Below are 57,671 nucleotides of genomic sequence, written 5' to 3'. Positions count from 1 at the left end.
ATCCGGCTCTCGTTAGAATAAATGGCCTTTCACCCTGTAAAAGCTGACCAAGCCCCTCACACGTTGCTTTACACATCAGCAATCCATACAAATTATGGAGCTCTCCATGACTCTTCGGGTTGCCTCCATTCTGATGCATGATATCTATATCCATCGTTTTCGACGATGAATTGAACACGCTTGGTTCATTCATATCATTCCAAATCCCGCTAATGCCAAGATCAACATAAAATTGGTGTAAATCTCCCCACCACCTGCTAACCTTCTCATCTGTAAAATCAGGAAAGACACTTGCACCCGGCCAAACATGACCAACAAACTGGGTACCATCCGGTTTTTCACAAAAATACTTCTTCAAGCTGCCTTCCTCGTACACATTATATCCTTCTTCAATCTTAACCCCAGGATCGACAACAGGCACAACTCGAAAACCCATTTCCCTCAGTTCCTTCATCATTTTAGGAGGATCAGGAAACCGTTCTTTATCAAAAGTAAATACTTTATACTCATCCATGTAATGAATATCAAGGTAGATTACATCACAAGGTATTGCCCTCTTTCGAAATGTTCTTGCTAATTCCAACACTACATCCTGGCTCATATAACTGAATCGCGATTGTTGATATCCCAGTGACCACAGAGGAGGAAGCTTCATCTTTCCCGTTAATGTAGAATAAGCTGATACGACATCTTTAAGCCCAGGACCACCAATGAAATAGAGATCGATCTCTCCGTTCTCTGTTTCTATCAAATACGACTCTGTATCTGTACGCATATCAAATACCGTCCGACCAGGATTATCTGCAAATATCCCATAAGTTCCTCCGGGATGATGATGGATCAGTAACGGGATGGACTGATATAATGACTCCATATCTGGAACATGTGGGTCAAAGACATCCGAGTTCCACATCGTATATTTTTCCCCACGCTTATCCATAAAACCCGTTGTTTCTCCCAGACCATAAAGTAATGCTTCTCGCGATATAGCTCCACGGCAACGCAATTTCTTTCCCGCATAATATAACTCGTGGCTATCACATACCTCTTCCCCACCGAAACTTACACGAAATGACATTGTCGCTTTAGTTATTGTGACAACAATATCGCCTCTACTAATTTCCAACCAAAACTCAGTCTCTACTATACTCCAGCCCAATTGTAGTTCATAAGGTAGAAGTGCAGGTGTAGGTGCTATATCAGCGGAATGCCCCTGTATCGATCCGACAATTCTAACTACTGAGGGTCCAGGAAACAGAATCGTATAATTTACCATTTCTCCATATACGATAATATGTGTTGTACGTAACTCGTAACGAACGACCGAACCTATGTCTTTATACGTTATAGAGGCCGCAGAACTGTCTATTTGATCCGGGTGAATAGTTTCACTCGTTTGCATGTCCTCCATCTCCTATCTTTTAGTGGTTTGTTCTTGATTCCAACTTACAGCTACTCAGAATACGAAAATCATAAGAAGATAACTGCTCCTGAAAAATAGAGGGGGCTTCATTAACTATTTCATCAGAGAAAACATCTCTCCATTCCCCTATTGGCAATGATAGAGATACTGCAACGTCTTCTTTTCCAGCATTCATAATGATAATCAGGCGGTCATCGCCTTCAGCGCGTTCATATACAAGCAGCGAAGAGTCTTTCTCTGCTGTTAATGCCCGGAATGTTCCCTTGCGGAGAGCCGGGTGAGCCTTACGAAGTGCAATTAATGACTTGTAAAATAACAATAAATCCTTATCTTGTTTGGCCAGTTCCCACTCCATGCATCTACGATTATCTGGATCGAAATGTCCAGACAATCCAATTTCATCTCCATAATAAATGCTTGGAGCTCCTATAAAAGTAAATTGAAAAGCTACGGCTAGCTTCATCATCTCCTTATTATCTTTACATAATGTCAGTAACCGTACCGTGTCATGGCTGTCCAAATGGTTGAAGGCGGCCTCATTAACTTGCTGTGGATATCTCGCCAGATAACCGCCAATCCCAGCAGCGAACGTAAATGCATCCATGTTATGAAAGACCATAAAATCAAGAATAGCATTGGCCACAGGGTAATTCATGACCCCATCAAATTGATCACCTTCAAGCCATGCCATCCCGTCATGCCAAACTTCTCCCAATATATAGGCATCTGGTTTAGCATTCTTAACGACCTGACGGAACTCCCGCCAAAATTGATGGTCCACCTCATTAGCTACATCTAACCGCCATCCATCAATGTCACATTCTTCGATCCAATATCTTCCTACATTCAGGAAATATTGTTTCACTTCGGAATTCGCCGTATTTAATTTAGGCATAGTCGCTTCAAAAGCAAACGTCTTATAAGTCGGAATCCCCTCCTTAACCTCAAGAGGCCATTCGTTAATATGGAACCAATCGTAATAGAGGGATTCTGTTCCTTTCTCAACAACATCTAGATAACGGTTGAACGTAACCCCACTGTGGTTGAATACCCCATCCAAAATAACGCGGATTCCCCGTTCATGACATGCTTTAACTAGCGTCTTCAACGTTTCTTTATCTCCAAAATGAGGATCAATCTTCAAATAGTCACCTGTATCATATTTATGATTCGCTGGGGCTTCAAATATAGGATTAAAATAAATCACAGTAATTCCGAGCTCGCTCAAGTAATCCAGAGAGTTGATAACTCCCTGTAGATCACCGCCGTTAAATGAAGTGTACGTTGGCTTACTTCCCCATTGTTCCACTGTAACCGGATCATTCGAGGTATCTCCATTCGCAAAACGATCAGGAAATATTTGATAGAAAATCCCTTCATTGACCCAAGCAGGTGGCTTATGAATATCAATAGCATGAAGAAACGGAAATTCGAACAGTCCTAAATGTTCAGTTGGTGGATTATCGTGTATTCCTTTCTCCGTGAACCATAGTTGCTCTTCACCGCTAAGTAATTGAAACCCATATTGCAATCTCCCATAAGGAGGGTGAACAGTTGCTTGCCAATAATCAAACCGCTCATCACTTGCTATGACTCCCATCTGGGCTATCTGCATGTCAGCCCATGGAGCACATTTATCTCCAAATAACACTTGGACCTCAGCTACATCATTTCTTTTAGTCCGTATTCGCAAATGTATAGTTTGATCATCGTAACCGTATGACCAACATCCTTTAGGCCGATGATATATCGCTTCTAATAACATCAAATTACAGCTCCTTCGTAAATATTATGTTAGCCCTTGTCTGCTCCGGCCATCAGGCCTTCGACCAGGTATCTTTGGAGTACGATGAATAACAAAGTTAATGGGACAGCAACGAGTACGCAACCTGCAGCGAATAACGTAAATTCTGTCGCAAATTTACCTTGGACAATTTTGAATAAACCGACTGCAAGAGTTTGTTTCTCAGGTGTGCTCAAGACCATGTTCGCAAATATAAAATCAACAAACCCACCGCTAAATGATGTTAACGCGATATAGACTAACATAGGCTTGGAGAGTGGAAGCATGATCCGTCTGAATACAGTTAAATGACCAGCACCGTCTATTTTTGCCGCATCGATCAAGCTTTGCGGGACCGTATCAAAGAAACTTTTTACATATAAAAATCCCATCGGAGCACCAGCTGAGTATACGAGAATCAGCGAAAGATGTGTGTCCAATAACTGCAATTGCATCAATAAAATATAGACAGCAATCATGCTCATGAAGCCAGGGAACATACCGACAACTAGCATGTTAAGCATAATTTTCTGACGACCTCTAAAGCGGAAACGAGAAAATACATACCCCGTAATCGTTACTAGAAGCGTACTGAAAATCATAGTAAAGAAAGCAACCTTAAATGTGTTTATAAACCATTGCGCATATGGATATGTGGCAAACAAATCTCGATAATGCTGTAACGTAAATGAAGTAGGGATTAGATGTTCACTATATAAAGCATTACCCGGTCTAACAGAAGACATAATTACCCAAAGAGCGGGATATAGACATAAGATACCTATAGTGACCAGCCCAATATAACAAAGTAAATTTCCAAAGTTAAATCCTGACTTTAGATCCGACTTTCTCATCTGTACTGATCCTCCTCTTTGAATGCCTTAGTTCTCTTTAGATTCACAATAGAGAAAGAAGCGATAATAATGAAAATAAAGATACCAATGATAGAGGCATAGTTATACTTCCCACTGTCCATTGTCAATTTATACAACCAAGTAATCAGGATGTCAGTACTTCCCGCAAATTGATACGTTGGATTGACTGGATTACCGTTCGTTAGCAAATAGATCAGATTAAAGTTGTTTATATTCCCAGCAAAGCTCATAACAAGTAACGGCGCAAACGATAACATAACCGTTGGGAACGTTATGGCATTAAATTGTTGAATTGAACTTGCTCCATCAATTTCAGCAGCTTCATATAAATCTTTGGAGATCGTCGACAATATTCCTATGATCATCAACATGCTAATCGGAAACCCTATCCAGATATTTACGATAATCACCGTAAACTTTGCCCAGAAAGGATCTGTTAGCCATGGGAGTCCGCCTAATCCGAAATATTTGAGATATTGATTAACAGGACCAAACTCACCATTGAACATATTTCTCATGATCAAAAGTGATATGAACTGCGGAATTGCGTAGGGGATAATAAATAACGTCCGCCAAAATCCTTTAAAACGAATTCCCCTCTTTTGCACCATTAACGCCACAACAAATCCGCCTACAAAAGTTGTAATCGTTGCGCACACAGTCCAGATTAGCGTCCAAAGAGCAACCCCAAAAAACGTATTATTCCAAGCATTAATCGTAAAAAGATCTCTGAACCCATCGAATCCAATCCAGCTTACTAGCTTTGCTGGGGGTAGGTAATTCGGTGAAGAATAGTTTGTAAATGCCAGCATTATCATAAATAAGATCGGCATCAGTGTAAAAAAGATAACGAGCATGAGCGGAAGTGAAATAACCACCTGTGGAAACTTCTGACCCAATAAATAATTTACGGTTTCGCTAAAATTGTTAGACTTGATACCTTGTTCTCGCAACTTGCCTATCTGATAAGCATCTCGTATGTTTGCGACATAAATAAACAGCATAATGATCATCGCTAGAATAACAATCATTCCTTCGATCAATAAGAAGATTGAATGATCCCCACGAATGTTAACATATACTTTCCCAACCTTTTTAAGCTGATCGGCTTGTTCTCCTAAAGTGGTAATTCCCCATATAGCCCTTGGTAGTAGGGTTGCTAGATAAATACCTGCAATATGAACGAAGAAGAATACGATCCCTTTTAGTAACTGTCGATTGTATATTTGACCAAACCCCATACCTATGAAGGAGAGTATCATAGCCCGCTTTCGATGCTGTCCCATTCCGAATCATCTCCTGTAAATGGTGAATGTGTCCGTCATCCGCTCGCAGAAACGGATGACGTCACATTTTTATACACGTTCTCGCTTTATTTATTCAATGTTTCGATGCTCTGTTTAACATTCTTGACTGCGTTGTCCAATGTTTTCTGTACATCTTCACCGTTCCAAATCAGATCCAATGCATTCGCCATTGGTTCCCATACAGTCTGCATTTCGGGGATTGACGGCATGGCCTCTGAATATTCAAACTGACGAATCGCTCCACTCACCATCTCATTTTTTGCAATGGAGGGTTCATTCTCCATATCTTTACGTGCCGGAATGAATCCTGACACTTCGAAGTTCCTTACGAGTGCTTCTTTCGAAGTTACATATCTTGCAAACAATTTCGCTGCATTCGGATATTTCGAATAGGAGCTGACATAATAAGCCTTAACTCCAGCAAAAGTACGCGGGTTCTCATCATTAGGAAACTTAGGAAGTGGCATCATTCCTACTTCAAAAGGAAGTGATGAGAAGTTTCCGATATTCCATACGCCATCTAAATTGATAGCTAATTTACCTTCTTGGAACAATGCAGTCTTAACATCTGTAGTTAGATCGGCGGCAGTCATCGGTAAAATCTCACGCATAGTTTGGTAATACTTAGCTCCTTCAACAACTTGTGAACTATTAATTCCGATTTCTTCGGGATTGGTGTTGTTATCTCCGAATATTGAACCCTTGTATCCTGAGATAAACGGATAGTAGAAGTACAGATTATTCAAGCTCATCATGAATCCGTATTTCTTCTTGCTTACATCATTAAATGATTTAGAAAATTTGATAATATCGTCCCAAGAGGTCAACTCAGCTTCCTTAACTAACTCTTTGTTATAGAACAAGGCGTAGGTTTCCATATTTCTTGGATATCCATAGAGGATGCCATTCAAAGTAACTGCTTTAGTGGCTGTTTCCTGAAATTCAGCTTTTGTTTCTTCCTCAAAGTAATCATTGGGTAGTACAAAACCTCCCGCTACCGCTTGACTCAAGTTGTCATGGGGGAGAACAAGTAAGTCAGCACCCAATCCTGCAGGGCCGTCTGTTTTCATTTTTTGCATTTGTTCTGGAGCACCCTGTTCTTGAACTTCTATAGGAATGTTATATTGTGCGCTAAACTCTTTGGCGATTTCCTTTAGGAAGGGAATTCCGTCTTTACCATCCCAAATGATCAGTTTGGCACCCGGTTCCGCTGTTAACTCCTCATCCTGTGCCACTTCTTCTCCATTGACTTGTTCATTTTGTGAAATTGCGTTACTTGTGTTCGCTGTGTTGCTGGCATTGTTATTTCCCTTAGTGGAACAAGCTACGGTTGTAAAGACCATCATCATAATGAGTAACGACATAGCTATTCTTTTTGTATTCATACTGTAATCCACCCTTCACGTTTGAGTTAACCGCTTACAATTAAACATTTAATCATTTGAAAAACATACAATTCCTACTAAAACAACTGATATCTAGTAGGTGATCACCTCCTCAAGCCGCAATTAGATTAATCGTTTAATCATCTATTAAAAAAAAGCACTATTTTAACCTTTTGTGTTTGAAATAGTGCTTTGTCTTACAACCAAGCTAACCGGTACGGTAATATACTTATCATTACAAGTAATTCCATCAATCTGATCCAGCAGCATAGTTACAGCTACTTTACCTTTGTGCGCAACGTCCTGGCTAATCGTAGTTAGAGAAGGGATCATGTACTGTGTATAGAAGATATCATCAAAGCCCACCACCGAAATATCGCGTGGAACTGCCCATCCCATATCATATAACCCTCTTATTAGACCCATTGCTGATACATCCGAAAAAGCAAATATAGCACTGATCCCATCTGCATAACTGCTTACTTTTTGCGCAGCCTGGTAACCACCTTGTATGGATGAGGACTCTTCAAATACCAATTTATCATTCTTAGTAATACCATTCTCTCTTAGCGCTCTTAAATATCCTTGATATCGGAAGTAGTTAACCCCACCCTCTTGCAATTTACCTGTTAGTATCGCAATATTCTGATGACCAAGTCCCAGCAAATGCTTTGTTCCAAGATATCCGCCCGCTTCGTCATCCAAACAAACCTGATGAAGCTCCGGATCAGACAGATAGCTATCCAAAAATACACATGGCACACCTAAATTTAAAATTTGCTCATAAGAAGATGAGCGTTCAAAAACACCTACAACGATCAGACCGTCCAAATGACGAGTTTTTACAAATGAAAAGTTCTCCGTCTCATCAATACCAAGCAGCATAATCTGCACCTGATGATTTCGTGCACCCTTCTCAACTCCGCGCACAAGCTCCCAATAAAACGGATTATCCTGAATCATCCCTTTCTCTAAGAGCGGAACAACCACAGCAATTAAATGAGACTTTTTGTCTTTCAGATTACGTGCAGAAGCACTTGGGGCAAAATTCATTTCCTGAATAACTTTATTCACTTTAGCAGAGGTAGTGGACGATACCCTACCGGTTCCATTCATAACATTGGACACCGTAGCAATAGATACATTTGCGATTTGAGCAATATCTTTAATGGTGATTTTGTTATTCATGGTTACTCCTTATCTTTGGTTAAACGTTACATCAACTACTGATTCGATTAAACCATCCCAGTTATTTTTTGTCAATATTAATTTATTCATAATGTGGTAAGGATTCATAATAAACAAAATAGCAGACCAAGAATAATGATCTTGGCCTGCCACCTTCAAAGCTCTATAACTTATTTACATTGATGTGCTCTAGAAATGGTGATATTACTTTGTTTCTTCAGCCAACTTCTTAAGTGCTACTTTGATATGCAACTGTTCCAATTGTGTTGCATCTACCTCAGCTGGAGCGTTCATTAACAAATCAGTAGCGCTCGCTGTCTTAGGGAATGCAATAGTTTCACGCAAATTGGTACGACCAGATAGCAACATCACAAGACGGTCAAAACCAAAAGCAATCCCGCCGTGTGGAGGAGTTCCGTATTCGAATGCATCCATTAAGTAGCCAAATTTATCTTGAGCTTCTTCTTGAGACAAACCGATCGCTGCGAACATTTTCTCCTGTACATCACGTTTGTATATCCGCATCGAGCCGCCGCCTACTTCATATCCGTTCAGGACAATGTCATAAGCTTGAGCAAGAATTTGTCCTGGATCCGTGTCGAATAGGGCAACATCTTCTTCACGTGGGCGTGTGAACGGATGGTGTTCTGCAACATAACGCTTCTGATCTTCATCCCAGCCGAGCAATGGGAAGTTAACAACCCAAGCGAATTTAAATACATTATCGTCAATCAATCCAAGTTGACGGCCAATTTTAAGTCGAAGATTACCAAGAACATCAGCAACTACCTTTTTAGTATCAGCAGAGAAGAGCAACAAGTCTCCTTCTTCAGCTCCAGTACGTTCCTTAAGGGCTTCAATTTCTTGTTCATTGAAGAATTTAACGATCGGACCGCGGAATTCTCCCTCTTTCACTTGAATCCAAGCCAAACCTTTAGCTCCATAACGAGCAGCGAATGGTCCAAGGTCGTCAATTTCCTTCCGACTCCAAGTTCCGCAACCTTTAGCGTTCAGTACTTTAACTTCTCCACCTTTTTCGATGACAGACGCAAATACTTTAACACCACTTGTCGCAACGATGTCGTTCACTTCAATCAGTTCTAATCCGAAACGAAGATCCGGTTTATCAGATCCGTATTTGCCAATAGCATCAGCATAGCTTAGACGTTGGAATGGTGTCTCAAGTTCAATACCTTTGGTTTCTCTGAAGAGACGTACCATCAGTTGCTCCATCATGCCCAGAAGATCGTCCTGTGTAAGGAAAGACGTCTCAATGTCCACTTGTGTGAATTCTGGCTGACGGTCAGCACGAAGATCTTCATCACGGAAACAACGTGCGATTTGGTAATAACGTTCTACACCACTCACCATGAGTAATTGTTTGTACAATTGTGGTGATTGTGGTAGTGCAAAGAATTCACCAGGGTGAACACGGCTAGGTACGAGATAATCACGAGCGCCTTCAGGGGAACTCTTAGTCAAGATTGGTGTTTCTACTTCAATAAATCCTTCTCCATCTAAGAAATCACGGAATACTTTAGCCGCTTTGGAGCGGAGCCACAATGTCTTTTGCATTTCAGGACGACGGAGATCAAGGTAACGATATTTAAGACGAAGGGACTCATCCACTTCAACTCCATCTTCAATGAAGAATGGTGGAGTTTTAGCAGCGTTCAACACTTCGATTTCTGTAATTTGCACTTCAACTTCACCCGTAGGCAAGTTTGCGTTTACTGTTTCTGCATCACGTTTAACGACTTTACCACTAACAGCAATTACATACTCACTACGAACTCTGTCAGCGATTTGCAGTGCTTCTCCAGAATAAGCTGGGTTAAATACAACTTGGACAATACCGCTGCGGTCACGCAGGTCTATAAAGAGTACGCCCCCCAAGTCGCGACGGGTCTGAACCCATCCGTTTAATGTTACCGTTTCTCCAATATTCGCGGTGCTTATTGCTCCGCAATGGTGTGTGCGTTTCATAATAGTTATCTCCCTTTTGAGTTTTATTTATCTTTCTCATCCCATGGGTCTCATCCCACCCAAACCCTCCCTTACCATAAGGGAGGGCCCCAAGGGCTGCCGCCCTTTGGATACCCGCTTAGGTAACTTGGGAGGCTGTAGAGGCGCTCCTGTATCGCTATCTCCTTCGGAGATGCGCTTAGGTTTTGTGCGTGGCACGCTTTTCCCCCTTCGGGTACGTCTTACTTTTGCTGCACCCGTATTACCTGGAAACACACTGGTGAATTCTGCTGCTTTCGACGCACCCAGGTGGCCACGTGCTAGTAGTCGCTTTTCTCCCCTTCGGGGCACGCTCTACTACTTGTGCACCTGCTGGAGCGCTGTCTCCTTCGGAGATGCGCTACTTTCTACGTGTTGAGAGCCGCTGTCCCTTCGGGATGCGCTGTACGCTGGAGCAGTACTACTACTTCCATGCCTCTTATTTACTTAGCTCGTTCACTAAATTCGACAGTTTAACGGTGCGTTGTTCACCGTTCTCCATTGATTTGAGGGAGATTTCGCCGCGCAACAGCTCGTCATCACCGAGGATGGCAGTGTAGCGGGCTTGCATGCGGTCAGCTGATTTCATCTGTGCCTTCATTTTGCGATCAAGATAATCTCGATCAGCGGAATATCCAGCTTGACGAAGCTTAAACAGCTGTGTAGTAACTTCTTTATCTGCGGCTTCTCCTAGAGCAACGAGGTAGACATCAAGCGGTTTAACCCCGCTGATTCCGATTCCTTGTTTCTCTAGAATGATGGCAATCCGCTCCAGACCAAGGCCAAAACCGATACCAGGTTGATCCGGACCACCAACTTGACTTACGAGACCGTTGTACCGTCCGCCGCCACCAATCGTATCGATAGCGCCAATACCTTCAGCTTTATATTCAAACGCAGTGTGCGTATAATAGTCCAGTCCACGAACAAGTCGGGGATTAATGACATAATCAACTTCCATCGCTGTTAGTAGTTCCTGCACTTTAGCAAAATGCATAGTGCATTCTTCGTCCAAGCTATCTAGAATGGACGGCGCCCCACCAAACTTATCTTGATCGACTTTACAGTCCAATACACGCAGTGGATTACGATCCATCCGGGACTGACAATCCTTACATAAGCTATCTTTTATCGGTGTTAAGAATTGAAGCAACTTCTCGCGGTATACTGCTCGACAAGCCGGATTACCCACAGAATTCAGTTCAACTTTTACACCTTTTAGGCCTAGTTCACGGCAATATTCATAACCAAGTGCTACAACCTCAGCATCGATCGCTGGATTAGTTGCCCCAAACGCTTCCACACCAAACTGGTGGAACTGACGTTGACGTCCTGCCTGTGGCCGCTCATAACGGAACATGGGTCCGATATAATACAACTTGCTAATGTCCGGGTCGCCAAAAAGCTTGTTCTCGACATAAGAGCGAACTACACCAGCCGTTCCTTCCGGTCTAAGTGTCATGCTGCGATCACCTTTATCCAAAAAGGTGTACATTTCCTTCTCTACAATATCGGTTGTTTCACCAACACCTCGTGAGAAAAGTGAAGTCTGTTCGAAGATCGGTGTCCGAATCTCCCGGTAATTGAATCGCTGGCACAAATTGCGAGCCTTTTCTTCAATAAACTGCCATTTCTCAACTGTACCCGGCAGTAAATCCTGCGTTCCTTTTGGTTTAGTAAAATTGGTATTTCCCATGTGCTCCACCCTCCATCCAATATCAATTTATCTTGTGAAAAAATAGCCCTAAAAACAGAAAAATCCCGTTCCTGTTTAATAAAAACAACAGGGACGAGAGATTGGATTCCAATTCACCCGTGGTGCCACCCACATTCCGAATACCACCCTCCGGTCCAACATAACAAGAATTGTTATAGGTTGCCCCGTAGTAAATATGGCATTCGCTCAAAGCGGTTATCGCCCGCCTACGCCAATCGTCTACTTTATCAGCTGAATAGGATCGCCCTACTCGTCCGTATTTCGTCGTCGGTTCTCTGAGAAGTCTTTCGTTCAATCATCACCAGAATCCTTCCAGCCTGACTTCTACATAAGCCACTAGGTTCCAACATAACATGGGTAGTGGCGCAAAGTCTGGGATTCCTCTCTGTGGATGTGGAGCTGAAGTACTTTTTCCCGTCATCGAATAAGTATAAAACAAACTGTATATTTCCTGATTTTAAGTAACCCTTGCCACAAAGTCAAGACAAACAAAGAAAAAGACCTGTCACCAACGGGGTGCAGGTCCAAAAGTAATATATTAAAAGGGGGTCATGCTGTTATTATAAGCAGACAATGTTAAAGGAACATGATCCTAACATTACAGTTATATTACAAAAATGAAAGCGCTACAATTGTTGTCCTACTCATTAAGTTGCGCCACATACGCTCCTTGACTGCGTAACTTTTGAACGACATCATCGTACTCGCTATCCTTCACTTTAGCGTTGAGCACATATTGCAAGTCAGAATCAACATCTCCAATATTTTCAAAGCCAACTACTGCATCTAACGCTTCGTCAGGCCGTTCAACCTCACCATCGGCTACATTCGAAGATACAATCGGAATTATACCAAGGGAGGGTGTGCTTCCAGAGTACCCTCCCGTAGCAACGACATTTCCTGTCGCCATAGATCCAGTATTTGCAGGAGACAAAGGAACTTGCAAATTAGAGGTTCTACCCATCGCCTGATCAAGATGTCCTACCTCTAACTGTTCTAACCCGAGTGGTAGGAGACTGCTTCTAGCACCTTCCGCGTCGTCTTCACTTTTAAAATAAGCCTGAATGTGTTTGGACATTTTGACCATCTCTCCTTTTCTATACAACCTTTAATCCATCTAAGTTGTTATTACCCGAAAGAGAGTACTTTATAACAAACCTGAATGCAAAAAAAAAGAACCCGCAGGCTCTTTCGCATCATCCATATTAAATTATATTTTCACTTGCCTGAACGAGGAGTCAACCCAACCGAAGGTTTAACCTCCTGAAGCAACGTAACAAATTCCTCATTGTGAGCTATTCTGGACAACATGCCTGTTTCCTCAGAACTTCCAGACGTCAGAAGTGGTGCATATTGCCATTGTCTAGGCTTCATAGATTGACGCATGTGATAGAACTCCTTTATGCAGTGGAATCATCTCTTCTATGAAAGCTTATCCACAAAAGGTGCTTCCTATCCCATTCAACTTGTCCGACTCTTAGGCTAAGGTTGGGCTATCCAAGATCATGGTCACGGGTCCCCAATTGACCAGTTCCACATCCATCTCTGCGCCAAATAGCCCAGTTTCAACGGTCAATCCTTTACTCCTAAGCAACTCGTTAAATTGATCATACAAAGGTGATGCAACATCGGATTTTGCCGCTGCCATGAAATTCGGTCGTCTTCCTTTGCGGCAATCTCCATACAATGTGAACTGGGATACTGACAGGATCGCCCCGCCAATATCCAGTACGCTGTGATTTAGTTTACCTTCTTCATCTTCAAAAATACGTAAACCAGATACTTTTTCCGCCAGATACAGGGCATCTTTTTCTGTATCATCATGTGTAATTCCTACTAATAACAACAGTCCATGAGCTATCTGACCGACCACTTGTCCATCCACCGTTACTTTAGCACTCTTACATCTTTGAACGACAATTCTCATATCAACTTACCCCTTAATTTCTGTAACCGTTCAGACCAAAGACGCCTATTGCATAATACGGTGCACGGTATAAACGTCCTTCACCCGTTTGATTTTCTCCACGACGGATTGAAGATGATCTGTATTACGAATTAATATCGTCATGTGAATCAAAGCCATTTTATTCTTATCAGACCGACCAGAGACGGCCGACATATTTGTTTTACTTTCTGATACAGCCTGCAATACTTCATTAAGAAAATTTCTACGGTCATGTCCCGTGATCTCAATGTCGACGCTATAGTTGGCTTCCACAGCGTTCTCCCATTCCACTTCAATCACACGAGCTGCTTCATCACTATCGATTCCTGACAAAATGTTAGCACAGTCACTGCGATGAACGGAAATCCCTCGTCCGCGTGTAATATAACCAATAATGTCGTCACCCGGCACAGGATTACAACATTTGGCAAAACGAACGAGCAGATTATCAATACCTTTCACAACTACACCATTAGTTGGACGTCTGCGCTCCGCCGGTGCTGCTTTGACTTCCTTCACTTCCGAGGTGAGTTCGATATGGCCGGACTCTTCCTGTTCCTTACGTAACTTCTCAGTTAGCTTGGTAACCACTTGCGCTGCTGTTATCCCGCCGAATCCAATAGCCGACAACATATCGTCGATATCATTAAAGGAATATTTCTTAGCAGCTTCCATAAGCTTATCGTCTGTCATCCAAGGGGAAACTTCAATACCCGCGCGCTTAAGCTCGCGTTCAATCGCTTCGCGACCCTTCTCGACATTCTCTTCCCGTTTCTCTTTCTTGAACCATTGCTTAATTTTACTGCGTGCATGAGAAGACTGTGCAATCTTGAGCCAATCCTGACTTGGGCCATAAGAATGTTTGGAAGTCAGAATTTCAACAATGTCCCCTGTTTTCAACTTATGGTCAAGCGGCACAATTCTACCGTTAACTTTAGCTCCAATCGTACGATTGCCTACTTCAGTATGAATTCGGAAAGCAAAGTCAAGCGGTACAGAACCGATTGGTAATTCTACAACTTCGCCGGACGGTGTAAATACGAACACCAAATCAGAGAAGAAGTCCATTTTAAGAGATTCAACAAACTCAGATGCATCTTTCGCTTCATGCTGCAATTCTAATATCTCGCGGAAGAAAGTCATCTTATTCTCTGGAGTAGTAACATCAGTTCCTTCTTTGTAAGCCCAGTGGGCGGCAATACCAAATTCCGCAGTCTGATGCATTTCACGTGTTCGAATCTGCACTTCCGTAGGCTCACCCTTAGGACCAACCACAGTAGTGTGAAGAGATTGATACATATTCGCTTTAGGCATTGCAATGTAATCTTTGAAACGTCCCGGCATCGGTTTCCAAAGGGTATGAATGATTCCCAAAGTAGCGTAACAATCTTTAATATTATCCACTATAATTCGAATCGCCAGCAAATCATAAATTTCATTAAACTGCTTATTCTTCGTCGTCATCTTCTTATAAACGCTATAAATATGTTTCGGACGACCAGATAATTCAGCCTCTACACCCATTTCCTGCAGCTTTTCAACAATACGAGAAATGACATTTTCAATAAACTCTTCTCGTTCCGCCCGCTTTTTGCTCATCAAATTAGCAATACGGTAGTATTGCTGCGGGTTTAAATACCGAAGCGCGATATCTTCCATTTCCCATTTGATCGCAGAAATACCTAGTCGATCAGCAATGGGGCAAAATATTTCTAAAGTCTCATAGGCAATCCGCCGTTGGCTCTCTTCCGACTGATACTTCAGCGTTCGCATGTTATGAAGTCGATCCGCGAGCTTAATGACAATTACTCGAATATCCTGCGCCATGGCAATGAACATCTTTCGATAATTTTCATTTTGCTGTTCTTCCTTGGATCGGAACTTAATTCGCTCCAGCTTAGTTAACCCGTCGACTAGAAGTGCACAATCATTGCCAAACTGATCCTTTATTTCTTTCAAAGAAACGGTTGTATCCTCCACTACATCATGAAGAAGCGCAGCAATGATTGACAGAACGTCCATCTGCATACCCACTACAATTTCTGCAACCGCCAAAGGATGCAAAATATATTGTTCTCCTGATTTGCGAAGTTGTCCGTGATGGGCTTGCTCTGCAAAGTCGTACGCCTTCTGAATGCGCTGGAGATCTTGTTCTTTTATATAAGTGGAGGCTTTCTCAAGTAATCGCTCTATGCCCATTGAATACTATTCGTTTCCTTTCTATATGGAAAATAAACTTGAATTTACATGTAAGAGGGCATTCGTCCCCCAATTTTGATTTGCCTATAATTATGACTCTTGTGTCTCCTTCCGTCAACTCTTGCGCTAGTTGCAACGCAAATTACTGATAATTCCACCAAAATTCTTGTATCAAAAAGTATAATGGGTAAAAAAAGGTATTTTTTCCATGGTCGACGAATACTTATGTGAAAAACCATTACATATTTAGGAGGACATTACATTCTCATGAATGAAACTAATTTAGGACCATCCACAACCGGATTAGATCCCAAAGTAGCTGGACTTCTCTGTTATCTCGGTGCATTTATTACAGGAATCATCTTTCTTGTCGTAGAAAAAGAAAATCGATTTGTTAAATTTCACGCTTTACAATCGATCATTGTATTTGGCTCACTTACAGTCGTCAATATTGTACTTGGATTAATTCCAATTATCGGTACGATTGTATCCTTCATTCTTACACCTTTAACTTTCATTCTATGGATCGTACTGATGTTATTAGCGCTACAGGGCAAACAGTTCAAACTCCCAATTGCCGGGGACATCGCCGAACAGCAAATGAATAAATTTTAAGTTGTTATACGTGACCCGGAAGATAGCACCTATAGAAGGTGTCTGACTTCCGGGTCTTTTTTTGCGCAAATACCTCATGTTGAATTCAGGATAGTTCACATATTATGTTATATATTAAATTTTTCTGTTGAAAAATGTCGGCTTTATATTTAATCTATTAAGGATAGATATACTATGAACGTAAAATTAGAGGAGTGACTCTGTTTGCAACGCGAAATTCAAGTTAATGAGAAAGTACCATTTGGACCTGGCATATTGCTAAGTCTGCAACATCTATTCGCCATGTTCGGAAGCACCGTGCTCGTGCCAAATCTTTTCCATGTAGATCCAGGTATGATCTTGCTCATGAACGGAGTAGGTACGCTGCTATACATCCTTGTCTGCAAAGGTAAAATTCCGGCTTATCTCGGATCAAGCTTTGCCTTCATCTCTCCAGTATCTGTAGTTCTAGCGAACCATGCCAGTTCCGGAAATGGCTATGCACTCGCTCTCGGAGCGTTTATCGTTACCGGTATCGTCTTTATCTTAGTCGGTCTACTTATCAAATATGTGGGTACCTCATGGATTGATGTTGTGTTCCCTCCAGCCGCTATGGGTGCCATTGTAGCCCTGATTGGTCTCGAGCTAATCCCCGTTGCCGCTGGAATGGCTGGTCTGATCTCTTCAGATTCATCTGAGTCATGGACAGCTGATCCAACAACAATCATGTTGTCGATGGTTACGCTGGGTGTCACCGTCTTGGGTGCCGTTCTCTTCCGTGGATTTCCGAAGATTATTCACATTCTAATTGGTATCAGCGTGGGTTACGGACTTGCTTATATACTTGGCGAAGTGCAAACGGCTAACATTGCTGCAGCTCATTGGATTTCACTTCCAACAGTAACTACTCCACAGTGGGATCTCTCCGTTATTATTACAATCATTCCGGCTGCTCTCGTCGTTATCGTTGAGCATATTGGACATTTACTTGTAACTAGTAACATCGTTGGTAAAGATCTTTCTAAAGATCCAGGTCTACACCGTTCGTTGATGGGAAATGGTATTTCTACCGTAATATCCGGTTTCGTTGGATCAACACCGAATACAACTTATGGCGAGAATATCGGAGTTATGGCACTAACCAAAGTATATTCAATCTTTGTTATTGGTGGCGCAGCCATCTTTGCAATTCTACTCTCATTCTCCGGTAAGTTCTCTGCGGTAATATCATTCATTCCCGTACCGGTTATGGGTGGTGTATCCCTACTCTTGTTCGGAGTAATCGCTGCTTCGGGACTACGTATTCTGGTAGAACAAAAAGTTGATTATTCCAAGGCAACGAATCTGTTGCTTACCAGTATCGTATTAGTTATCGGTCTTAGCGGAACCAAATTAACTATGGGCGACGTAGAATTAAAGGGAATGGCCCTTGCTACGATCGTCGGTATGTTGCTCAGCCTATTCTTCAAACTACTTCAAGTACTTGGTCTGTCCAATGAGAAGGAAGAAGCTTCACATTAAGTTCAAACGGAACATTAAAAAGTCCCTGCGCCATATGGCGTCAGGGACTTTTTGTTAATCCATTATTAATATGTCATGAGCGAGAATACATCAATACCGTCTAACTTTTCTCGTCCATTCAACTCACTAAGTTCAATTAGGAAAGCCGTACCCACGATATTACCACCCAATTGCTTGACCAAGTTTACAGATGTTGAAATAGTACCACCTGTCGCTAATAAATCATCAGCAATCAACACATTTTGGCCTGGTTTGATAGCATCGCTATGCATAGCCAAAGTATCTTTACCGTATTCAAGATCATAACCAACTTCAATCGTTTCATACGGAAGCTTTCCGCTTTTACGAATCGGCACAAACCCAACACCTAGTGCATAGGCAAGCGGGGCTCCGACTACGAAACCACGCGCTTCAGGACCTGCTATTAGATCGATTTTCAAATCAGCTACCAGTTTCTTTAACTCATTGATCGCTTCACGATATTTTTCACCATCGCTAAGTAACGTTGTTATATCTTTGAAGCTGATACCTGGTTGTGGAAAATCGGGAATCACCCGAATATAATTTTTGAAATCCAATGAAATCTCCTCCTATAATTTAAACGTTAGTCCTTAAGATGCACCTTGCATCTGATCAAGCATCCATTTCGTGATTTGTGGAACACCACCATGAAGCAGCATCTGCTCCATTTCCGCAAGCATACCTAGCTCTATATAGCGACTCGATGATTCGAGCGGTTGCTTAGAAGGAGTCTCATTCAAAGTTATGATTCTCGAAGTCCGAATAATAAAGCCTAATTCTTCGAACACATCCAAAGTCAAATCCAGCATTCGTCTCGATAATCCCGTTCTACCCATCATCGCCTTTACCAATTCATCTTGCTGAATCGGTTGGTAACCATGTTTTCTAAGTAAGGCATATACGCCTTTAAATTGTTCACGAGAAGGAGCTTGCACTACCTCATGATCCTCACGCTGCTTAGGATGGAGCAAGAAAACTCTTTCCAGAGATCCGAACTTCCCTATCATCTTACTCCACATGTTAGATGATTCCGGAAGCCCCAGTACAAACAGTGTCTTCACAGCTGCTGAACCTTCCGATGTTGCAATTTCATTCATCGGTTTCACCCCAGCGCTATAATCATATACCCAATGTGCAGTCTGTTTCAAATCAATTCCCATTAATGCATCTGCCCCATTATCACTCACAATCGCCATCGTTCCAAGGGAACATGCAGATATACTAACCAGTTTCTCGCGTAATTCATCTAACTTAGTAGCTGGATAACGTGATCCACGATAATCAAATACCTGAACATGAGATACACAGAGATCTTGAATTAACAATTGAGGCTTGCGCGCCCCATTCCATTCATTAATCCCTGCTTCAGCTACAAGATCAAGAACCGATTCACTCGCGAGGATTGGAGCTAACTCGCCTTTACCAAAGGCGACTGCCTCCACCGTCTTCCCATTTTGACTAACTAGTAGTTTTAAATGCTTCCCTTCCTTACCCATTTGCCGGCATTCTAGTAACTTAACACCGCGGATGAGAAGACGTGGACAAGTATTCCCCATCCCGAAAGGAGCAAGTTCTTCTAACTGCTCAATAACAGGCAGTGTTATTTCTTGCAAGGGACATTCTAGGTCTGTTAGCAAAGTAGGAATGAAATGTTCAGGTTCCAACTTGCCCGAGGCAAATTCATTAAGTCGCTGTTCAAAATTGATTAATTGTTCTCTAGAAAGTGACATACCGGCTGCAGCAGGATGCCCCCCATAATGATCCATTAAATCAGAGCAATGTGTTAATGCTTCATAGATATCAAAACCCGGAATCGAACGCGCTGAACCTTTACAATCACCAGTTTCCGGATTTATTCCAAGTACAATAGTGGGACGATAATAACGTTCTAGAATTTTGGAGGCAACGATCCCTACGACACCCACATTCCAACCTTCTCCTGCCACTACGATAACATCAGGTAAATTGCCTGCTTGTTCCTTGGACTCTAATTGAATAAGAGCTTCATTAGCAATATCTTCAACAAGAAGCTGACGTTCTTTATTTAATATATCTAATTCGTTCGCAATACTCTCTGCCTCTTCGACACTTGTTGAGGTAAGCAAAGAGACTGCTCTAGTGGCATGACTCATTCGTCCGCTAGCATTGATACGAGGGGCGAGACCAAACGCCACATTGGTTGAGGTTACTTCGTCTTTTGTGCATCCTGCAACCCCCAAAAGCGCAGTCATACCAGGGAAGGCTGAGTGAGCCATAGATTTCAATCCATAGGTAACAATAAGACGATTCTCACCTGTTAGCGGCATTAAGTCGGCTATAGTACCTAACGCAGCAAGCTCCGTCCATTCGAGCGGAGTATCCTCCCCAAGTAAAGCTAGGGCCAGTTTATAAGCAACCCCCACTCCCGCTAATCCTTTAAATGGATATGTACAATAGGGAAGTTTAGGATTTATAAGAGAAAATGCGTTAGGAAGCACGGCCGGTGGTTCATGGTGATCTGTCACAATCACATCCATACCAACTTGATTGGCATACTCAATTTGTTCTACAGCACTAATCCCAGTATCCACAGTAACGACAAGTGTAAACCCATTTTTATGAAACTGTTCTAGAGCATGAATATGAAGTCCATAACCTTCTTTGGAACGATGAGGAATGTAGTAATCAAAATCAGCTCCTAAACGACGCATCAGATGAACCATCAACGCAGTGGATGACACTCCGTCTGCATCATAGTCTCCATATATTAAGATGCGCTCGCCGTTGTCCACTGCAGCCTTGATACGTGCAACCGCTTCCTTCATTCCGTGGAGCAGGAACGGGTCATGAATATCTGCCAAAGTTCCATATAAGAAACGTTTTCCCTCATTCAAATCACTAATACCCCTAGTCATGAGTAATGAAGCAACAAGAGGAGATATATTTAACTGTTCAGATAGAAGCTTTGCTTTACCTTCATCAGATTGTAGTGACTTCCAACTATATTTCGGATGAAGCAAATTTTACACCTACTTTCTTCCACCTTGCCTACCACCTATGCTGCTATTGAAGCAGGGTCGGCAGATCGCTGTCTGATTCTGAATGATTGCTTTTATACGGGTAACCAGGATCATAAGGTAACACTTGAATACTAACATTTCCAACATGAGAAAACCTGTGCAATAGCAGTACCTTCGCACGATTTGCTATATCGTTTGCTTCCGAAACAGAAATACGTGGGTTAACACTAATTCGAGCTACTACGCTCACATAATGACCGTTCTCCTGAGCTTTTATATCGTTAACCATAATTACACCATGTACTCGTTGAACTGTCTCTATAAAGTCACTTGCATCTTCTTCCTGCAATTGCGAGATAATTGGACCGTAAACAAAAGCACGTACGATACCATATCCCCTCCACAAAACCAACAAAGACACGCAAAATGCAGCTATTGGATCGAAATATAACATAGCTGATAATTGTAAGGCTTGGCCAGTCATGGATCCGAAAACACCAACTAGAACTATCACAGAGGTGTATACCGAATAACGATGCATTTCAATGTAAGAACGCGAGCCCTCGGTGTTGTTCTTACGATCTTGACGATAACGATATTGAAATACTAATTCCTTCAAAGCGATAGAGATGACAATCGCTACTCCTGCCATATAACCTGGCGGAGCAATTTCGCCCTTAGAGATGACTATAGCAGACGAAATAGCCATTTGAAGACCTCCAAGAAGAAGAAGGATGGAGAACAGAATAGCAATTAGCGGTTCCTTCGTTTCAATGCGAAAAATAGCGCCGTCTGATATTCTTCGTTTCCAGCGACCGGGTATCTGCATTTTCTCTGTTACGCCTGTCGCAGCATCCGTTGCCGAATACAATGCATTAGCAAGGAGAGCTTGGCTGTCAAATAACAGACCCACTCCACCTTTAAACAGGGCAAGGAGAATATTGTTTATAATGCTTAGCCAAGCAGCGGATTGATACGGAACGGATTGTTCTCGGTTCATAATATCCCCCCTGAAACACCTTATGACTGAAAAGAGTGGCAAAGCCGCGTCAAAGTCGACGCGGCTTCTTTTATGCCAATACAATACTAATTAGTCGCTTTGGACGTTTTAGCCGAATTATTCTTTTGCTTACTCTTAAGCACGAACCAAATGGGACTCGCAATAAAGATTGTGGAATAAGCTCCAAACAATAGACCTATTACCATAGCGAGTGAGAACATCCGTATCGACTCCCCGCCTAGCAAGAACAGGAAGAACGCCGCTATAAATACAGTTAATGCAGTATAAAGGGAGCGCATAATCGTCTGGGACACACTATTATTTACCAGTTTGATAAGATCTTCACGTGTCTTCAGCTTACTAAAGCGCATATTCTCCCGAATCCGGTCAAAGATAACGATGGTATCGTTAATGGAATAACCAATAATCGTTAGAACGGCGATAATAAATGTCAAATCCACTTCCAGACGGAAGATCGAGAATACAGTGACTACCATAAAAGCATCATGCAATAGTGCTATAACAGCCGCAACAGCGAACCGCCATTCAAAGCGAATACTTACATAAATAATAATCCCGATACAAGAGATAAGAACTGCTTTAATGGCGTTCGCAGCCAGTTCTTTGGCCATCTCTGTATCGACAGTGTTCACTTCAAACGAAGCCTTATCATCCAGTTTCAAGATTTCTTGTTTCAACAAGTGATCATTATCTTCGTTCAACACTTCGTTGAAACGAATATTCATTCGATTATCGCCAAGCGTAATATCCGAACCTTCATCAATACCGATTTGTTTTAAAATCGGTTGAATTTGTTCTTCAGTTAGTGTTCTTGAAAGGGTGATATCGACATTCGATCCTGCCTTAAAATCGACGCCATAGTTAAGTCCAAATACCGCCAAACTAATAACTCCAATAATAGTCAAGATAATCGATAGCCTGAAGAAATGTTTACTAAGATGTACGTAATTAAGATTTTTGTTAAGTTTCTTTGTATTAAAGCTCACGAATATCACGCTCCTTTACCCCGAAGTACTTCGGTTTCAACAGCTTACCCGATTTAAGCAACAGGTTTAGCAAGAAACGGGAGAAATAAATGTTCGTGGCGATACTTAGTACAATTTCCACTACGAGTACAAGAGCAAATCCTTTAACAGCACCTGTACCATAGGCAAACATAACGAGAGCAACGATAATGGTTGTAATGTTAGAATCCAAAATCGTACGTAGTGAATGCTTACCACCCGCTTTAACAGCAGACATAACGCTTCTACCGCTACGTATTTCCTCTCGAATCCGTTCATTTGTAATTATATTGGCATCGACTGCCATCCCGACACCGAGAATAAAGGCTGCAATACCCGGTAGGGTCAAAGTAAAGTCCGCCCATACGAATACGAGAATCAACAACCAGGTATGAACGATCAGGGCAAAACCTGCAAATAAACCTGGGACATGATACATAACGATCATAAAGATCAGAATTAACACGGATCCGATCAGCCCGGCTTCAATCGTTTCTTTTAGTGATTGCTGACCTAGTGTGGCCCCTACACTCTGAGAATACTTTTCGGTTAGTTTCAAAGGTAAAGCACCAAGATTGATATTATCACGAAGCTCCTTAGCTTCATTAACATCGCCACCAACACTGATCGTAGCTGTTCCTTCGGTTAAGACAGCTTGTACAGTTGGTGCTGAAATCAACTCATCATTCATATAAATAGCCAGAGGCTGACCAAGCAGACGCTCGGTTACTTCAGCAAATTTCTCCTTGCTCTTCACCTTGATAGCAACGATAGGCTCATTCATATTTGTATATTCTAGTTTAGCTCCGTTTTCAGCAAAATCCGTACCAACCATTTCTATCTTATTGTATTGGTCAGCAGATGTCTCGGTGCCGTTCTTACTGCGGAACGTCAGTGCCGCTGGCTCCTTCATTTGCTTACGAACTTCAGCCTCATCGGTAACACCAGCCAACTTAAGGCGAATCCGATTGCTTCCTTCTGTAGTAACTTCCGGTTCGCTCGTACCGAGCATATTCGCCCGCTTTTCAAGGCTTTGCGCAGTTTTGACCAGTGACTCCTTCGAAACTTTAGCTCCACCCTCATAAGGAGTGGCTTCATACAAGATCTCAAATCCACCCTTCAAATCCAAGCCGAGGTGTACATTTCGAAGCAAACTTGGGCTTGTAAAGGCCATGACGGCAGTTGTAACTAATACAACGGTTATGAATGCGATAATTCTTTTCATCCCGTACTTCGTTCCCCTTTCAATTCTCAATATTCCTATTATAGCGATGCTAGAAAAGACCGTCAATTTATCATTGTTGGCATTTTTGTGTACTACATAGATTGAAGTAAAGTTATTCTGGTTGATTCATCATGTCATCACAAAAAAGACCCCTCTCATTAAAACTGGGATCCACGATAGGCGGAAATTGTAATAAAGTTCATGAATTGGATAACTTTCAAGGAAAGAATATCATTGACTAATTGGTACAGTGGGGGAGTACCTTCCTTCTCGTATTTATGGCTGACGCAATTCCATACATCCGACGCTGTCACATGTTCGTACCCGATTAGCCGGAATTCTTCAGCTTTGCTGCGGCATAGACCTTCAATTGCTTCGTTCAACTCTTTATCGGTAAATACCTCTTCAGCCATGGCTATGCCTCCTTCTTTCCATCCCATCCACTTCAACCTCTCAAGTTACATTCTACCCCATTTTGACAATTCCTGCTGTAAGACTTCTGAAATAAATAAGATCACTATGGAATTGCTATGTAATAAATAGATACCTCTTTTCAAACAATCTCTAAAAATGCGTGGTATGAAGATGGACAGGTTCTGCATATTCATAACTATTCATAACTACTTTAAACCTACATGTTATGAAGAATCTATGTTGACTTCCGGGAGAGAGGGAAATATTTTGAATAAGCAAACCTTTATCCAAGGTGCGATGATCCTAATGGTTGCGGGTATCGTTAACCGCGTTCTCGGATTCATTCCCCGTATACTTCTGCCTCGAATCATCGGTGCCGAAGGTGTTGGACTCTATCAATTAGGTTACCCTTTCTTTATCGTCCTAGTCACGATTATTTCAGGTGGAATTCCTTTAGCCGTAGCCAAACTCGTGGCTGAAGCAGAATCGGCTGGACAACCTGAACGTTCTGTTTCCATTTTGCGGACCAGCTTAATATTTACAGTTAGTGCCGGTATTCTGTTTACAATTTTGAGTATCATCGGGGCTCCTTGGGTAACACAATATGTTCTCACCGATCCTCGTGTTTATCAAACGTTTCTTGCTATGAGCCCGATGATCATTATCGTGGCTGTCTCTTCCGTGTATCGAGGTTATTTTCAAGGTAAACAAGATATGATTCCCTCTGCTATTTCTTCCATTATGGAAACGATAGCTCGCATTGTATGTGTTCTATGGTTCTCCTATTTGTTACTACCGATGGGCATTGCTTATGCGGCAGCAGGGGCGATGTTAGGTGTTGTTGCTGGTGAGATCGTAGGTATGGTCGTGATTTTGTGGCAGTATAGCAGGCTTCGGCGTAAGGAGAGACAGCATCCACCGTCTGCTTCCCACGCTACTCCTTCAACAACATCAAATAACAATACATTGTTCATGCCTTTATTCCGCCGAATTATGAACATAGCTATTCCTGTCACGGGTGGTAGGCTAGTGGGATCCTTATCGTATTTACTAGAATCAATCACGACCGCACAAAGCTTGGCTATTGCGGGTGTTGCAACGGCGATAGCAACCACTCAATACGGTGCACTACAAGGGATGGTCATTCCCTTACTTCTTCTGCCTGGGGCACTAACCTCATCCTTAGCCATCTCTTTGGTCCCTTCTTTAGCCGAGGCACAGGCACAAGGGGATATGAGAACCATCCATTTGCGACTTCATCAATCACTGCGACTTGCGCTAGTATCCGGAGCTCCTTTTGCAGCTCTGATGTATGTCCTTGCGGAGCCGATATGTATGTTTATATACAATGATAGTGAAATTGCAGGGATGTTAAAAGTGATGGCTCCATTTGCTTTGTTTCTTTACGTACAAGCCCCACTACAAGCTACACTACAAGCACTAGACAAGCCGGGTCGCGCTTTAATTAATACATTGGTCGGGGCTGTAATCAAAATTTCATTGATCTTTTACCTGGCTTCCAACCCCGACTTTGCTATATATGGCGCTATTATCGCCTTAATTGTTAACATGATAATTGTGACCGTTCTACATGGATATAGCGTAGCACGCATTCTGAAATTTCGAATTCCATTCCTTGATATCCTAAAGGTGATCAGCGTAATGGTTATTATGGCCGGAGTCGGCAAATATGTCTTCTACGAAATTGTAATCAGTTCTTCTCTAGGAGTACAACTTACCGCGGCCTCCGTAATATCTGGAATTCTGTATCTATTGTTAGCTGGCCTAATGGGATTAATTGATTTTAGCGACTTAAAGCGGGTTCCATTTTTCGGTAAGTTCCTACGGTAAGTCATACAATTCTTTGGGTTACTTATCCTTATTCGAATTGATATATACTTTGCCAGTATGATCAACAGAACATAAAAAAACATGTTTGAACTCCATAATGCCCTTGGATTGGATTTGGTTCTTTAACCAAAATCTAGTCTTACCGATTTGCTCCAGGTTTTCGTCCTGAACTTTACCATCCATAATCAGCGGCAGAGGAAGTGATTCATACTTCAGCATAGAAATAAGAGATTTTGTGCTCTTTGTTTTCTTGTGGCTTTCATTAGAGTTTCCACTATTTCCGTTCTTATCTTTATGCAGCACACTAAGTTGACCACTTGTTTCCAAGATTGCGAATTCTACATCCGCCACATTACTAATATTTTGAGATCTCAATTGCATAAAAAGATCATCTAGATTGTATCGCTGTTTCTTCATCACATCCCGGTTAATCTCACCATGTTGGATAATCACACTCGGTTTGCCATCCGTCCAGAGCCTAAGCTTGCGACTGTGAAGTGATAGCCTGGCAATACCAATCTGAATTAATAATAAGGTAAGCATGGGAACAAAACCTTCATACAAAGGGCGCTTGATATCCTCTAATACGAATACTGCGATCTCAGCTATCATTATTGAAATAACAAGATCAAAGATGGATAATTGCCCAATTTCTCTTTTTCCCATAATTCTCATGACAACAAAAACAGTAAAATACATGAGTACTGTGCGGAGAAAATGCGGCAAAATTTCAGTTATCACAAGAATTCCCTCCATTTCTGGAATCGAGCAGAACATAGTACTGCTATTCTGACCGTTCTCCCTCTATTCCATGCGTGAGCGAAATAAACATAATAAGTAATAAGATTCATGGCTTGACCATACAATGGTGGTATCACATTGATTGGAGGATCGCCTCATGCATTTCACCCGTCGTTTGACTGTTCGCCTCACTCATCCTACACTTTCCGGATTATGGTACGCTTTCTTATGGATGATGATCGGCGCTCTCGTATTATCACTGCTTCTACACTTCAGCCTACTCGAAGAATCTCAACTCCCCTGGTGCACTTATGTAGTCCATTCGATTTCAATTGTTATGGGAGGTATCGTATCTGGTAAACGTGCTCGGCAAAAGGGATGGTATCAAGGAGCCCTCACAGGCTTGTTATATGGAATTTTATTACTTTTAATTAGTTTCTTAGCTTTGGATACATCCCTCACTCTCTCCGATTTAGCCCTACTGATTCCAACATTCGTTCTGGGGGCACTCGGAGGCGTAATAGGAGTAAATGTAAGCGGAAAGTGAGCTGTTGTTTAGCCTAAAATTTCAAAATATCTCCTCCTATGGTAAACTGGTTTAGTCTTTAGTTAGCATAAGGAGGTTTCACGACTTGATTTTCGAATCCATACAAACGATATCGCTTCTTACTGGACTGATATCAATCATGTTCATCTGGATTTGCTCTACAAAAAATCCATTAACCGCTATTTCCTCTCTAGTGAGAGAATTGCTTACTTCAAGAAGATTTCTGCTTCTGGTTATCTTTATGGTTGGTGTTCTGCTCATCAATAAATTTGAACTTACATGGGAAAAACATATGGATTATAACGTTGATTTCACACCATGGGTATTCGAATTGGAAGGGCACTTTGTTCAAGCATTCCAAAATTTATTCCACTCGCCTTGGATTACACATGTGACCTCGTTCTTCTATCTTGTTGTGTTTCAGGCGCTCATCATCGCATCACTGGGAATTTTTGCGGGGGATCGCAGAGGAGTATTTCTATACGCAACATGTTTCACTGTAATTATTAACTACTTGATCGCAATTCCATTTTACTTGTTCGTCCCTGTAAATGAAGTTTGGTCTTATCCGCAATCAGGTGCGACTTTTATCATGCTAGAAGCCTTTCCAAACTTCAACACGATCTATCGTCCACTTTCTGGACTCGACAACTGTTTTCCTAGTTTACATACTTCCATATCCGTTTCCATGGCAATCCTAGCCGTACGTTCAGGGAACCGCCGCTGGGCCGTAATTGCAGTGCTCAGTGCCTTCATTATCGTTTTCTCCATCTTCTATTTAGGAATTCATTGGATGAGTGACATGGTAGCCGGAGTAGCTCTTGCCACACTTGCTTCTGGACTCGGTATCAAATTAGCCGAACGAGTATACAAACCTCATCACCAACCACTTCCTAGACGCAGCTAACTGTGAAAGTGCGCACAAAGGAAAGAGCCTGTGATCTAATCACAGGCTCTTTCCTTTGTTGTTTTTACGATTTGTTATCGTACTTCCATTTCCGTTTCGGAGCTAGTACTCGTACTATGACTAATCGAATTACGGTCAAATGTCAGTTTGGTCACATCATTGACACGTAGAACAACTGTATCGTCAGTTAACTCCACGATCGTTCCGTGCAAACCGCCAATCGTTACGATTTTATCGCCTTTTTTCAATGCATTTAACATACCATTACGTGTCTGCTGTTTCTTCTTCTGAGGACGAATCAACAAGAAGTAAAATACTGCAAACATGATTACAAAAGGAACAATCATCGTTAGTAAACCGCCGCTGCCACCAGTTCCAGCCGCTGCATATTGAAACATTTTTCTTCCCCCTTTCGATTATATCTTGTACCACTTAGAAACCTTTTGTATTGCCAATCAGACCATACTGCTCAAAAAACTCATCCCGGAAATCCAACAATCTATCATCCATAATCGCTTGGCGGATCTTACCCATCAAACTGATCAGGAAATACAGGTTGTGGTATGTAGTCAACCGAAGCCCAAAAGTCTCATCACTTTTGATTAAGTGGCGAAGATATGCTCGGGAGTAATTCCGGCAAGTATAGCATCCGCATTCAGGATCCAGTGGTCCGAAGTCCTTGGCATACTGAGCGTTGCGCACGACTAATCTACCTTGACTTGTCATTGTTGTCCCATTACGCGCTATCCTTGTTGGCAATACGCAGTCAAACATGTCAATACCGCGAATAGATCCCTCAATTAACGCATCCGGTGAACCAACTCCCATTAAGTAACGAGGCTTGTCCGTAGGTAGAAAAGGTACAGTGTAATCCAGCACTTCATACATGAGATGCTTAGGCTCGCCTACACTCAGTCCACCAATAGCATACCCCGGAAAATCTAGGGAAGTCAAATCTCTAGCGCTCTGTTTACGCAGATCTTCGAACATACCACCTTGAACGATAGCAAATAGTCCCTGATCATTCGGCCTAGCATGACTTTTAAGACAACGTTCCGCCCAGCGAGTCGTTCGTTCCATAGAATGCTTGACGTAATCATATTCAGCAGGAAAAGGTGCACATTCGTCGAAGGCCATCATAATATCCGGGCCGAGTGCATTCTGAATTTCCATCGCAACTTCTGGTGATAGGAACATTTTGTCCCCGTTCAAATGTGAGCGGAAATGCACACCCTCTTCACTAATCTTACGCATGTCACTTAAAGAAAATACTTGAAATCCACCGCTATCCGTCAATATAGCCCGATCCCAATTCATAAATTTATGAAGCCCACCAGCTTCCTTAATCGTTTCATGCCCTGGACGGAGAAATAGATGATACGTATTACTTAGAATAATACGGGCATCCATCTCTTTGAGTTCCTCAGGGCTCATCGTTTTTACCGTGGCCTGAGTACCTACTGGCATGAATACAGGCGTTTCAATGATACCGTGCGGAGTATGGACTCGTCCCAGTCTAGCTCCAGATTGTTTACAAGTTTTTATATGTTCATATCTTATTGGTGCTGTCACTATAATCAACCATCCTCGTTTGCTTTAATAAATTAACATTGCGTCACCAAAGCTAAAGAAACGGTACTGCTGTTCAATCGCTTCATGATACGCCTTCATAATATGTTCTCGCCCCGCCAATGCACTAACTAACATCACTAACGTTGATTTAGGTAAGTGAAAGTTTGTTAGCATAACATTCACAAGCCCGAAAGAGTAACCAGGATAAATAAATATCCCCGTCCAACCACTACTTGGGACAATTGGGCCCGTCCCACATTGCTGTGCCACCGTCTCCAAAGTCCGAGCCGATGTCGTACCTACAGCTATCACTCTTCCGCCTCTAGCTCTCGTCTCATTCAACTTATCCGCGGTTTCCTGCGACAGAATATAGTACTCATCATGCATCACATGGTCTTCTACTCTATCTACAGACATTGGACGAAACGTACCTAGTCCAACATGTAGCGTTACAAATGCGATATCGACGCCTTTTTCTGCAACCTGGCTAAGTAGTTCCTCCGTGAAATGAAGTCCGGCAGTAGGTGCCGCTGCTGAACCCTCAACCTTGGAATATACGGTTTGATAACGCTCACGGTCGTCAAGCTTCTCCTTAATATATGGAGGAAGAGGCATTTGACCTAGACGGTCCAATATTTCATTGAAGATACCTTCGTAAGAGAATTTGAGAATTCTCCCACCCATATCACTTTCAGCCTCAATTGTTGCCTTAAGTTCATCTCCAAAGATGATTACGGCTCCATTTTTCAGCTTCTTTCCCGGCTTAACGAGTGCTTCCCAGCGGTCATTACCAACATCTTTGAGTAATAACACTTCCGCCTTCGCGCCGGTGTCTTCTTTGATACCAAACAATCGTGCAGGGATCACACGCGTATCATTTAATACGAGTGTATCCCCAGGACGTAGATAGTCCAGTATATCGGTAAACACATGGTGCTTGATGCTACCGTCTTCTTTATTCAAAGTTAATAGTCTGGAGGCACTCCGTTCCACGAGCGGGGTCTGAGCAATTAACTCCTCCGGAAGATGAAAATCATATAAATCTACATTCATAATACGCTTCAGTCCTTAGTAATAGTCACATTCTGATAGTAGTGTTGCAATATTTGTAGGTAATCATACCCCGCATCTGCCATTCCCTTTGCCCCCCATTGGGACATTCCGATGCCATGGCCATACCCTTTACCAACAAACATAAATTGATTGTTCTGATCGACAACTCGCGCAGTCCCGCTTCCATCCATAACGACCATATTCCCGCCGCTCCATGTCTTGGAACCTGAAGCCGACAAAACAGTTGTTGCCGTTGTTGCAGTACCCGTAGTTGTAATGTCCCCGGCACCTTGTACAGTATACCTTCCGGTAGCTACAATATCAAACAATGTACTCGGCAATCCGTTTAATGCAGACCGCAGGGAATCTGGATTCTTCACACCCAACACTTGCCCATTCGCCTTCACTTCAGTCACTCGTCCAGAAGGTCCTCTTTGGGAAACTTCTAGATTAATGATAGGAGATGGTGCATCCGGTGAAACCTTACCTTTTAGAGATTTCAGCAATTGATCCGAAGTAAATGGTCCACGAATCCAAGCATAGGAGCTTGACTCGTCCACTTTAGCCAATGCAATGACCTGATCCCCTGGATTTATTTTGGCCACTGGATTAACATCAGATTGAATCAAAGGTAGCGGACGTACATTAACAGCACTAGATGTTACAGTTAATTTGGATAAACCAGCAGAGGTATTACTTCCGGATAAAACAACATTGTCTTCACGTACATATCCTGTTGTACCATTCGATAAAAGTACATAATACCACGATTTCAATGAAGACTGAGCTACCTTATCCTCATCACTACTCACACTAGTAAATGTCGAGTTGATGCTATTCCACACTTCCGAAGAATCTGCGGTTACTCCCCCACTATTGGATGAGAATATTCCTTCAACAACCTTACCATTGGACTTGATAACCTCACCCGCCGTACTGTCTACAGCTTGTATTACACTAGCAACTTCATTATCAACACCGTTATATTTTTGGCTTAAAGTGGTATCCACAAGCCCAGCCACTTTGAATTTGTTAATCCCTGCATTATAAAGCGCATAACTACGTGCTGCCACGGCCTGAGCCTTTAACGACTCCTTAGGCCAAGAACTTGGTACTTCAGCAGCAACTACAGAATATAAATATTGCTCTAAAGGAAGTTCATTGACGAGAGCAAGTTGTCCGTTCACTGAACTAACCTCGAACTCTCCCCGATATTTACGCGCTGACCGTTCAACTACCTGAGTAATCATGTCACCATTTCCTGAAATCATAAATTTAGCCCCGTTACCACTAAGTTCATAATGAGACACGGCAGAAGGTGTTGTTAAATTAAGTGTTACATCACGGTGAAGGATCAGTGCAGGGTCCGTATTGTTAACAACAGTTATCTGGAGATTACCTCCAACTTGGTCTAGTTGCCCCTTAGTTAACGTTAATTCCGCTTCACTTGTAGCCCCGCCTGTCCAAACAGCGTACTGCTGTGGACCTGTCAGCACTGCAACAGCATCGATACCTTGAGATGTTAACGATTGACGAAGCGATTCGGCTTCGCCCTGACTTCCAAAGGTTCCTACTGAATAATAATTGCTTCCCTTGGCAACGGGCTTTTGTCCACCTAACTGACTGGAAATAGAGCTTTCAACACGACTCGCCGCTTTGTTCGCTTCATCTACACTAGCATAGGGTCCTGTAAATATTTGATATACAGTTCCTGCCGGTTGATCAAGGGCAAACACAACAGGTCGATCCGTTGTATTCTGAAGCTTCTTAGCTGCAGCTGACACCACGTTCCAGTCCGAGCTTTGAAGCGCCTTTACTTTATATCCGTCTACACTGAAGCGAACAGACTCTCCGGCTGCTAAATTAGCCCATGCGTCCCAACCATTCTGAGGACTGACTTTCCAAGCTGAATCTGCCTTAAGTGTAACTGCTGGTATAGTCGATCGATAAGTCGTGCCCATATCCAGGTACATAGCAACTCTAACGCGTGTATCTGGTAAAGAATCAGCAGATGCCGGAAGTTGCAACGCAGTAGCGAGCAGAAGACCCGCCAATATTCCCTTGCCCCACTTAACCATCGCAAATGTTCGTTTAGTATCTTTCACGTTGCAAATTCCTCCTTCATGATGTATAAAAAATTATCGCAGATCCTCAGGTATAGGTAACCCCAAATGATGATAGGCAGCCGGAGCTACAATTCGTCCCCTAGGTGTACGTTGTAAATAACCAATTTGTAGTAAATAGGGCTCATACACATCTTCGATCGTTTGACTCTCTTCTCCAATTGTTGCAGCAATCGTGTCCAATCCAACTGGACCACCACGAAAACTTGTAATCATAGCTCTCAGCATTTTGTGATCAATCTGATCTAGGCCCATCGGATCCACTTGTAACATTTGCAGCGCTTCGCTTGTGATATCAGATGTTATGAGGCCGTCACCACGAACCTGAGCATAGTCTCTAACCCGCTTCAACAAACGATTAGCAATCCGTGGAGTCCCCCTAGAACGAAGTGCGATTTCATCAGCGGCATCTCCAATGATTTCAATCCCAAAAATGTCAGCTCCGCGGCTCACGATATAACTTAGTTCATCCACACTATAGAATTCCAGCCGGCTAACTACCCCGAATCTATCCCTTAGTGGGGCCGACAGAAGTCCAGCCCGGGTCGTTGCTCCTATCAAGGTGAACGGGGGTAAATCAAGTCGAACCGAACGAGCACTAGGTCCTTTACCGATCATAATGTCCAGCGCGAAATCCTCCATCGCCGGATAGAGAACTTCCTCTACAGTCCGATGTAGACGATGGATTTCATCTATAAAGAGGACATCTCCCTCTTGCAAATTCGTCAGTAGCGCTGCCAGATCACCAGGGCGTTCAATAGCCGGCCCAGATGTCGTGCGCAAAGTCACACCCAATTCGTTAGCGATAATATTCGCAAGCGTTGTCTTACCAAGTCCTGGCGGACCGTAGAGCAAGACGTGATCGAGTGCTTCCTTGCGCATTTTAGCTGCCTCTATATAAATTTGTAAGTTTTCTTTGATTCGAGTCTGTCCAATGTATTCTGCTAAATAACGAGGGCGAAGGCTGAATTCCACCGCCTGGTCTTCCATCATCAAATTCGTGGATATGATACGGTCTTCCATCATCGCTCACTCCCTTTCCTTACATACTTCAACCTTGTTTTTAACCTGCATATAGTAACTTAAGGGCCTTCTTCATGACTGAATCGACTGCCTCATCCGAACTTACGTTATCCTTCAATACTTGCCATACTCGGTCTAACTCAGCATCCGTGTAACCAAGAGCCTTCAATCCCTCTCTGGCTTCAGGCCATCCAAGATTATTATCTTGGGGAATCTCCATCCCACTAGGAATGGGATCAAACAGAGATGCTCCGCCCATTTCTTCCAACTTGTCCTTCAAATCTATTATCATACGTTGTGCTGTCTTTCTACCTATCCCTGGTAGTTTAATTAAAAAGTTAATATTCTCCTGCTGAATGGCCGTAACCACAGCTTTAGGATTCCCCCCGCTAAGAATACCGAGCGCTACGCGTGGTCCAATCCCCGATACTTCAATCAGTTTGCGAAATAACTTCTGCTCTTCTTTGGTCTCAAATCCGAACAGCAGAATCGCATCTTCACGAACATTATGATGAATATATATCGTCACTGGCTCCTCATTCTTAGCAGCGAAGCAATAAGGATTTGGACAAAACACACGATAACCTACACCATGAACATCTAATACAACGTATTCTCTCTCGAGTTGAGCAACTTGTCCCCGTAAAAAATCGATCATGATCGAAGTACCTCATTTATCTTAGAATTTAATGTATAAGAGTGTGCATGACATATCGCAACAGCCAGTGCATCCGCTACATCATCGGGCTTTGGAATAGCCTGAAGTTTAAGGAACATCCGGGTCATTTCTTGAACTTGCTTCTTCTCTGCCTTACCATATCCAACGACAGCTTGCTTGACTTGCATCGGTGTATATTCTGATACAGGCAGTCCTTTTTGAATTGCAGCCAATACAAGTACGCCTCTGGCTTGTGCAACTGGCAATGCTGTGCTTACGTTACGATTGAAGAAAAGTTTCTCTAGCGCTACCATATCTGGTTGATATTTTTCGATAAGCTGAACCATCCCTTCATAAACATGAAGCAGCCTCTCTTCTTCTGGCGTATGCGCCTTTGTCTGAATACACCCATACTGTACTGGTGTACATTTGCTACCTTCTTTATCAATAAAACCAAAACCGACAATTGCTAAGCCGGGATCAATACCTAATATTCGCAAGCCTAATCTCTCCCCAATGTTCACATTAAGCGAACATATGTATTCAATTTTATTATAGCAAAGATAACACGATTAGAGGAAATAGTTTGGCAAAAATAAGATAGGCGCTCTCTACAAATGAATAAATGACAAAGACGGTATAGCCACAAGGCTATACCGTCATATAATAATATTATGTTGAGACTCTACACTCTGATTGCGAGATCGTACATTATTGCACCAACCATACTCGAGAGCGAGTTAGTCAGTTTTGTTGCATTACCTTCTCAGTTTGTTCCAAGGCATAGTCACTAAAAGTTGATAATACACTGTTGTACTCTTCGACATCTTGTATTCGAATTCCCTCTTGAAGCTGCTTTAACACTTCATCAGGCAGAACACTCTCCATCGTTTCTACATCTAGCTGAAAAAATGTTTTAAGCACCTTTTCTTTTTTCGGAGGGCCTTCAAACAGACTTAAGTTACCCATATTATCGATGCCTATATATCCATTTCGTTTACAAATGTCGGACAATCCGTTAATTCTTTCATCCAGCCACACATCTCCGCCAGCCCCCAAATGTCCTTCCCAATCTGGGTGCTCCTTCAGCAGTGAAGCAACTTCCTCCGGTCTCATAATGCCAAGAACGTCACTTTCTTCACCGCATGTATAAATTTTATTTAAATGTACGATCCGCGCTTGGTCTGTTTTCATAAGGGTCTCTACCCACTCTTTAGGAGGTTCTGAAGGTGCCGCAGCGTCCATGATCATGCCGAGCGTTTCTTGAACGATGGGCTCTTTAGTCATTAAATCCTCCATTTGTTCAGACAACAGTAACCCGATCCAAGCCATCATAGCAACCAAACCACATGCACTAATGGTCCAAATTGCGCGTCTCCATCTTTTCCATCGGCTTCTGAGTTGTTTTTTAATTTGGAAGATATTCACGATAATCCCCTTCTATCGGACTTTATTGTATATTGTGGCCTTCGAGATCTACAAATATACAACAATTGTCACTTAGGACAATCGTATGGTTTTCACCATACACAGTTTGAGTAACCTGACATTTGGATAAAATACAAAAAAAGCATCTGCTAGGATACAACTCGGAGGAAAACTCCCAAGAAATATCTTTTGCGATGCTTTGATTGTTCTAGCTAAATCGGGACGACACGATTTGAACATGCGACCCCCTGGTCCCAAACCAGGTGCTCTACCAAGCTGAGCTACGTCCCGTAATTAAACAATACTAAAAAAAACCGATAGTCAGATAATATCACGAATGACATAGCAATACAAGGAATATATTAGAATACAGAAGTATAATGAATAACTTCCTAAGTTAAACTCTATTTTTCGCATACTAAAAAAGATTGATTTGTGACATATTTCACACAACCTCTCAGAGTAAACGCAGATTTATTTACTACAACTATACATTGCTCTATTATACATATTAATTAATTCATCTAATCTCATAGACTGCTTAATTACCTTTGGATGTACAAACCCGCCGTGCTTCTTTTCCATTCGATAAAGCTCTATTCTCTCACATTCAATTCTCTTCTGAATAACCTCAGCTTCTCTCATTAACACGACCCCCTATGTAATATAATAGAGGCAAATGTCAAAATATAGGTTTTACTCCAGAATGCAGTATAGAGGGGATTGGAGAGCACTCCCTACGACCTATTCATTAGCAAGCTAATTGTCCTAATAAAAAAAGAGCGTTCTCGGATTACTCCGGGAACGCTCTGCTAATTAACTATACGTATAGTTATCACTATCCGACTCCATAATTAATAGATTCGATACAGCAAGATTATTATTTTGCACGTTACAAATTAGATTTTTATAAATTATTTGGGATTCAAGCGATGCGGCATAACGGAATTGTTCAAATAAACCTACATACCTAATAATACAAATCTTACTATTAATTTTAAGAGCTGATTCGAGTCCTGCCAGCATATATTTCATGCCTTTTTCATATTCTCCCCTGTTCATATAATATAGGGTTAATTCCGCCATAAAATGAGCATAACGATCTTCGATAACCAGCGGAGTATACCTTCCTTCTTCTCCTTGTCGAGCTTTAAATTCAGGAATCTGATGCTCAAAGCGAAGGAGTATATCATCCACATTAAATTGGTTGCGATTAGCAATTTGAAGTATCATAAATAAGGCTAGAAGAATTTCTTCTTCATATTGTTCAATATAAGCTACATACTCAGGGAGGACCTCGATTTCTCCCTTCATGAGCCTAATAAGATAGGAATTAGCTTTGGCCCACATTTTACATTGATTCATCAATCGATGCGATTCCTCAGTATCCTCACGTACCCAACTCATATCCGAGTAGAGAGAAACATATTGTAATCCTAAATCGTAATCTCCGCGTTCAACACAAACACTTGAGCATAGTATATGAGCATATAAGATATATGCGAATAATGGCATGGTGGGATCTTTATGAAATTCCTCCTTTCTACTTTGTTCATATCTGTATTTGTAATGAATATTCGCTAAACGCTCCATTCTCTTTGCGACCTTATCCATTTTATCCCACATATGCAAAGTAAGATATGTATTTGCTAGATCCTTCATGGCATCAAGCTGATCCATTTCATCAAGTCGGCCAACAAATCCTTCAAATCGCAATGCCGCTCGAAGGTTCTTTGCATGATCCTTACATAACGCCAAGATAAATAATCGATACTGACAAAGTGCCAACCTTTCTGAATGCTGATACTTTTCGCTTTCGGCCACTCTCTCATATAGTAGCGCCGCAGCAGCACGCTGTCCTTGCTTAAATAAGTCTTCTGCTATATCGAATAATAAGGGAGTATAGGATAGATTGTTAGTCATCATCTCCAATAACCTACCAATGCAATCTAACTTGTCTAACTCCGCACAACGATATAATAGTGGCCGAAGACGCCTCCAATTAAGGGAAGGATGGGTAAAGCACTCGTCTACATATAAATCATAGAAAGTTCCTTCCTTTAGTCCCATGCCCTCTGTGATATGGTCTAATTTCGGTATAGAAATAGAGCGATTACCGTTAATAAAACTACTCAGAGTTCCTGAATTCACTCCCGATACTTCTGCAAATTGGTTAATAGTTATGTAATTTTTCTTTAGGTAGTCTTCCAATTCTGCACGGATGGTCTTCTGATTCACAGTCAAAGTCACCTTCCACCACTCTAATCTCACAACGTACACTGAGTAACCGTAACATGAATCCTAATTTAATATTCAGAAAAAAAGGACGCTCTCGGATATATTCCGTCAACGCCCTACTAATAAAGATCACCCTAAAAGTTTTACAATCCACCAGAACCATGAGTAAGAGTTTTGATGACATTCTCTCCTGAACCTGAACCTGAACCTGATCCTAATCCTAAATTGGTAATCTGAAAGATAAATATAAATGAAAAACTAAACGTAACCAACAATAAAGCCATTTTTCTTCTCATTTCGACTTTGCACCTCTCTAATTAGATTTCGATATTCCCGTTGAGCCTCTAAGGATGCGGTATGTCTGAATTGCTCAAACAATCCAACACATCTGATAATACTTGACTCACTATTTATTTTAGCAGACGATTCCAATCCATCCAATATATACTTTATGCCTATTTCATATTTCCCCTTGGATAAATAATAGTAAGCTAGTTCAGCCATAAAAAAAGTATATCGATCTTCTATAACCCGCGGATTATAAGTTCCCACGTTTCCTAGTTGATCTCTATAATTAACTATTTCTTGTGTGAAATGTGATAGTATGTCATCGACATTAAATTGATACCAATTAGCAGCCTGAAGGATCTTAAATAATGCCGGGAGAATTTCTTCTTCCCGTTGGCTTATGTAAGTAACATACTCAGGCAATACCTTAATATCCCCCTTCATAAGCCTGTAAAGATAGGAATTAGCTTCGGCCCAATCTTTAAATTTACGTACTAACTGAAGCGCTTCCTGTGACTCCTCTTTGACCCAACTAAACTCTGAATACAAGGAAACATATTGTAAAGCTTTATCATATTCTTTGCGCTCATCGTATACAGCAGAACATAGTACGTGAGAGTATGAAATATAGGCAAATAAAGGAATAGTAGGCTCTTTGATAATTTCTATCTTTTTGGTATCTTCATATCTATGTTTGTATTGAATCTTCGCCTTATGCTCCATATCCTTAGCCAATTGCTCTACCTTATCCCATCGGCGTAAAGAGTTATATGTATTCGCTAAATCCTTTAATGCATCAAGCTGATCCACCTCATCCAGCCGATCAACATAACTTTCAAATTGCACTGCTGCTCGTAAATTTATTTCTTGATCATCGCATAGAGCAATACTAAATAGTCGGTATTGGCAAAGTGCCAAACGTTCTGAATGTTGATATTTTTCACTTTCAGCTACACTCTCATATAACAGCGCTGCTGCCTTACGGTTCCCTTGCTTGAACAAATCTTCTGCTGTATCGAATAATGCCGTAGCATAAGATAGATTATCCATCATCATTCCTACTACACGCTCAATACAGTCTATCTTGTCCAATTCCGCGCTACGATAAATTAACGGCCTGAGACGCCGCCAATTAAGCACAGGAAGGTTGAAGCACTCATCCACATATAAATCATAGAATCTACCTTCTGTTAGCCCCATGCCTGCTGTTATACGGTCTAATTGCAGCATAGAAATAGGACGATTTCCATTGATAATGCTACTGAGCGTTCCTGAATTCACCCCTGATGTCTCTGAAAACTGGTTAATCGTTATACCATTCCTCTTAAGATACTCTTCTAACTCTGCACGAATGGTCCTCTGATCCATAGCCAAAGCCACCTTCCACTATCTAATCCACAAACATTCAATTTCCTTTTCAATAATAATATGGCTAAATATTCCACAGGTCAATTATTTTATCTATGAAATGAGAAAAACAACCCAGCATCAATAAGTATCAAAGAACAGTCTTTACATCTAGCCGATTAGTACTATTATTCATATCACCCAACGATGACGTTATGTTGCTCCGTCCATCATATTCCGCTATGCTTCGATGGATGCGGTATGTTTATATTGCTTACCTAACACATCTGATTATACATTCATCACCACTTATACTAACACAATATCCCAAACTTTCTATAACCTCGAACACATTGTCTATCTCATATTTATGGCTTTAGTAGACATCCGAGATTAGTGAAGATAACAAAAAAACAGGACAATCATGGTGGTATCTGACCATAATTGCCCTGTTTTTTATTTTACTTAATAGAGTTACTTAAGTATACATTTCACTAATTACTGCGGGTATTAGTTTTAAAAAAAGATTTATGTGTTTGGTATACCTGTTACAACAGTTGCACCATCCCCTACAATAATAAATTTGCTTCCATCCCAAATAACTTTTTGTAAGCTGCTTTTTGTAGGGAGTTTAACCATCGACCAATTAGTACCATTCGTTGACATCCATAGGACACTGTCTCCATAGCTCTCACTTTTGGAACTTTCAGATAGTTCACTTGTGGCTAGAATCAGTTTTCCATTTGTAGCGATGGAAGTTACATTTTTTATATTAATTTTTTCTTCCTCTATTCTTAATTGATTTCCTTTAGTCCACTTTATGCCATCAACGGACGTATAAATTTGCTCGCCATTAAAATCAATATATTTGCCAAAGGCTGAAATCGTAGCTTCATTTTTCCCTTTATAATTTGTCTTTTTCCACGTTTGGCCGCCGTCGGTGGAAATTTCGTAGTTATAAAATTCTTTATACATAAGTTCATCTAGCTGTTCTCTTTCAGTTACAAACGGTATGCCTAATTGCGTTTTACCGTTCGTGAGTATCAATTGATGTAGTTTTTTATTCGTTGTATCTTGTGAAAATTCAGCAACGCCTTGTTCAACTGAATCGAGGTTTACTTGCCAGAATTCATTTACAACTTCTTTATTGGATTGGAATATACCTACAAAAGTATTATTGATAATAGAATAACCCTTAAAATTCTTATAGACTCCATCTGGAAGGTCGATATTCTTACTCTGTCCTTCTTTGCTTGAATAACGCAGTCCATCAGCTGAAAAAAGGCTTCCTTTATCTATAATCCAAAAAGTACCATTAGATCCTATAACATCAAAATTGAATTTATTACTATAATTCTCAAAGAAAGAGTCTTGGTTCATGGATGAATTCCAGCTTAACCCATCATAAGATTCGATAATGGAATTTAAATTCCCAACTGCCATATAACGCCCATTCGTATATGCAATGCTGTTCAAGTTACCTGAAAAAGGAGATTTTTTTTCAATCCAAGACTTTAAATCATTGGATGTATAAATTGAACCGAATTCACCTACGGCAACGGCGTTTGAACCATCCCAGTATATTGACTTATTATTGATGCCAAATGTCATCGATCCGTAGTACAACAGTTCATTTCCTGCGGAGTTAAGCGCATAAATGGCATTGGTATGACTGTTGATTGCAATAAATTGCTGACCGTTCCAAATTATTTTATTCAACGAACTGATCGATTTTTGTAAATATGCATCTGATTTAACGCCATCAGCAGTTTTTATTTCTTTTATTTTCGATTCAGTCCAATTGATTCCATTCGTTGAGGTGAAGATCTGCGCCTTTTCTTCTTTAAGGAGATAGTGGGATTGTTGTCCTGTTATCGTAACAAACATCTTTCCATTATACGCAATGTCCAAAATGTCAGGGTCTTTAAGATAAGTATATTCTTTGTTATTTAATGTCCAGCTTGAACGGTTCCATTTCAGTAAATCTTTCGAAACACGAACTCCTGTATAATTAGGATCACCTTCGCTAAGTCCTCCTGGGAAGATAAAGTACTGATTATTAGCAATAACTATTTTAAAACTAGATCCATAGGTACCTTCAATTCTTCTCGCGGTCCATTTAACTCCATCTGTTGAAGAAAGGAGCATTGCAGGATTGATCGTAGAAAAATACTCTTCAAACTTTACTTTTGCTATAAGGGCGCCAACGGCAATGAACTTGTTGCCATCCCATATTACATCGCTAAGCACTAGATCCGATTGTTTCAATGCTCTATTGGGATTTCCTTTATACCTTTTACTTCGCAAATCTTCTTTGACCAATTCTCCTTCTTTGATATTTATACTTATAGAAGAACTTGTCCATGCTTGCCCATCATTCGAAGAAATGAGGGATCCATGACTACCCACAGCGACAAATTTCGATCCATTCGTCGTGATCGCATTGAAATCTCCAACTGCTGAAGAAGTTCTACGCGTCCAGTCATCAAGGTTTGTTGATGAGAAAAATAGCACCATCGTCACCAACGGTTACATAAGTTCCTTGTTTGTTTTTGATGACATCACGCAAATGAGTAGATTGAATTTCTTTGTTGACACTCCATGTAATGGGTTGTTCCAGCTGTGATGCTGCATAGGTGGTATGATTGGTGGGAAGAACTAGAAGGGAGAACAGGCCCAATAATAAAAATGTATTCCGTTTGAGAACATTCATTTAATAATCTCCATTTCTTAATGTAATGGTTAATAAAAGGATTTTGATAAATATATTCGACATACCCCTATATTTTCCTACAAATGATATAAAAAGGTTAAATGAAACTATATATGTAGCAAAAAAAACGATTGCTCCCCAATAGAATACTGGAGAGCAATCGTTATATTCTTCATTATACTTTTACGCTTTGCCTATAACCTACCCCGTAGGCATCGCTACCCAATGTCCTCGTGATACTTCTACCAATTGAGAATGATCCACTTGATATTTATCCTCTTCTGAATATTCATCCTGAAGAATTCTTTTCTTCTGAGCTTCAATCTTCGGATCAGGAACAGGAATCGCGTTAAATAATGACTTCGTATATTCATGCTGAGGATTGGCGTATAACTCTTCACTCTCTGCGAGTTCCACGATTTTCCCCATATACATCACGGCTACACGATCGCTAATATGCTTAACCATAGAAAGATCATGAGCAATGAATAAATACGTGAGACCTAGACGATGCTGAAGTTCCTCTAACAACTTAACGACTTGAGATTGAATCGATACATCAAGCGCAGAGAGTGGCTCATCACATACGATAAATTTCGGTTCTACTGCAAGCGCGCGGGCAATACCAATTCTTTGCCGTTGTCCCCCCGAGAACTCATGCGGATAACGCAGAGCAAAAGCCGGATCAAGTCCTACCATATCGAGCAGCTCCTCTACCCTCTTCCTCCGTTCTCCTGGGCTCCCAGTTAGTTTATGAACATCAAGAGATTCACCGATAATATCCAGCACTTTAAGACGAGGATTTAACGAAGCATATGGATCCTGGAAGATCATTTGCATATGCCGACGCATGGTTTTCATCTCCGACTTAGATAATCGGTTAACCGCCATGCCCTGATAGAGCACTTCCCCGCCCGTCGGTTGATGCAGACGCAAAATAGCACGACCCGTAGTTGATTTACCACTACCTGATTCACCTACGAGCCCCAGCGTTTCTCCCTCACGAATTTGAAAACTGATGTCATTAACAGCTTTCAATACATTGCCTTTTCCCATATCAAAATGTTGTCTGAGTGACTTCACCTCAAGTAGCGGGCGTGAGTTGTTCGAATTTGTAAGAATCAAAGGTGCTGGCTTTACCTTCTTCTTCTCGTTCAATCGTGGTAGAGCATTTAACAACTTCAAAGTATAAGGATGCTTAGGATTCTCAAATATCTCTTCCGTTGTTCCACTCTCCACAATAACTCCGTCTTTCATGACCGCCACACGATCACACATCCCCGCGACAACTCCCAAATCATGCGTGATTAATATGATCGAAGTTCCAAAACGCTCCTGCATATTCTTCATTAAATTCAATATTTGGGCTTGAATCGTAACATCAAGCGCAGTGGTAGGCTCGTCAGCGATTAGTAGAGCAGGACGACATGCAAGAGCTATAGCAATCATTACACGTTGTCGCATCCCACCAGAGAATTCATGGGGATATTGATCGTACCTGAACTCACTATTGCGAATTCCCACGAGTTTAAGCATCTCGATTGCTTGTTTCTTCGCTTCCTTCTTAGATAATTTCTGATGCTTGATCAAGCTCTCCGCAATTTGATTCCCTATTTTAATAGTCGGATTTAAAGAGGTCATTGGGTCCTGAAAAATCATTCCGATATCTCGGCCGCGAATACTCTCCATTTCCTTCTCAGAATACTCAGCTAGATTCTTTCCAAGAAAGATAATCTCTCCGTCTTTCATATAGGATGGTGGGGATGGTAACAATCGCATAATGGAGCGCGCAGTTACACTTTTCCCACTACCAGATTCACCAACGATTCCAAGTGTTTCTCCCTTTCTTACCTCAAAGCTAACGCCGCGTACGGCCTCAACCTCATGATCACGAGTCTGAAAGGATACAGTTAAATCTTTTACTTGTAGTATAGTTTCCATCGTTATCACACCTGCCCGTTGTACGATTTCTATTAATCAATAATGACGAATGTCTTGACATAAAAAATATCCTCCTCTAATATATACTATATTGATCGGAATAATGCAATTTAAAACAGCGAGGAGGAAAGAGCACCTTGGAAGTTGCAAAGGTAACACCAGCACAAACGAGTGGATCACATCTCAGCAGAAACATAAGTAACACATATGCCAAAATGCTATTGAATCCTTCCTATAAGTATTTCTTGCTTCTATTGGGAGCTCCAATAAATCTCGTTGTTCTGTTCTTTTACTTATATCGGAGAAAAAAAGACACTTACTACTCCCTCCTAGATGAGACAAGAAACGAACTTCTCGAGTCAGGATATAAAGATAAGTTAGAGGTAGAGACACTAGAGCAGTTACAACGAAAACATCAATTTTTTGGACAAATACGGAGTCAGGAGAAAACGGAACGCCAGGCTAAAAAAATGACAGAAGCTATGTTCCAAGAGAAGATAGATGAAGTAACTAATCGTAAACTGCAGCTAAACCAGCAGCGTAGGTTGAACTTCTCCGGTACTTTTGAATCATTAATTAATCATCCGTCATTTTTAATCATTTCATTTATTCCCGGAATTCTCATGTATATCCTGATATTTTTGTATAGCAGGCCTTACCTGAAATATGTGTTTGAAAGACTAGTAATGACCTTATTCGTAATATTGGGCGTATCGGTTCTAGTATTTACAATTTTGCATCTATCGCCGATGAACCCTGCTGCGAACATTCTTGGCCAAACGGCTACTGACGAGCAAATAGCAAACTTCAATAAAATATATGGACTCGATCAGTCCTATCTAGCTCAATTGTGGAACAACTTGAAGGGAATCTTCACTTTCGATTTGGGCAAATCGTTCGCCGGCAATGAAGAAGTCACGACAACCATCGCCAGGAAGTTTCCAATAACGCTTACTTTAACCGTCATCTCGTTAATCATGGCCATGTTGATCGCCATACCCGTTGGGATTATTTCGGCGACCAAACGTAATTCTTTTTGGGACTATACATTTATGTTTATCGCACTGATCGGTTTATCTATACCTAGCTTCTGGCAAGGGCTCATCTTTATACTGAATTTCTCAATTAAGCTGCATTGGTTACCCGCTACCTTTAATCCGCAAAACTGGCTCTCCATTATTATGCCAACCATCGTTTTGGGAACTGGACTTACGGCGTCGGTTGCTAGGATGACGCGATCATCCATGTTAGAAGTCATCAATGAAGACTACATTATTACTGCCACAGCCAAAGGTCTTAGCAAACGTCAAGTTTTACTGAAGCACGCAATCCGTAATGCCATTATCCCGATCATCACCGTTATCGGCTTACAATTCGGTGGTATGCTGGGTGGTTCGGCCGTGACGGAGAAGGTCTTCAACATAAGCGGACTTGGTAGCTATATCGTAGACAAACAATTTATACCCGATATTCCAAGCATTATGGGCGGAGTTATCTATACCGCAATTACGATTTCAATAATCAATGTCATTATCGATGTTCTATACGCATTTTTCGATCCAAGAATTAGAACCAAGATGAAACAATACTAAAGCAGGTGTAGATATGATCAAGACAAACTTAAAAACTTCTCAGGAATACAGTAAGGCCTTCTTTGCGTGGGTTGTCTCTCTGGCCTTGTCTGTTATTCTACTGCTAAGTAGCTATGATTTCTCTGCTAATGCAGTTAAGCCTTATGTATTTCTCGCTTTTTCAGCATATGCATTGTTCACTATAACACAGTTTTTTTTAACCCTAAAGATCAGAAGAGATATTCTTCGTCACGGAGATATTGCAAGGTCTACACGATCCCTTGGTTATGTTCAATTGCTAAGCATTCTAACAGGAAACTTGTTTATTGTTACTTCGGCATTCCATCTGGTCAAAAGACAAAAAAATCCCGAATATACTTTAGCCGTTTATACACTTCTTACTGGGATATTTGTGATTGCCGTATCTGCACTCAATTTGTTTAAACCTTATGTCTCAGACACTTTTTTACCATCCATGTTCAGTTTAGTGATTATCACGATATTTCACTTCATAGCTTTATTGCTTGTAGCCAAATATGTACAAGGCAATAAGGTTGCACCTTTCATGATATGGATTGCTTGTTTACTTATTCTAACCTCAATTACCGGTAATATCTTTGCATTATTGCTTGGACTGAATTTACTCTTTAAAATCCGTAACAACGGAAATCCAGCTACAGCAAAATGGGAAAGTATTTGGGAGAAGCTCACCCAGAATACAACGGCAATGATTGGCCTGTTCTTTATTATCTTTCTATTCTCTATATCCGTTTGTAGCCTTCTTACCTTTGATTACGCCATGGCCACCGAGAACAATTATGGAGCCATACTTTTGCACCCTAGCTTAGCTTATCCACTCGGAACAGATAACTTTGGCCGATGCTTATTTTCACGTATCGTATTTGGAGCACGTACTTCCTTAATTGTCGGAATCGTCTCTACTGCTATTCCCGTCGTGATCGGAGGAATCCTTGGGGCGGTATCTGGATATTACGGACGTCATACTGACAACATCATCATGCGGTTTCTAGATATACTATACGCCGTTCCAGGCATTCTGTTAGCTATAGCTATTATTGCCGCTTTTGGGGCTAACACAGTCAACCTGATCGTGGCACTGAGCGTTGGTGCTATCCCTACCTATGCGAGAACGATGAGAGCTAATGTGCTGCTGGTTTCTACCTTTGAATATGTTGATGCCGCTAGGGCATTCGGTTCAAGAGACTCCGCGATAATTTTCAAACACATTGTTCCAAATTCACTCGCTCCGATGATCGTCAAGTCGACCTTAACGATAGGTGCCGCCGTAATTTCTACGAGTAGTCTTAGTTTCCTTGGCCTTGGGGTCGAGCCTCATATCCCAGAGTGGGGGAACATTCTGAAGCTCGGAAGCACTTATCTGGAAACTCATTCTTATATGGCCATCTACCCGGGTCTAGCAATAATCGCTCTGGTCCTATCTTTTAACTTTCTTGGTGATGGTCTTCGGGATGCTCTAGATCCCAAATTAGGTTAGTTCTACTGCTTAACGGTTAGCTTTCATTCTACCTTTGCCGATGCGGGTCTTCTAGATCGTAAAAGTAAGCAAAGAATGAATTCATTATAAAAATATAAGATTTTGGGAGGAACCAATCATGAAAAAAAGTTCTTTGCTTGTTCTATTACTTACCTTTGTCCTAGTGGCAAGTGGATGCTCCGTGAAGACAAAAACGGATGTAGCAGATAAAACGAATGAACCGGCTCCAACAGAAACCGTTACAGATCAATCCCCTGTTGATATTGAACTATTGGGAATGAGTGCAAGTGAATCAGATCTTAATATTATCCGAGACCAACTAACCAAAAATGGTTTTAATGTTAAATTGAATATCCAGCCAGATTACGGTAGTTTCAAAGCTCAAGAAGATGCAGGTAACTTTGATATTGCCCATTCCGGATGGACAACAGTAACTGGTAATCCCGATTACGCTGTAAGATCGCTCTTCAAAACAGGCGGTGACTACAGTATTCTAGCCGATTCTGAGATCGACAACTTGATCGATCAAGCTGCAACAGAAAGCCCAGAAAAGTACACAGAAACGTACAAACAATTGGAGCAACGTCTTGTTTTCGACAAAGCCTACATTGCCCCACTTTATATTTCTTTGAAAAGCCAAGCTGTGAATAAAGACATCCTCAATGTCGATTCGGTTAGACTTTCTAAATCCCGCGCACTTGCTTGGGAGGACATTGACTTTAATGATACGTCCAAACGGAATACAGATCCGCTTATTTTGACTCAAGCTGCTTCTGTTCTAACTTCCTTGGACCCAATTAAGGGCAATGACGGATCTATTAACCAACTCAATACCAATATGTATGTGCGTTTAATTAATCTTACGGATGATGACAAAATCACTTCCGATGGCTCCCTATCCTATAATCACACTATTGCTGAAGGAAACTCAGAATACTACTTTATTCTCAGAGACGACATCAACTTCGCCAAAATTGACAATAAAAAAGCTGTAGATACTGGCGAGCGCGTAGGTGCTGATGACGTTATATTCTCACTCGATAGAGCTAAAGATAAAAACTCAGTACCCGATCACCGGACATACAGTCTGCACGAGCATATTAAAACAGTCGAACTTGTAACTGATATCGCATCTTTAGACGGAATCAAACAATCCTCCGGTAGTGGAACTATCAAGGAAGCCCTCGAAGCGGGGTTAGATACGAAGATAAACGAACTAGTAACTGACAAGACCCAAGCTGACAACAAGGCGGGTAAATATCAGGTTGTTAAATTGACAACGACCGAACCTTTCCCACAAGTTCTTAACTATTTGGCTCACCAATCTGCAGGCATTGTATCCAAAAAACAAGTAGAAAGCATTAATACGTATGATGTTGCTACGTTCGACGTTAACAAAGATATTCCATACGGCGATCAAAATACGATAACTGAAGGTAAGCAATACAACAATACTTTATATGCCAGCGGTCCATACATCTTATCTTCAAAGAATGATTATGAAGGTATTTTCTTAAAAAACCCAGGCTACCGTAAAGGCACTTCAGATGAAGCAAACATTTCAACGGTGAAGGTACGCTTCATTGCAGATGCGGATAGTGCACTCTCTGCGCTACGTAGTAGTGAAATCCACCTATACTATGGCGTTCCAGAAACAAAGTACGAAACAATCCAAAGCGACAGCAAACTGAAGCTACAAAGTATTGAAAGTAATGCTGTCTCTTACCTACTCTTCAACACGAGCAACCGTGATGTTGCCAAGAGTGAGGATCTAAGAAAAGCGGTACTTTATTCAATCAATCAAGATGAGATCCTACAATTCTATAACAACAACAAGATCAAAGCTGTATCCACCGTCAGCCCATTAGTCAAAACCGGCAACGAAGTTGTAGCCGATCCAGCTAAAGTGAAAGAGTTCTTAGATAAGTATAAAGCTTCGAAATAATCATGAAGTAAACGAAAAGTCCTTGGAACTCTGATAACAGAGATCAAGGACTTTTCTCATTGTCCACATTAGCTAGTGGGATAGAGGCTACGATCGTCAGAATAATACCCCAACAATTGCATGAAAAGGTGGGTCAATCTGGATCCCCCACCTTCTCATCCTACTATTTGACTTAGTTTTGTAATAATCGATTCACAAGGATAGCCGCTTCCGCACGAGTTGAAATTCCATCTGGTACAAATCGTCCTGGCTCACGTCCGCTGATCAATTGCAGTGCAGCCGCTGCTCTGACGTACTCCATCGCCCATGAAGATATTTTCGCCTCATCTTTAAAAAACCAATTTTCGGTTCCATGATTTGAGGTGCCATAAATTACGGCATATGCTCTCATGATCATCGTTACCATTTCTTCTCGCGTAATTTGCCCATTCGGATCGAATAAACCCTCGCTCTTGCCCTTAACGATTCCAGCATTGACTGCTTTAGAAACGACATCGGTATACCAAGCACCGCTTGCTACATCGGCGAACACCCGATCTCCTTGTGCCGTCAAGTTCAACGCTTTGACGAGCATCGCTGTAAATTCAGCTCTGGTAACTGTGCGCATCGGCTCGAATGTGGTTTCACTTGTTCCGTTGATTATGTTCTTCGATGCTAATTGTTGAATGGCATCCTCAGCCCAGTGTTGGGATGGAACATCAATGAATGTTTTTCTAAATTCAATAACTGCATATTTACTAAAATGATGAATTTCGGCTACCATCTCTCCGTTCTCATACCGTCCACCGATATATTCCAGCGTTCCATCATCGGTAATATAGTAGATAGCGGTCAGTTTTAAATTCATGGATGGATCTACTTTAATTCGGATAGTAAGAGGTTCGTCGAACTTCGTCAGTGAGATCGCCTTACCGTCCGATGTCACAATAGATAAGCTGAAATTAATCACTGTACCAGAAACCTTCAATTTCGCATTACTGGAAGCAGATCCTTTGTCAAGCAGTACCTGTGATTCTGAACTGGTTAGCGGAACAGCATTCAGAATAATTCGGCTACCTGGCAATTCTTCCTGCTTCAATTCATTCTTAAGCTCTTGCAATAATTTAGAAGGTACGGTCAACGTCCATTGACCCATTTGAATTTCCAGAGGATTATTACCAATCAGATCAGTTAAATTCACTGGCAATTCAACTTGCTTAAACTTGTCAGGAACCTGGATTATAATGATTCCGTTTGATGATGGGTTGGAAATATCCCCCGGCTTCACGACATAGCTATCCGGATTAGTCACCGGAGAGACCGTTCCGTTATTACCGTTGTCTCCGTTGCCGGTACTGCCATTGTTGCCGTTATTGCCATTATCACTACCTTGTTCGCTCAACTTGAACGTAACAGACATCGTGTGATTACCCGTAACGTTCGTGAATACGTACATCCCTCCGCTAACGGTTACCTTGTGACCATCTACCGTTACCTTATTAACCTCATAACCGGTATCCGGCGTTATCATGAAGGATGCATTGTCACCTTCGGTAACCGAGATACTTCCACTTGGACTAATCGTTCCATGATTGCCCGCACTTGCTACGATAGTGTAAGTTGTTACAGGCTCCCTTTGTCCCTTGAACGTAACGGAAATCGAGTGATTCCTAGTAACATTCTTGAATTCGTACGTCGCTCCGGTAACGCTCACCGCTTCATCATCTACCGTTATTTGGTCAACCTCATAATTGGTATCTGGCGTTAACAAGAAGATAGCATTATCACCTTCCCTTACAGAAATGCTTCCGCTCGGACTAATCGTTCCGTGCTCCCCCGCACTTGCTGCGATGCTGTAAGTCGTTACGGGCTCCGTTTGCTCCTTGAACGTAACGGAAATCGAATGATTTCTCATAATGTTCATAAATACGTATGTCGCTCCTGTAACGGTCGTTACTTCATCATCTACCGTTATTTGGTCAATCTCATAATTGACATCTGGTGTTAACAAGAAGTTAGCATTATCACCTTCTGATACTGTAATGCTTCCACTCGGGCTAATGGTTCCGTTGCTGCCTGCGTTTGCGGTGATAACATACACACCCGGAACCGCTGGAACATTAACCAATAATGGCTCTGTGTATGCCGTTGTTCCGTCTACTGTATTAGTTACCGACAGAACAAGTTGTACAGCCGTATTTTTGCTGGGAACGTTAATCGTTCCATTCGTCGAAATTATCGATGGTTTATCAGAAGATTTGATCGCTACAGTAAATCCTTCTGGTACGGCTGGAAGCGTCAACAAGATTGCATTCGCCTCAGGCGAAAGAATGAAATCGATATCCTCAGCAACCCGTTCAGTTCCACCCGGTGTATACTGCAAAGTCTTAACCATGTTAGTATACATCTGCAGATCAGCAACGTTAGCACGCGTTGTATCCGCCCCCATCCAACGGTAGTAACGATATGCCGTTTGGTTATCAAATGCGAGGGTGATCCATTCAGTTGAAGCTGGTTGTTCGATATTCACATACAAGTCGACGTAGTTGCCGCTTAATGAATTTGAACCCTGGAATTTTGCATCTTTAATTCGACTCAACTGGTTATTACGCGGGTAGAACTTCAACATGTTAATTACTTTGGCGCTACCAAAGTCCCAACCGACGTATGCTTCGCTATTGTTGTGTTCATAGAACGTCGTTAGATTTCCATCAAAAACGTTCGTTGGGGGATAGTTCCCCCCAGCAATCGATCCAAAAGCTACTCCGTTCCCATTACCATTCAATGTCAAATTGGTTAAATTCTCAATTGCATTGATTTTCACGGTTAATTTCTCCTCAGAGGAACCGGATTGCGCATTTACGATATAAGTCCCGTTATCCGTAAAGGAAATCTGTCCACGACTATTAACTTTAGCGGTCGTGGTCGCTGTGCCATCCACATTCTTCACTGTCCAGGTAGGATTGGAAAGCTGTGTTTGCAACAGCAAAACATTAGTACCATAGAATGAGACAGATCGGGATGACATACTTACATTAGGTATTAGATTAGTTGTTGGCACAATAGCGGGAACGATAACCGGTAACCCATTCACTGTCGTGTCTACTGCTAAATTGTCGTATAATCTTTTGACCGATAATACGAGATTTACAGTTGTAACTGTTGGCTGTGGTGTTATCTTTCCATCCAATCCAATAACATCTGGTTTATCCGAGCTCTTAATCGATATACCAAAGCCTGCTGGAACCTTTGGAAGGGTCAAGTAAGAATCTCCTTCCTTTGGTGCTTGTATAGCCTTGATAGCGGATGCCACTTCCTCAGGCGTTATGGCGGGTAAAGTTGCCGAAAAGATGGATACCCCTTGTCCAGCCTCAAGCGATAAATTTACACTGTTGTTCGTAACCGACTTACTTTCAATCAAATCAAGTCCATTGAGACCGATTGCGTATACATCTACAGCCTGCGTACCCGTCCAATCGTCAGGCAGAACCCACGTTTTATTCGTATATCCGTTACCGCTGTATGCGATGATTTCCTTCTTAATATTCTCGTTCCATAACACTGGGATGAACACGTCATTTCCCTGGCGGAGGAACCGGTCTCCTTGTTTGATAACTGGAACGCTACTAACATTGGAACTGGTCACATTATTGGAAAATGTAACGACTCCACCAGAATCCGACAGTCGTTCAAGTCGGTTCAAGTAATACCAAGGGAGTGTATTCAAAGCGAAATCACCAAGATATCCAGTTAGATTATTGGGATCGACCTTGATTCTGCCTTCCCCTAACATACTTTGTCCGAATCGTACATCTCCGCTATCTCCTCCGACATACAAGGAAGAAGGGACTTTAAGCTGTTCCGATGCACTGAAGCGGACGTGCCAAGCCATTGGCTGTAAGCCGATCAGTGGATCAACACGATAGTTTTTGTCAAACTCGCTTGTGACATCAACGCCTTTTGAATTCCAATATCGGATCACCTTTTTGACTGTCTCCGCTTCTTGCTGAGAGGTTATTCCGTGATAGGGACTAATAAATCCGGCCTCTTTATTGGGGATATTCTGATGTAAGGCATCAATATGAATTGTACCTGCTTCAGAAATCGGCAACAATTCCAACAATTGATCGATACGCTGGGTGGTCAGTCCTTCATCCCACTCGCGAGTATAGCTGATAGGATAACCCCATACGTAAGTGCGCAAGCTTCCGTCCAATTCCTTAGCAATGACATCATGGTCTAGATAAGTCTGCCATAGCGGGCTGCTATCGGCGGCATCCAGCATATTAATATGCAAGCTAACCGTCGTATTATACTTGCGTGCCTCCTTCATCAACCATATCAAACTGTCTTCCGCTTTCTCGTCCTGAGGACGTTTCAATTTCGGATTAACAACGTTGAGAGCAGGATAACCCGTATCATGGCCGTTGAACTGCCATCCGACTAGATAAACAATCTTCGGAATGCCTCTTGTCAACTGGTCTGCTTTCTTAATAACTTCCATTCCTTGTTCAAAGTTTAAACTTACGTTTCCGTTATTCGCTGCCATAAACATCTTGGTTACTAGCGTTTGATTATACGGATGAACGGACTGACGATCTGCCTTAAAAAGGACCGTTAGATCCACCGTTGCCATCTTAGTCGTTCCGTTCAGCGTAACAGTAGCTGTAACAACAGCTTGACCTGCGGACGTCAGCTTCGTTCCTCCGCGAGCTTCTGCAGCTCCTGATTCTAACTTCGTAATGGAAGAGATCACATTAGAATTGCTAGTGGAATATTGAATTGTCGCCTGGCTCATATCTGCAGGAGAACCGTTCTCAAGAGTGCCACTTAATTGTAGAACGGCCTTGCCGTCCAGATTAAGTGTGGATTTATCGGTTGTTAGCTGCAAAGTCTTAAGAGATAGACTCGGATCTCTTACGACTAAAGCAAGGAAACTCGATAACGCCTGATTCAAGTCTGTAGTCTCGGAATCAACCTGGGCTTGGGTTGTACTTGTATTAGCATACAACGTTTCAGCAGAAGTGATGGCTGCTTGCAATGCCGATCTAGAACCGGCTGGATATTGCCCTATTTCCGTGCCTTCCTGCGAATTTGCATAAGTCGATCTGGCCGTGTCGAGCACTCTCAGTAAATTTGATTTGTCCACAACTACGACGTCAGGTAGTGGTGGAACCGTTACAAGAATTTGTGCTGTATTTGCTTTGCTTCCGCTCGCTACGTGGGTTACCTCATAGACAAGCGTAACATTTGTAGTAGTATCGAATACAGGGAAAATCTGACTGTCTAGAGGTATAACCGCTTCATTCGATGAGGTCAGGATTTTTATTGTAAATCCTTCAGGAACAACCGGAAGTGGTAAAATAGTTTGTCCTCTAATAGGCTGCGACACACTCTTGATGCCATCCGCAACAACTTGTGCAGTCCTATCTGCTGGAACATTAACGGTAATATTTGCAGTATCCGCTTGCGTTCCATCTGATTCCTTCGTAACAGTAAGAATCAAGTTCACATTAGTAATTGTATTCGCCGGCTTGATAGAACCATCTGTATGGATCACGTCGGGCTTATCTGAGCTCTTGATTGCGATCGTATATCCAGTAGGCACTGATGGTAGTTTTAGAGAAGTCGCGCCTTCAACAGGGTTCTCCATCGACACAACTGTATCGGCTACCTCTGCCGCTGTATCTGACTTCTTCACAACGCGCGCCATTGCCCAATTGCCATCCTTACTCTTAATTTCAAGACTTGTCATTCGTAATGTAAGCTTGTTCACATTAGAAATATCAATATCGATGTTTAAATTCTTAGCGGTACCATCCGCTTTGGTGTTCATCCCCTCTGGAACTTGAGTATTACTATCCCAAAGAACAATATCGTTATCTCCAAGCACTTGAAATTGCAGTTTGGTCGGTAAATCCTTATTTGTATAAGTATAGGCATCAGGACCGACAATAGCTTTGAACCTAGAATATTTCTGGTTCAAAGTATACGCGATCGAGATCATCCCATCTAGAGCAGTCGAACCATTTATCCAGATTCCCTTCGGGAAATACGTAGCTCTGCTAGCAACAGCTGGGGTTCCTGAATAAGTTTCTAACCCACCTAATTCCTCCAGTGCAATGAGATCGGTTGCGGATTTTGCACCCCTATCAAAGTTAACAGTTCCTCCCACTGAAATCTTGTTAACGACATAAGGAATGCCATTTGCATTACCAGTCGACAAACCAGTTTGAACGGTCGTCGTAATACCGTTACTTAAATACACTTCTGTTACAGGATTCACATCTGGTTGGGTAATGGCAGCTAATGCCTCCCCAGAATCTAAAAAAACTGACGTGGATATCAGTATTGCAGCTAACCCACCAGATACCCACTTTTTCACGGATAATTTCATCCATGTACCCCCTTATATAATATTTTATATTGAAAGCGCTTTAATTATATTTTATCATTCGTTATTTGGATGTATAATGCTACAAATCTACAATGAGAGCGTTGTTTTCTACACTACATCCTGTCATCACATGTTTTATATAGCTCTCCATGTGATTTTACTTCTGTTACTCCTTGAAAGTATGAAATATATACAAAGAGAAAAGGGTTATAAAATCGCTTAGATAAGCAACTTTATAACCCTTTTCATGTATACCGGCGAGAGGACTCGAACCTCCACGGTTTCCCTCTCGATTTTGAGTCGAGCGCGTCTGCCATTCCGCCACGCCGGCATATAAAACATATTTTCTTGTTAGTTCTTCTTAATCCTTAGAAGAAATAATGGCGCGCCCTGAGAGATTCGAACTCCCGGCCTTTTGATTCGTAGTCAAACGCTCTATCCAGCTGAGCTAAGGGCGCAAATATATGGAGCGGACGACGGGAATCGAACCCGCGACCCTCGCCTTGGCAAGGCGATGCTCTACCGCTGAGCCACGTCCGCAACAATAAATAATAACATGGTGAGCCATGAAGGACTCGAACCTTCGACACCCTGATTAAAAGTCAGGTGCTCTACCAACTGAGCTAATGGCTCTTAAACAGAGATGAAACAAATTAAATGGCGGAGCCGACGGGATTCGAACCCGCGGTCTCCTGCGTGACAGGCAGGCATGTTAGGCCTCTACACCACGGCTCCACACTTAAAGTATTGCAATTGCGGGGGCAGGATTTGAACCTGCGGCCTTCGGGTTATGAGCCCGACGAGCTACCGAGCTGCTCCACCCCGCGTCAATTAAAAAGTATTCATTTGTTTCAATGGTGGAGGCTGAGGGGTTCGAACCCCCGACCCTCTGCTTGTAAGGCAGATGCTCTCCCAGCTGAGCTAAGCCTCCGTATATAGATGGTGACCCGTAGGGGAATCGAACCCCTGTTACCTCCGTGAAAGGGAGGTGTCTTAACCGCTTGACCAACGGGCCACAATGAAATCCAAGTTGATGAGAGAAAGGTACTTAATACCCTCAAGGTGCTTGTATCACCTACATAATTTACAATCATGTTCTTTCAGCCAACTCGATAATTTTTGAAAATGGCTCCCCGAACAGGACTCGAACCTGTGACAACTCGATTAACAGTCGAGTGCTCTACCAACTGAGCTATCAGGGAATA

Annotated in this window: 42 protein-coding genes and 10 tRNA genes (1 of these 52 running past the window's edge); 8 read left to right on the top strand and 44 right to left on the bottom strand. The window is 41.8% G+C overall.

Annotated features, from left to right (window positions below; genetic code table 11):
* The 12 genes from EJP82_RS20395 to EJP82_RS20345 all read right to left on the bottom strand — a co-directional run.
* Positions 1–1,402 carry the 5' portion of a glycoside hydrolase family 31 protein gene (locus EJP82_RS20395; protein ID WP_246054327.1) on the bottom strand. It extends 1,055 nt beyond the left edge of the window, so 1,402 of the gene's 2,457 nt are visible here — the first part of the coding sequence; the start codon lies at positions 1,400–1,402; its stop codon lies off the left edge, out of view.
* A gap of 19 nt (positions 1,403–1,421) precedes the next feature.
* Positions 1,422–3,188 (bottom strand): glycoside hydrolase family 13 protein, encoded by a 1,767-nt coding sequence (locus EJP82_RS20390; protein ID WP_127193937.1) that lies wholly within the window; start codon positions 3,186–3,188, stop codon positions 1,422–1,424.
* Between the two features lie 29 nt (positions 3,189–3,217).
* On the bottom strand, positions 3,218–4,060 hold the full coding sequence (locus EJP82_RS20385) for a sugar ABC transporter permease (RefSeq protein ID WP_127193903.1): 843 nt from the start codon (positions 4,058–4,060) through the stop codon (positions 3,218–3,220).
* On the bottom strand, positions 4,057–5,367 hold the full coding sequence (locus EJP82_RS20380) for a carbohydrate ABC transporter permease (protein WP_127193902.1): 1,311 nt from the start codon (positions 5,365–5,367) through the stop codon (positions 4,057–4,059). Before EJP82_RS20380 ends, EJP82_RS20385 begins: the two co-directional genes overlap by 4 nt.
* An 86-nt stretch (positions 5,368–5,453) precedes the next feature.
* Positions 5,454–6,773 carry a sugar ABC transporter substrate-binding protein gene (locus EJP82_RS20375; protein WP_127193901.1) on the bottom strand — a complete coding sequence of 440 codons (1,320 nt, stop codon included), beginning with the start codon at positions 6,771–6,773 and terminating at the stop codon, positions 5,454–5,456.
* A 165-nt stretch (positions 6,774–6,938) separates the two neighbouring features.
* Positions 6,939–7,961: a LacI family DNA-binding transcriptional regulator gene (locus EJP82_RS20370; RefSeq protein ID WP_127193900.1), complete on the bottom strand. Its 1,023-nt coding sequence runs from the start codon at positions 7,959–7,961 to the stop codon at positions 6,939–6,941.
* A gap of 204 nt (positions 7,962–8,165) precedes the next feature.
* The gene (gene aspS, locus EJP82_RS20365) at positions 8,166–9,947 is read right to left on the bottom strand and encodes an aspartate--tRNA ligase (protein ID WP_127193899.1); all 1,782 of its coding nucleotides are present in this window, start codon (positions 9,945–9,947) and stop codon (positions 8,166–8,168) included.
* Positions 9,948–10,404: 457 nt separating this feature from the next.
* Positions 10,405–11,661, bottom strand: coding sequence for a histidine--tRNA ligase (hisS, locus tag EJP82_RS20360; protein ID WP_127193898.1), 1,257 nt, complete (start codon positions 11,659–11,661; stop codon positions 10,405–10,407).
* A gap of 661 nt (positions 11,662–12,322) precedes the next feature.
* Positions 12,323–12,760: a hypothetical protein gene (locus tag EJP82_RS20355; protein WP_127193897.1), complete on the bottom strand. Its 438-nt coding sequence runs from the start codon at positions 12,758–12,760 to the stop codon at positions 12,323–12,325.
* 140 nt (positions 12,761–12,900) lie between these two features.
* The gene (locus EJP82_RS28015; protein ID WP_170220251.1) at positions 12,901–13,068 is read right to left on the bottom strand and encodes a hypothetical protein; all 168 of its coding nucleotides are present in this window, start codon (positions 13,066–13,068) and stop codon (positions 12,901–12,903) included.
* Between the two features lie 91 nt (positions 13,069–13,159).
* Positions 13,160–13,609 (bottom strand): D-aminoacyl-tRNA deacylase, encoded by a 450-nt coding sequence (gene dtd, locus EJP82_RS20350; RefSeq protein WP_127193896.1) that lies wholly within the window; start codon positions 13,607–13,609, stop codon positions 13,160–13,162.
* A 45-nt stretch (positions 13,610–13,654) separates the two neighbouring features.
* Positions 13,655–15,829, bottom strand: coding sequence for a RelA/SpoT family protein (locus EJP82_RS20345; protein ID WP_127193895.1), 2,175 nt, complete (start codon positions 15,827–15,829; stop codon positions 13,655–13,657).
* 267 nt (positions 15,830–16,096) lie between these two features.
* On the opposite strand from EJP82_RS20345, the gene EJP82_RS20340 reads away from it, so the two are divergent.
* Together EJP82_RS20340 and uraA are read left to right on the top strand one after the other, a co-directional pair.
* Complete coding sequence (locus EJP82_RS20340; protein WP_127193894.1) at positions 16,097–16,444, top strand: DUF4870 domain-containing protein; 348 nt, start codon at positions 16,097–16,099, stop codon at positions 16,442–16,444.
* Positions 16,445–16,648: 204 nt separating this feature from the next.
* Positions 16,649–17,944 (top strand): uracil permease, encoded by a 1,296-nt coding sequence (gene uraA / locus EJP82_RS20335; protein WP_127193893.1) that lies wholly within the window; start codon positions 16,649–16,651, stop codon positions 17,942–17,944.
* A 65-nt stretch (positions 17,945–18,009) separates the two neighbouring features.
* Here the strand turns inward: uraA and EJP82_RS20330 are convergent, their stop codons facing one another.
* The 6 genes from EJP82_RS20330 to EJP82_RS20305 all read right to left on the bottom strand — a co-directional run bounded on the left by EJP82_RS20330 (position 18,010) and on the right by EJP82_RS20305 (position 24,627).
* Positions 18,010–18,522 (bottom strand): adenine phosphoribosyltransferase, encoded by a 513-nt coding sequence (locus EJP82_RS20330; RefSeq protein ID WP_127193892.1) that lies wholly within the window; start codon positions 18,520–18,522, stop codon positions 18,010–18,012.
* 33 nt (positions 18,523–18,555) lie between these two features.
* A complete protein-coding gene (recJ, locus tag EJP82_RS20325) occupies positions 18,556–20,964 on the bottom strand; it encodes a single-stranded-DNA-specific exonuclease RecJ (RefSeq protein WP_127193891.1) in 2,409 nt (802 codons plus the stop codon).
* 43 nt (positions 20,965–21,007) lie between these two features.
* Positions 21,008–21,964 (bottom strand): cation diffusion facilitator family transporter, encoded by a 957-nt coding sequence (locus EJP82_RS20320; RefSeq protein ID WP_127193890.1) that lies wholly within the window; start codon positions 21,962–21,964, stop codon positions 21,008–21,010.
* 86 nt (positions 21,965–22,050) lie between these two features.
* Positions 22,051–22,980 carry a protein translocase subunit SecF gene (gene secF / locus EJP82_RS20315; protein WP_425464356.1) on the bottom strand — a complete coding sequence of 310 codons (930 nt, stop codon included), beginning with the start codon at positions 22,978–22,980 and terminating at the stop codon, positions 22,051–22,053.
* Positions 22,961–24,214 carry a protein translocase subunit SecD gene (gene secD, locus EJP82_RS20310; protein ID WP_127193888.1) on the bottom strand — a complete coding sequence of 418 codons (1,254 nt, stop codon included), beginning with the start codon at positions 24,212–24,214 and terminating at the stop codon, positions 22,961–22,963. The genes secF and secD overlap by 20 nt, the downstream gene beginning before the upstream one ends.
* 158 nt (positions 24,215–24,372) lie before the next feature.
* Entirely contained in the window at positions 24,373–24,627 is a 255-nt protein-coding gene (locus EJP82_RS20305) for a post-transcriptional regulator (protein WP_127193936.1), read from the bottom strand.
* Positions 24,628–24,895: 268 nt separating this feature from the next.
* Between EJP82_RS20305 and spoVB the strand changes: the two genes are divergently transcribed.
* A complete protein-coding gene (spoVB, locus tag EJP82_RS20300) occupies positions 24,896–26,479 on the top strand; it encodes a stage V sporulation protein B (protein ID WP_127193887.1) in 1,584 nt (527 codons plus the stop codon).
* Between the two features lie 18 nt (positions 26,480–26,497).
* Here spoVB and EJP82_RS20295 read toward each other — a convergent pair whose 3' ends face one another.
* Positions 26,498–27,178, bottom strand: coding sequence for a DUF421 domain-containing protein (locus tag EJP82_RS20295; RefSeq protein WP_246054335.1), 681 nt, complete (start codon positions 27,176–27,178; stop codon positions 26,498–26,500).
* 199 nt (positions 27,179–27,377) lie between these two features.
* Here EJP82_RS20295 and EJP82_RS20290 point away from each other — a divergent pair, with 199 nt between their 5' ends.
* Both EJP82_RS20290 and EJP82_RS20285 read left to right on the top strand, forming a co-directional pair.
* Positions 27,378–27,767 carry a TIGR04086 family membrane protein gene (locus tag EJP82_RS20290; RefSeq protein WP_127193886.1) on the top strand — a complete coding sequence of 130 codons (390 nt, stop codon included), beginning with the start codon at positions 27,378–27,380 and terminating at the stop codon, positions 27,765–27,767.
* Positions 27,768–27,852: 85 nt separating this feature from the next.
* Positions 27,853–28,674 carry a phosphatase PAP2 family protein gene (locus tag EJP82_RS20285; RefSeq protein WP_246054324.1) on the top strand — a complete coding sequence of 274 codons (822 nt, stop codon included), beginning with the start codon at positions 27,853–27,855 and terminating at the stop codon, positions 28,672–28,674.
* 74 nt (positions 28,675–28,748) lie between these two features.
* On the opposite strand, the gene yajC is transcribed toward EJP82_RS20285, so the two are convergent.
* The 15 genes from yajC to EJP82_RS20210 form a co-directional block, all read right to left on the bottom strand.
* Positions 28,749–29,072 (bottom strand): preprotein translocase subunit YajC, encoded by a 324-nt coding sequence (gene yajC, locus EJP82_RS20280; protein WP_127193885.1) that lies wholly within the window; start codon positions 29,070–29,072, stop codon positions 28,749–28,751.
* A gap of 34 nt (positions 29,073–29,106) precedes the next feature.
* Positions 29,107–30,246 carry a tRNA guanosine(34) transglycosylase Tgt gene (gene tgt / locus EJP82_RS20275; RefSeq protein WP_127193884.1) on the bottom strand — a complete coding sequence of 380 codons (1,140 nt, stop codon included), beginning with the start codon at positions 30,244–30,246 and terminating at the stop codon, positions 29,107–29,109.
* Positions 30,247–30,270: 24 nt separating this feature from the next.
* Positions 30,271–31,299: a tRNA preQ1(34) S-adenosylmethionine ribosyltransferase-isomerase QueA gene (gene queA / locus EJP82_RS20270; protein WP_127193883.1), complete on the bottom strand. Its 1,029-nt coding sequence runs from the start codon at positions 31,297–31,299 to the stop codon at positions 30,271–30,273.
* Positions 31,300–31,307: 8 nt separating this feature from the next.
* Entirely contained in the window at positions 31,308–33,404 is a 2,097-nt protein-coding gene (locus EJP82_RS20265) for a SpoIID/LytB domain-containing protein (RefSeq protein WP_342773689.1), read from the bottom strand.
* Positions 33,405–33,437: 33 nt separating this feature from the next.
* Positions 33,438–34,445: a Holliday junction branch migration DNA helicase RuvB gene (gene ruvB / locus EJP82_RS20260; RefSeq protein ID WP_127193932.1), complete on the bottom strand. Its 1,008-nt coding sequence runs from the start codon at positions 34,443–34,445 to the stop codon at positions 33,438–33,440.
* Positions 34,446–34,485: 40 nt separating this feature from the next.
* Positions 34,486–35,103 (bottom strand): Holliday junction branch migration protein RuvA, encoded by a 618-nt coding sequence (gene ruvA, locus EJP82_RS20255; protein WP_127193882.1) that lies wholly within the window; start codon positions 35,101–35,103, stop codon positions 34,486–34,488.
* Entirely contained in the window at positions 35,100–35,603 is a 504-nt protein-coding gene (gene ruvC / locus EJP82_RS20250) for a crossover junction endodeoxyribonuclease RuvC (RefSeq protein WP_127193881.1), read from the bottom strand. The genes ruvA and ruvC overlap by 4 nt, the downstream gene beginning before the upstream one ends.
* A gap of 244 nt (positions 35,604–35,847) precedes the next feature.
* Positions 35,848–36,531, bottom strand: a complete 684-nt coding sequence (locus tag EJP82_RS20245) for a BofC C-terminal domain-containing protein (protein WP_127193880.1) — start codon at positions 36,529–36,531, stop codon at positions 35,848–35,850.
* A gap of 217 nt (positions 36,532–36,748) precedes the next feature.
* A tRNA-Pro gene (locus EJP82_RS20240) sits at positions 36,749–36,822 on the bottom strand.
* 183 nt (positions 36,823–37,005) lie between these two features.
* A complete protein-coding gene (locus EJP82_RS20235; RefSeq protein ID WP_127193879.1) occupies positions 37,006–37,176 on the bottom strand; it encodes an aspartyl-phosphate phosphatase Spo0E family protein in 171 nt (56 codons plus the stop codon).
* A gap of 171 nt (positions 37,177–37,347) precedes the next feature.
* Complete coding sequence (locus tag EJP82_RS20230) at positions 37,348–38,769, bottom strand: helix-turn-helix domain-containing protein (protein WP_246054323.1); 1,422 nt, start codon at positions 38,767–38,769, stop codon at positions 37,348–37,350.
* A gap of 258 nt (positions 38,770–39,027) precedes the next feature.
* The gene (locus tag EJP82_RS20225; RefSeq protein WP_127193878.1) at positions 39,028–40,425 is read right to left on the bottom strand and encodes a helix-turn-helix domain-containing protein; all 1,398 of its coding nucleotides are present in this window, start codon (positions 40,423–40,425) and stop codon (positions 39,028–39,030) included.
* A gap of 507 nt (positions 40,426–40,932) precedes the next feature.
* Positions 40,933–42,930, bottom strand: coding sequence for a hypothetical protein (locus tag EJP82_RS20220; protein ID WP_127193877.1), 1,998 nt, complete (start codon positions 42,928–42,930; stop codon positions 40,933–40,935).
* A complete protein-coding gene (locus EJP82_RS20215) occupies positions 42,890–43,117 on the bottom strand; it encodes a hypothetical protein (RefSeq protein ID WP_127193876.1) in 228 nt (75 codons plus the stop codon). Before EJP82_RS20215 ends, EJP82_RS20220 begins: the two co-directional genes overlap by 41 nt.
* 201 nt (positions 43,118–43,318) lie before the next feature.
* Positions 43,319–45,058, bottom strand: a complete 1,740-nt coding sequence (locus EJP82_RS20210; RefSeq protein ID WP_127193875.1) for an ABC transporter ATP-binding protein — start codon at positions 45,056–45,058, stop codon at positions 43,319–43,321.
* A gap of 215 nt (positions 45,059–45,273) precedes the next feature.
* Here EJP82_RS20210 and EJP82_RS20205 point away from each other — a divergent pair, with 215 nt between their 5' ends.
* From EJP82_RS20205 to EJP82_RS20195, 3 genes are all read left to right on the top strand, one after another.
* A complete protein-coding gene (locus EJP82_RS20205; RefSeq protein ID WP_127193931.1) occupies positions 45,274–46,650 on the top strand; it encodes an ABC transporter permease in 1,377 nt (458 codons plus the stop codon).
* Between the two features lie 13 nt (positions 46,651–46,663).
* A complete protein-coding gene (locus EJP82_RS20200) occupies positions 46,664–48,145 on the top strand; it encodes an ABC transporter permease (protein WP_127193874.1) in 1,482 nt (493 codons plus the stop codon).
* Between the two features lie 118 nt (positions 48,146–48,263).
* Positions 48,264–50,090: an ABC transporter substrate-binding protein gene (locus EJP82_RS20195; protein ID WP_127193873.1), complete on the top strand. Its 1,827-nt coding sequence runs from the start codon at positions 48,264–48,266 to the stop codon at positions 50,088–50,090.
* Positions 50,091–50,262: 172 nt separating this feature from the next.
* Here EJP82_RS20195 and EJP82_RS20190 read toward each other — a convergent pair whose 3' ends face one another.
* The 10 genes from EJP82_RS20190 to EJP82_RS20145 all read right to left on the bottom strand — a co-directional run bounded on the left by EJP82_RS20190 (position 50,263) and on the right by EJP82_RS20145 (position 57,668).
* Positions 50,263–56,466 carry an S-layer homology domain-containing protein gene (locus tag EJP82_RS20190; RefSeq protein WP_127193872.1) on the bottom strand — a complete coding sequence of 2,068 codons (6,204 nt, stop codon included), beginning with the start codon at positions 56,464–56,466 and terminating at the stop codon, positions 50,263–50,265.
* 252 nt (positions 56,467–56,718) lie between these two features.
* Positions 56,719–56,797: transfer RNA gene (locus EJP82_RS20185), tRNA-Leu, on the bottom strand.
* A 50-nt stretch (positions 56,798–56,847) separates the two neighbouring features.
* Positions 56,848–56,924: transfer RNA gene (locus tag EJP82_RS20180), tRNA-Arg, on the bottom strand.
* Between the two features lie 7 nt (positions 56,925–56,931).
* Positions 56,932–57,006 (bottom strand) — tRNA-Gly (locus EJP82_RS20175).
* A 17-nt stretch (positions 57,007–57,023) separates the two neighbouring features.
* Positions 57,024–57,099 (bottom strand) — tRNA-Lys (locus tag EJP82_RS20170).
* A gap of 25 nt (positions 57,100–57,124) precedes the next feature.
* Positions 57,125–57,201, bottom strand: a tRNA-Asp gene (locus EJP82_RS20165).
* A gap of 18 nt (positions 57,202–57,219) precedes the next feature.
* Positions 57,220–57,293 (bottom strand) — tRNA-Met (locus EJP82_RS20160).
* Between the two features lie 28 nt (positions 57,294–57,321).
* Positions 57,322–57,397, bottom strand: a tRNA-Val gene (locus EJP82_RS20155).
* Between the two features lie 9 nt (positions 57,398–57,406).
* Positions 57,407–57,481 (bottom strand) — tRNA-Glu (locus EJP82_RS20150).
* Between the two features lie 111 nt (positions 57,482–57,592).
* Positions 57,593–57,668: transfer RNA gene (locus tag EJP82_RS20145), tRNA-Asn, on the bottom strand.
* Between the last annotated feature and the right edge of the window lie 3 nt (positions 57,669–57,671).

This window comes from Paenibacillus anaericanus, assembly GCF_003994475.1.
In the GTDB taxonomy this organism is placed as follows: domain Bacteria; phylum Bacillota; class Bacilli; order Paenibacillales; family Paenibacillaceae; genus Fontibacillus; species Fontibacillus anaericanus.
The sequence above is the reverse complement of the archived record's forward strand: the minus strand, read 5'-3'. Positions and strand labels throughout refer to the sequence as shown.

What these genes read in the sequence shown, in the direction of transcription:
- dtd (WP_127193896.1), bottom strand. Translation starts at nt 13,609, where the DNA reads ATGAGAATTGTCGTTCAAAGATGTAAGAGTGCTAAAGTAACGGTGGAT.
- EJP82_RS20215 (WP_127193876.1), bottom strand. Translation starts at nt 43,117, where the DNA reads ATGAATGTTCTCAAACGGAATACATTTTTATTATTGGGCCTGTTCTCC.
- aspS (WP_127193899.1), bottom strand. Translation starts at nt 9,947, where the DNA reads ATGAAACGCACACACCATTGCGGAGCAATAAGCACCGCGAATATTGGA.
- EJP82_RS20390 (WP_127193937.1), bottom strand. Translation starts at nt 3,188, where the DNA reads ATGTTATTAGAAGCGATATATCATCGGCCTAAAGGATGTTGGTCATAC.
- EJP82_RS20355 (WP_127193897.1), bottom strand. Translation starts at nt 12,760, where the DNA reads ATGTCCAAACACATTCAGGCTTATTTTAAAAGTGAAGACGACGCGGAA.
- EJP82_RS20305 (WP_127193936.1), bottom strand. Translation starts at nt 24,627, where the DNA reads ATGGCTGAAGAGGTATTTACCGATAAAGAGTTGAACGAAGCAATTGAA.
- ruvB (WP_127193932.1), bottom strand. Translation starts at nt 34,445, where the DNA reads ATGGAAGACCGTATCATATCCACGAATTTGATGATGGAAGACCAGGCG.
- EJP82_RS20225 (WP_127193878.1), bottom strand. Translation starts at nt 40,425, where the DNA reads ATGGATCAGAGGACCATTCGTGCAGAGTTAGAAGAGTATCTTAAGAGG.
- EJP82_RS20375 (WP_127193901.1), bottom strand. Translation starts at nt 6,773, where the DNA reads ATGAATACAAAAAGAATAGCTATGTCGTTACTCATTATGATGATGGTC.
- EJP82_RS28015 (WP_170220251.1), bottom strand. Translation starts at nt 13,068, where the DNA reads ATGCGTCAATCTATGAAGCCTAGACAATGGCAATATGCACCACTTCTG.
- EJP82_RS20200 (WP_127193874.1), top strand. Translation starts at nt 46,664, where the DNA reads ATGATCAAGACAAACTTAAAAACTTCTCAGGAATACAGTAAGGCCTTC.
- EJP82_RS20190 (WP_127193872.1), bottom strand. Translation starts at nt 56,466, where the DNA reads ATGAAATTATCCGTGAAAAAGTGGGTATCTGGTGGGTTAGCTGCAATA.
- EJP82_RS20205 (WP_127193931.1), top strand. Translation starts at nt 45,274, where the DNA reads ATGCTATTGAATCCTTCCTATAAGTATTTCTTGCTTCTATTGGGAGCT.
- secD (WP_127193888.1), bottom strand. Translation starts at nt 24,214, where the DNA reads ATGAAAAGAATTATCGCATTCATAACCGTTGTATTAGTTACAACTGCC.
- EJP82_RS20235 (WP_127193879.1), bottom strand. Translation starts at nt 37,176, where the DNA reads ATGAGAGAAGCTGAGGTTATTCAGAAGAGAATTGAATGTGAGAGAATA.
- EJP82_RS20385 (WP_127193903.1), bottom strand. Translation starts at nt 4,060, where the DNA reads ATGAGAAAGTCGGATCTAAAGTCAGGATTTAACTTTGGAAATTTACTT.
- EJP82_RS20210 (WP_127193875.1), bottom strand. Translation starts at nt 45,058, where the DNA reads ATGGAAACTATACTACAAGTAAAAGATTTAACTGTATCCTTTCAGACT.
- EJP82_RS20340 (WP_127193894.1), top strand. Translation starts at nt 16,097, where the DNA reads ATGAATGAAACTAATTTAGGACCATCCACAACCGGATTAGATCCCAAA.
- ruvA (WP_127193882.1), bottom strand. Translation starts at nt 35,103, where the DNA reads ATGATCGATTTTTTACGGGGACAAGTTGCTCAACTCGAGAGAGAATAC.
- yajC (WP_127193885.1), bottom strand. Translation starts at nt 29,072, where the DNA reads ATGTTTCAATATGCAGCGGCTGGAACTGGTGGCAGCGGCGGTTTACTA.
- EJP82_RS20290 (WP_127193886.1), top strand. Translation starts at nt 27,378, where the DNA reads ATGCATTTCACCCGTCGTTTGACTGTTCGCCTCACTCATCCTACACTT.
- EJP82_RS20345 (WP_127193895.1), bottom strand. Translation starts at nt 15,829, where the DNA reads ATGGGCATAGAGCGATTACTTGAGAAAGCCTCCACTTATATAAAAGAA.
- EJP82_RS20370 (WP_127193900.1), bottom strand. Translation starts at nt 7,961, where the DNA reads ATGAATAACAAAATCACCATTAAAGATATTGCTCAAATCGCAAATGTA.
- EJP82_RS20320 (WP_127193890.1), bottom strand. Translation starts at nt 21,964, where the DNA reads ATGAACCGAGAACAATCCGTTCCGTATCAATCCGCTGCTTGGCTAAGC.
- queA (WP_127193883.1), bottom strand. Translation starts at nt 31,299, where the DNA reads ATGAATGTAGATTTATATGATTTTCATCTTCCGGAGGAGTTAATTGCT.
- EJP82_RS20380 (WP_127193902.1), bottom strand. Translation starts at nt 5,367, where the DNA reads ATGGGACAGCATCGAAAGCGGGCTATGATACTCTCCTTCATAGGTATG.
- EJP82_RS20195 (WP_127193873.1), top strand. Translation starts at nt 48,264, where the DNA reads ATGAAAAAAAGTTCTTTGCTTGTTCTATTACTTACCTTTGTCCTAGTG.
- EJP82_RS20295 (WP_246054335.1), bottom strand. Translation starts at nt 27,178, where the DNA reads ATGTATTTTACTGTTTTTGTTGTCATGAGAATTATGGGAAAAAGAGAA.
- hisS (WP_127193898.1), bottom strand. Translation starts at nt 11,661, where the DNA reads ATGGGAAATACCAATTTTACTAAACCAAAAGGAACGCAGGATTTACTG.